General features: G+C 29.2%; 45 protein-coding genes, 3 tRNA genes, 1 pseudogene and 1 other annotated feature (2 of these 50 only partly in view). Of the genes and pseudogenes, 41 read left to right on the top strand and 8 right to left on the bottom strand.

The features are described from left to right. Both T352_RS0103600 and T352_RS0103595 read right to left on the bottom strand, forming a co-directional pair. On the bottom strand, positions 1-1,649 hold the 5' portion of the coding sequence (locus T352_RS0103600; RefSeq protein WP_026391802.1) for an ABC transporter ATP-binding protein. It extends 91 nt beyond the left edge of the window; 1,649 of the gene's 1,740 nt are visible here — the first part of the coding sequence; it begins with the start codon at positions 1,647-1,649; its stop codon lies off the left edge, out of view. Continuing rightward, positions 1,646-3,394 (bottom strand): ABC transporter ATP-binding protein, encoded by a 1,749-nt coding sequence (locus T352_RS0103595; protein ID WP_162151173.1) that lies wholly within the window; start codon positions 3,392-3,394, stop codon positions 1,646-1,648. The genes T352_RS0103600 and T352_RS0103595 overlap by 4 nt, the downstream gene beginning before the upstream one ends. Before the next feature lie 295 nt (positions 3,395-3,689). On the opposite strand from T352_RS0103595, the gene rplK reads away from it, so the two are divergent. From rplK to T352_RS0103450, 29 genes and pseudogenes are all read left to right on the top strand, one after another. Then, complete coding sequence (gene rplK, locus T352_RS0103590; protein ID WP_026391800.1) at positions 3,690-4,127, top strand: 50S ribosomal protein L11; 438 nt, start codon at positions 3,690-3,692, stop codon at positions 4,125-4,127. A 60-nt stretch (positions 4,128-4,187) separates the two neighbouring features. After that, positions 4,188-4,889, top strand: a complete 702-nt coding sequence (gene rplA, locus T352_RS0103585; protein ID WP_026391799.1) for a 50S ribosomal protein L1 — start codon at positions 4,188-4,190, stop codon at positions 4,887-4,889. After that, positions 4,888-5,002 (top strand) — a sequence feature (ribosomal protein L10 leader region). Its footprint overlaps the gene before it by 2 nt. An 11-nt stretch (positions 5,003-5,013) precedes the next feature. Beyond that, the gene (gene rplJ / locus T352_RS0103580; protein WP_026391798.1) at positions 5,014-5,508 is read left to right on the top strand and encodes a 50S ribosomal protein L10; all 495 of its coding nucleotides are present in this window, start codon (positions 5,014-5,016) and stop codon (positions 5,506-5,508) included. Positions 5,509-5,531: 23 nt separating this feature from the next. Then, complete coding sequence (gene rplL, locus T352_RS0103575) at positions 5,532-5,900, top strand: 50S ribosomal protein L7/L12 (RefSeq protein ID WP_026391797.1); 369 nt, start codon at positions 5,532-5,534, stop codon at positions 5,898-5,900. 75 nt (positions 5,901-5,975) lie between these two features. Continuing rightward, on the top strand, positions 5,976-6,572 hold the full coding sequence (locus tag T352_RS0103570; protein ID WP_026391796.1) for a class I SAM-dependent methyltransferase: 597 nt from the start codon (positions 5,976-5,978) through the stop codon (positions 6,570-6,572). A 117-nt stretch (positions 6,573-6,689) separates the two neighbouring features. Next, positions 6,690-10,544, top strand: a complete 3,855-nt coding sequence (gene rpoB / locus T352_RS0103565) for a DNA-directed RNA polymerase subunit beta (protein ID WP_026391795.1) — start codon at positions 6,690-6,692, stop codon at positions 10,542-10,544. Beyond that, positions 10,544-14,626 (top strand): annotated as a pseudogene (gene rpoC, locus T352_RS0103560) (DNA-directed RNA polymerase subunit beta'); the annotation flags it as partial. The gene rpoB and the pseudogene rpoC, both read left to right, overlap by 1 nt. A gap of 420 nt (positions 14,627-15,046) precedes the next feature. Next, entirely contained in the window at positions 15,047-16,243 is a 1,197-nt protein-coding gene (locus T352_RS0103555) for an aminotransferase class I/II-fold pyridoxal phosphate-dependent enzyme (protein WP_162151172.1), read from the top strand. Then, the gene (locus T352_RS0103550; RefSeq protein ID WP_035345096.1) at positions 16,240-17,037 is read left to right on the top strand and encodes an SDR family NAD(P)-dependent oxidoreductase; all 798 of its coding nucleotides are present in this window, start codon (positions 16,240-16,242) and stop codon (positions 17,035-17,037) included. The genes T352_RS0103555 and T352_RS0103550 overlap by 4 nt, the downstream gene beginning before the upstream one ends. Positions 17,038-17,048: 11 nt before the next feature. Next, positions 17,049-17,687 carry a DUF6427 family protein gene (locus tag T352_RS0103545; RefSeq protein WP_162151171.1) on the top strand — a complete coding sequence of 213 codons (639 nt, stop codon included), beginning with the start codon at positions 17,049-17,051 and terminating at the stop codon, positions 17,685-17,687. Positions 17,688-17,746: 59 nt separating this feature from the next. Beyond that, the gene (locus tag T352_RS0103540; protein ID WP_026391790.1) at positions 17,747-18,646 is read left to right on the top strand and encodes a diacylglycerol/lipid kinase family protein; all 900 of its coding nucleotides are present in this window, start codon (positions 17,747-17,749) and stop codon (positions 18,644-18,646) included. 150 nt (positions 18,647-18,796) lie between these two features. Then, a complete protein-coding gene (gene rpsL, locus T352_RS0103535) occupies positions 18,797-19,213 on the top strand; it encodes a 30S ribosomal protein S12 (RefSeq protein WP_026391789.1) in 417 nt (138 codons plus the stop codon). 43 nt (positions 19,214-19,256) lie between these two features. After that, positions 19,257-19,727 (top strand): 30S ribosomal protein S7, encoded by a 471-nt coding sequence (gene rpsG / locus T352_RS0103530; protein WP_026391788.1) that lies wholly within the window; start codon positions 19,257-19,259, stop codon positions 19,725-19,727. Positions 19,728-19,750: 23 nt separating this feature from the next. Continuing rightward, positions 19,751-21,826 (top strand): elongation factor G, encoded by a 2,076-nt coding sequence (gene fusA, locus T352_RS0103525; RefSeq protein ID WP_026391787.1) that lies wholly within the window; start codon positions 19,751-19,753, stop codon positions 21,824-21,826. A gap of 85 nt (positions 21,827-21,911) precedes the next feature. After that, a complete protein-coding gene (gene tuf / locus T352_RS0103520) occupies positions 21,912-23,096 on the top strand; it encodes an elongation factor Tu (RefSeq protein ID WP_026391786.1) in 1,185 nt (394 codons plus the stop codon). A gap of 118 nt (positions 23,097-23,214) precedes the next feature. Then, complete coding sequence (locus T352_RS0103515; RefSeq protein WP_026391785.1) at positions 23,215-23,976, top strand: TatD family hydrolase; 762 nt, start codon at positions 23,215-23,217, stop codon at positions 23,974-23,976. A 1-nt stretch (position 23,977) separates the two neighbouring features. After that, positions 23,978-26,380: a trypsin-like peptidase domain-containing protein gene (locus tag T352_RS0103510; RefSeq protein ID WP_026391784.1), complete on the top strand. Its 2,403-nt coding sequence runs from the start codon at positions 23,978-23,980 to the stop codon at positions 26,378-26,380. Next, the gene (locus T352_RS0103505; RefSeq protein WP_162151170.1) at positions 26,380-26,841 is read left to right on the top strand and encodes a CinA family protein; all 462 of its coding nucleotides are present in this window, start codon (positions 26,380-26,382) and stop codon (positions 26,839-26,841) included. The genes T352_RS0103510 and T352_RS0103505 overlap by 1 nt, the downstream gene beginning before the upstream one ends. 20 nt (positions 26,842-26,861) lie before the next feature. Further along, on the top strand, positions 26,862-28,595 hold the full coding sequence (locus T352_RS0103500; RefSeq protein ID WP_026391782.1) for an ABC transporter ATP-binding protein: 1,734 nt from the start codon (positions 26,862-26,864) through the stop codon (positions 28,593-28,595). An 8-nt stretch (positions 28,596-28,603) separates the two neighbouring features. Beyond that, positions 28,604-30,619 (top strand): ABC transporter ATP-binding protein, encoded by a 2,016-nt coding sequence (locus T352_RS0103495; protein ID WP_026391781.1) that lies wholly within the window; start codon positions 28,604-28,606, stop codon positions 30,617-30,619. A 237-nt stretch (positions 30,620-30,856) separates the two neighbouring features. Beyond that, positions 30,857-33,124, top strand: a complete 2,268-nt coding sequence (locus T352_RS0103490) for an anaerobic ribonucleoside triphosphate reductase (RefSeq protein WP_162151169.1) — start codon at positions 30,857-30,859, stop codon at positions 33,122-33,124. After that, positions 33,105-33,623 (top strand): 4Fe-4S single cluster domain-containing protein, encoded by a 519-nt coding sequence (locus T352_RS0103485; protein ID WP_026391779.1) that lies wholly within the window; start codon positions 33,105-33,107, stop codon positions 33,621-33,623. The genes T352_RS0103490 and T352_RS0103485 overlap by 20 nt, the downstream gene beginning before the upstream one ends. Positions 33,624-33,703: 80 nt before the next feature. Next, positions 33,704-34,579, top strand: a complete 876-nt coding sequence (locus T352_RS06900; RefSeq protein ID WP_051615811.1) for a mechanosensitive ion channel family protein — start codon at positions 33,704-33,706, stop codon at positions 34,577-34,579. A gap of 2 nt (positions 34,580-34,581) precedes the next feature. Next, positions 34,582-35,565 (top strand): aspartate--ammonia ligase, encoded by a 984-nt coding sequence (asnA, locus tag T352_RS0103475; protein WP_162151168.1) that lies wholly within the window; start codon positions 34,582-34,584, stop codon positions 35,563-35,565. A gap of 129 nt (positions 35,566-35,694) precedes the next feature. Beyond that, positions 35,695-36,594: an RnfABCDGE type electron transport complex subunit D gene (locus tag T352_RS0103470; protein WP_162151167.1), complete on the top strand. Its 900-nt coding sequence runs from the start codon at positions 35,695-35,697 to the stop codon at positions 36,592-36,594. Beyond that, positions 36,591-39,134 (top strand): FMN-binding protein, encoded by a 2,544-nt coding sequence (locus T352_RS06895; RefSeq protein ID WP_162151166.1) that lies wholly within the window; start codon positions 36,591-36,593, stop codon positions 39,132-39,134. Before T352_RS0103470 ends, T352_RS06895 begins: the two co-directional genes overlap by 4 nt. Before the next feature lie 2 nt (positions 39,135-39,136). Continuing rightward, positions 39,137-39,763 carry an Rnf-Nqr domain containing protein gene (locus T352_RS0103460; protein ID WP_051615809.1) on the top strand — a complete coding sequence of 209 codons (627 nt, stop codon included), beginning with the start codon at positions 39,137-39,139 and terminating at the stop codon, positions 39,761-39,763. 11 nt (positions 39,764-39,774) lie between these two features. Then, positions 39,775-40,374 carry an Rnf-Nqr domain containing protein gene (locus T352_RS0103455; RefSeq protein WP_035345092.1) on the top strand — a complete coding sequence of 200 codons (600 nt, stop codon included), beginning with the start codon at positions 39,775-39,777 and terminating at the stop codon, positions 40,372-40,374. Positions 40,375-40,389: 15 nt separating this feature from the next. Continuing rightward, a complete protein-coding gene (locus T352_RS0103450) occupies positions 40,390-41,478 on the top strand; it encodes an NADH:ubiquinone reductase (Na(+)-transporting) subunit F (protein ID WP_051615808.1) in 1,089 nt (362 codons plus the stop codon). Positions 41,479-41,557: 79 nt separating this feature from the next. Here T352_RS0103450 and T352_RS0103445 read toward each other — a convergent pair whose 3' ends face one another. After that, positions 41,558-42,436 carry an ROK family protein gene (locus T352_RS0103445; protein ID WP_026391773.1) on the bottom strand — a complete coding sequence of 293 codons (879 nt, stop codon included), beginning with the start codon at positions 42,434-42,436 and terminating at the stop codon, positions 41,558-41,560. A gap of 126 nt (positions 42,437-42,562) precedes the next feature. Between T352_RS0103445 and T352_RS0103440 the strand changes: the two genes are divergently transcribed. Genes T352_RS0103440 through T352_RS0103430 form a run of 4 tightly spaced genes read left to right on the top strand, consistent with a single transcriptional unit; the run spans position 42,563 to position 45,116 of the window. Beyond that, a complete protein-coding gene (locus tag T352_RS0103440; RefSeq protein WP_026391772.1) occupies positions 42,563-43,855 on the top strand; it encodes a glucose-6-phosphate isomerase in 1,293 nt (430 codons plus the stop codon). Positions 43,856-43,901: 46 nt separating this feature from the next. Then, complete coding sequence (locus T352_RS0103435) at positions 43,902-44,312, top strand: bis(5'-nucleosyl)-tetraphosphatase (protein WP_026391771.1); 411 nt, start codon at positions 43,902-43,904, stop codon at positions 44,310-44,312. Beyond that, a complete protein-coding gene (locus T352_RS07200; protein WP_162151165.1) occupies positions 44,313-44,546 on the top strand; it encodes a patatin-like phospholipase family protein in 234 nt (77 codons plus the stop codon). Positions 44,547-44,567: 21 nt separating this feature from the next. After that, a complete protein-coding gene (locus T352_RS0103430) occupies positions 44,568-45,116 on the top strand; it encodes a patatin-like phospholipase family protein (RefSeq protein WP_162151164.1) in 549 nt (182 codons plus the stop codon). A 143-nt stretch (positions 45,117-45,259) separates the two neighbouring features. Here T352_RS0103430 and T352_RS0103425 read toward each other — a convergent pair. Then, positions 45,260-45,334, bottom strand: a tRNA-Gln gene (locus T352_RS0103425). A 55-nt stretch (positions 45,335-45,389) separates the two neighbouring features. Then, positions 45,390-45,465 (bottom strand) — tRNA-His (locus T352_RS0103420). 130 nt (positions 45,466-45,595) lie between these two features. On the opposite strand from T352_RS0103420, the gene T352_RS07265 reads away from it, so the two are divergent. From T352_RS07265 to T352_RS0103405, 3 genes are all read left to right on the top strand, one after another. Continuing rightward, on the top strand, positions 45,596-46,810 hold the full coding sequence (locus tag T352_RS07265) for a Rho termination factor N-terminal domain-containing protein (RefSeq protein WP_051615807.1): 1,215 nt from the start codon (positions 45,596-45,598) through the stop codon (positions 46,808-46,810). 65 nt (positions 46,811-46,875) lie between these two features. After that, positions 46,876-46,950 (top strand) — tRNA-Trp (locus tag T352_RS0103410). Positions 46,951-47,071: 121 nt separating this feature from the next. Beyond that, positions 47,072-48,247 (top strand): cation:proton antiporter domain-containing protein, encoded by a 1,176-nt coding sequence (locus T352_RS0103405; protein WP_026391769.1) that lies wholly within the window; start codon positions 47,072-47,074, stop codon positions 48,245-48,247. Between the two features lie 23 nt (positions 48,248-48,270). Here T352_RS0103405 and T352_RS0103400 read toward each other — a convergent pair whose 3' ends face one another. Next, positions 48,271-49,926, bottom strand: a complete 1,656-nt coding sequence (locus tag T352_RS0103400; RefSeq protein ID WP_026391768.1) for a phospho-sugar mutase — start codon at positions 49,924-49,926, stop codon at positions 48,271-48,273. Positions 49,927-50,114: 188 nt separating this feature from the next. Between T352_RS0103400 and T352_RS06885 the strand changes: the two genes are divergently transcribed. The 5 genes from T352_RS06885 (at position 50,115) to T352_RS0103375 (ending at position 54,820) form a co-directional block, all read left to right on the top strand. Continuing rightward, positions 50,115-50,681 (top strand): helix-turn-helix domain-containing protein, encoded by a 567-nt coding sequence (locus tag T352_RS06885; protein ID WP_026391767.1) that lies wholly within the window; start codon positions 50,115-50,117, stop codon positions 50,679-50,681. Between the two features lie 74 nt (positions 50,682-50,755). After that, the gene (locus tag T352_RS06395) at positions 50,756-51,943 is read left to right on the top strand and encodes an ABC transporter ATP-binding protein (protein ID WP_084301384.1); all 1,188 of its coding nucleotides are present in this window, start codon (positions 50,756-50,758) and stop codon (positions 51,941-51,943) included. Positions 51,944-52,049: 106 nt separating this feature from the next. Further along, positions 52,050-52,514 carry an RDD family protein gene (locus T352_RS0103385; RefSeq protein WP_026391766.1) on the top strand — a complete coding sequence of 155 codons (465 nt, stop codon included), beginning with the start codon at positions 52,050-52,052 and terminating at the stop codon, positions 52,512-52,514. Continuing rightward, the gene (locus T352_RS06390; RefSeq protein WP_162151163.1) at positions 52,515-54,002 is read left to right on the top strand and encodes an alpha-amylase family glycosyl hydrolase; all 1,488 of its coding nucleotides are present in this window, start codon (positions 52,515-52,517) and stop codon (positions 54,000-54,002) included. Then, positions 54,002-54,820, top strand: coding sequence for a DUF1189 family protein (locus T352_RS0103375; protein WP_026391765.1), 819 nt, complete (start codon positions 54,002-54,004; stop codon positions 54,818-54,820). The genes T352_RS06390 and T352_RS0103375 overlap by 1 nt, the downstream gene beginning before the upstream one ends. 69 nt (positions 54,821-54,889) lie before the next feature. Here T352_RS0103375 and T352_RS0103370 read toward each other — a convergent pair whose 3' ends face one another. Continuing rightward, positions 54,890-55,237 carry a hypothetical protein gene (locus T352_RS0103370; protein ID WP_026391764.1) on the bottom strand — a complete coding sequence of 116 codons (348 nt, stop codon included), beginning with the start codon at positions 55,235-55,237 and terminating at the stop codon, positions 54,890-54,892. Next, positions 55,234-57,671 carry the 3' portion of a type I pullulanase gene (pulA, locus tag T352_RS06880; RefSeq protein ID WP_162151162.1) on the bottom strand. The gene runs 493 nt beyond the window's last position, so the window shows 2,438 of its 2,931 coding nt (coding positions 494-2,931); its start codon lies beyond the right edge, outside the window; the stop codon is at positions 55,234-55,236. Before pulA ends, T352_RS0103370 begins: the two co-directional genes overlap by 4 nt.

Here is a 57,671-nt window from a genome sequence, read left to right as displayed (position 1 = left end):
TCTTTTAAAACAATAATCTTATCAGCATTTTTAATTGTTGATAATCTATGAGCAATAACAAAACTTGTTCTATTTTTCATAATATTTCTCATTGCTTCTTGAAGCATTAACTCAAGTCTAGTATCAACGGTAGAAGTAGCCTCATCTAAAATTAAGATAGCAGGATCAGCAAGGAAAGCACGAGCAATTGTCATTAATTGTTTCTCACCTTGACTAATATTATTAGCTTCTTCATTAATTTCCATATCATAACCAAGCGGTAATGTATGAACGTAGTGATTGATGTTTGCAAGTGTTGCTGCATCAATAATTTCTTCCATTGCTGCATCATCTTTACCGTATTTAATATTATTAGCAATAGTACCATTAAATAACCATGTATCTTGTAAAACCATTCCAAAATATGTTCTTAAATCATTACGTTTTAAATCTTTAATGTTTATGCCATCTAATAATATTTCACCTTCATTTATTTCATAAAATCTCATTAAAAGATTAATGATTGTAGTTTTACCACTTCCGGTTGGACCAACGATTGCGATCATTTCACCAGGTTTTGCTTCAAATGAAATATTTTTTAAAATTGGTTTATCAGCTACATATGAAAAACTTACGTTCTTAAGTTCAATATGACCTTTAACTTCATCTAGGCTAAATGTTTCTACAGGATCAGCAGATTCTTCTTTTTCATCTAGAAAGTTAAATACTCTCTTACCCGCAGCAATTGATGATTGAACAATAACACTCATTTGTGTAATTGAGGTAATTGGGTTTGCTAAGCGCCAAATATATCTAATTCCTGCGTGAAGTAATGCAAGAGGAATTGCTCCAGCAAATGCCATCTTACCACCCACTAATACTAAAATAGCAATTGTAAAATAAGTAACAGTACTTACTAAAGGGTTTAATAAACCTGAGACAAAATCTGATTTAAAGATTGCATCTGATAAATCTTCCATAATATCATCAAACATTAAAGCAGAATCTTCTTGTTTATTGTAAAGTGATATTTCTTTAAAGCCATTATATTGTTCTTGAAGGTGTCCGGATAATGTTCCAAACACTCTAAATCTTTTACTATATAGTGGGCCTGAGAATTTAAGGATTACACGTGAGATTGAAAATATAATAACAAACATTATAAGTGCAAGAAGTGAAAATTGCCAGGTTAACTTAGTAAGCATAAAGAATAATACAAAGATAATTGATAAAACAGAGTTTATAATTGAAGCAAATGCTTGTTGGAGTCCATTACCAAGTGACTCAACATCATTTGACATAATACTCATAATATTACCAATTGGTTTAGTATCAAAATAACTAACTGGCATTTTATGAAGTTTTTGTTGAACGTCATTTCTAATTTTCTTCATTGTTTTTTGAATTGCTGTAGTAAGTGAAAAGTTAATAATTAATCTAAGCGTTGCTACAGTAATATAGACAATAACAAGAGTTAAAACAATTCTTAATAAAACAATTCTAAAGTCATCAATAGCAATTGGATTTTCTAATTGTTTTTGAATTGCTGCAATAATTTCACTTTCTAAAATTGGTGAATAAGAAACAAGTAATGCAACAATTGTAATTAAAATAACAGAGGTAATAATAACAAAGTAGTAGTTTTTAAAATAACTTAATAATTTTTTCATTGTAACTCCTCCTCTGATAATTGTGACTTAGCAATTTCTTGGTAGATTTGGCAATCTTTCATTAATTCCTTATGTTTACCAATTCCAACGATCTTACCTTTGTTTAAGACAATAATCTTATCTGAGTTCATAATCTGTGAAATTCTTTGAGCAACAATCAATGTAATAGCGTTCTTAGATACTTCCTTTAGTGCCTGGTTGAGGTTTGAAGCAGTTTTATAGTCTAAGGCAGAGAATGAGTCATCAAAGATATAAATGTCTGGATTTTTAACAATAGCACGTGCTATTGAGACCCTTTGTCTTTGTCCTCCAGATAGGTTTGCTCCCATCTCGCTAATTGGATCGTTATAACCTAACTCCTTGTTTACAATAAACTCGTGAGCTTGTGCAACTTTAGCAGCATTTATAATTTCTTCCTTAGTTGCATCTTTCTTTCCGTATCTAATATTAGACTCAATAGTTCCGTTAAATAGAATTGCTTTTTGTGGGATAAAGCCAATTTTTGATCTTAAATAATTTAAATCAAAGTCTTTTATATTTACACCGTCAAGTAAAATTTCTCCACTAGTAACATCAGTTAATCTAGGGACTAAATTAATGAGAGTCGATTTACCACTTCCGGTTGAACCGATAAAGGAGACGGTCTCACCTGCTTTAGCTGTAAAATTAATATTATCTAAAACAGGTAGGTCACTATCAACAAACTTAAATGAAACATTCTTAAATTCTAGTGTACCTTTCTTTTCTACATATGTTAAAGCATTTTCTTTATTTTTAATCGAAATATCAGTATTTAAAACTGCACTAATTCTTCTTGCTGAAACCATTGTTCTAGGATATAAAACAAATAACATTGAAAATGATAAAATAGAAAACATTATTAAAAACTGATAATCAAAAAACTCAGTAATCCTACCAATCGTTAAACTAGTTCCTGGTCTATTTGCTTCAAAACCAGCGAAGTATAAAGTAATAACTACAATTAAGTTTAAGATGAAGAAGAAGATTGGTTCGGTTGAAGTCATAATTTTAAAAAGTTTTAAACTAGTTGAAGTATATCTTTCACTAACTTCATCAAATCTTTCTGCTTCATATTTGTTTTTTCTAAATGCTCTAACTACTCTAACCCCAGTTAAGTTTTCTCTCGTAACTTTATTTAATTTATCTAAGTTTACTTGTTGTCTTTCTGATAAAGGTTTTGATAGTTTAATAACAATGAAGATACCAAATATTACAATTGGGATGGAAATTAATGTTGCAGGAAGTAGACTAGGAATATTTTTAGCAACTAAAAATAAAGCTACAATAATAATTGCCGGTGACATAAATGCAACACGATAAAAAGTACTAACAAAGTTTAATATTTGAAAAACATCACTTGTTGTTCTTGTAATAAGTGAGGATATTCCAAACTGGCTAATTTCTTCACTTGAAAATGTTTGAACCTTTTTGAAAACATCATTTCTAATATCAACTAAGATTAGAGTTGAAGTTCTAACGGATGCAAAGTTTGTAATAACATTACCGATTGCCCCAATTAAAGCAACAACGATTAAAAGTGATCCAAGCTTTATCATCAAATCATAATCTCCAGCAAAACCATTATTATTTGGTAAAGCTTTATCAATAATATTAGAAATAACAAGTGTTATTCCAAGTTCAGCAATCGCAACACCGAAGATTGCTATTAAGTTTAATATAAAGTATTTTTTGTGTTTCATTAAGTAAGAAAATATTAATTTCATGATACACCCTCCTAATTCACTAATATAATAAGATATATATAATATTCTACCTTATAGTATTTTATACTTCAAAAACTTTAATGTCAAATAAAACCGTGATAAAAAAAACATGATAAAATATCTTATAAGTTTAAGCTGTTTTTATGGAAAAAAACTTAGCAAAAATTAATTAAAAATTATAAGTTGACAAATCATATATAAGGTGTTAAAATATTAACGCGTGTAAAAACACACCAAAGTGGGAGAATTAATTCATAAACCACATACTTATATAAAAAGAAGGAGGATGTGTATCATGGCAAAAAAATTAAAAGTTGTAAGAGAAGTTAAATTGCAAATTGCAGCAGGTAAAGCTACACCAGCACCACCAGTTGGACCAGCATTAGGTCAAGCGCAAGTTAACATTCCACAATTTTGTCAACAATTTAATGACCGTACAAAAGAACAAATGGCTCTTGGTGTTAAAATTCCAGTAGTTATCTCAGTTTACGATGACCGTTCATTTACATTTGTGACAAAAACACCACCAGCAAGTGACTTACTTAAAAAAGCAGCTAATATCCAAAGAGGATCAGCTAAGCCAAACAAAGAAAAAGTGGCTACAATTAAAAGAGATAAAGTAAGAGAAATTGCAGAATTGAAGATGCCTGACTTAAATGCTTTTGATGTTGAAGCAGCAATGAAAATTGTTGAAGGAACAGCAAAAAACATGGGGATCATTATTGAAGACTAATTTAACGGTCTAAACTGTGGGAGGAAATCCCGCTATACCACATTTTGGAGGAGTATATTTATGAAAAGAGGAAAAAGATACCTCGAAGCAGCTAAACAAGTTGACAGATTAAAAGAATATAAACTTTTAGAAGCAACTGAATTAGTTAAAAAAACTTCTACCGTAAAATTCGATGCTTCAGTTGAAGTAGCATTCAGATTAAACTTAGATCCACGTAAAGCGGAACAAAATTTAAGAGGTGCAATCGTATTACCACACGGTACAGGTAAAGTTTCAAAGGTAGTAGTAATCGCTCAAGGCGAAAAAGCAAAAGAAGCAAAAGATGCAGGAGCAGATTTTGTGGGAGATAAAGATTTAATTGATCAAATCTCAAAAGGTTGGTTTGACTTCGATGTTATCGTTGCAACACCAGACATGATGGCACAATTAGGTAAACTAGGACGTGTTTTAGGACCTAAAGGATTAATGCCAAATCCAAAAACTGGAACAGTAACATTAGATGTTGCTAATGCAGTTAAAGAAATCAAAGCAGGTAAGATTGAATACCGTGTTGATAAAGTAGGAAACATTCATGCTTCTGTAGGTAAAGTATCATTTACTAAAGAACAATTAGCAGAAAATATTCATACTTTATTCGAAAGAATTGTTCAAATCAAACCAAGCACAGTAAAAGGAACATACCTAAAGAACTTAACAGTTACTTCAAGTATGGGACCTGGTATTAAAATTGATCGCGATGATATGCGCGAATTTAAAAAATAATAAAAATTTAACCTAACCAAAGACAGTAGATGCGATATGCTTAATATTCTACCGAGGTACTAATTTAGTCTCTCTTTTTGTCTTTGGAATAAGAGAGATTTTTATTTGAAGAAGGAGGACTTTCATGGAAAGAGCAAGTGTAGTAAAAAAAGTTGCAGCGGTTGAAGTTTTACAAGAAAAAATTAAACTAGCAAAAACTGCCATTCTTTTCGATTACAAAGGATTAACTGTTGATCAATTTACAAAATTAAGACGTAATCTACGTAACGAAGGTTGTGATGTTACAGTTCATAAAAACAACATCGCAAGAAGAGCAGCTATTGCAGCAGGTTATGAAGGTTTAGCAGAAGCATTTGTAGGACCAAAAGCATTAATCTTAGGATTTGATGACGTTGTAGCTCCTGCAAAAATTATTGCAGACTTTGCAAAAGACAATAAAGTTGTTGTTATTGACGGTGGTATCATCGAAGGTAAAGTTGTTACAAATAAAGAAGTTATGGATTTAGCAAACTTACCATCAAGAGAAACATTATTAACACAATTAGCAGCTGGATTATTAATGCCAGTAAGAGAAATCGCAATCGGATTAAATATGATTAGCGAACAAAAAGACAATTAAGAAAAAATTAGGAGGAATTAAAAATGGCAAAATTAACTAAAGAAGCATTCGTAGAAGCTTTAAAAGAAATGACATTATTAGAAATTAAAGAATTAGTAGATGGATTAAAAGAAGAATTTGGTATTGACCCAACAGCAGTAGCAGCAGCAGGTCCTGCAGCAGCAGTTGAAGCTGAAGAACAAACAGAATTCAACGTAATATTAAAATCATTCGGTGGAAACAAAATCGCTGTTATTAAAGCTGTTAGAGAATTAACAGGTTTAGGTTTAGCAGATGCTAAAACATTAACAGAAACAGCAGATGCAGTTGTTAAAGAAGCAGTTGCAGCAGACGTTGCTGAAGAAGCAAAAGCAAAATTAGTGGAAGCTGGAGCAACAGTTGAAATTAAATAATTTCAATTATTAAAATAAGAAATTTAACCTGAGAAAATAACTCAGGTTTTTTTCACTTATTAAAAGAGGTGTAAAATGAGTCATTATTACAAAAATGATGAGTCTTTAGAAGATAAAATAAAAACCATCAAAGTAAATGTAAGAGATCTAGATTTAACTTTTAAAACAAACTCTGGAGTTTTTAGTAAAGATGGATTAGATTATGGAAGTAGAGTATTAATAAATAATGTCTTATTAAAGGATAGTAAGATTAAAATTGCTGATGTTGGTTCTGGTTATGGTCCAATTGGGATAAGTCTTGCTAAACTTTATCCAAATAGTAATGTCTTTATGTTTGATGTTAATGAAAGAGCAGTAAACTTATCAATAGAAAATGCTAAAATTAACAATGTATCAAACATAGAAGCAAATATCAGTGACATTTTAAGTAAGGCTAATAATTATTTTGATGTTGTAGTAACAAATCCACCAATTAGAGCAGGTAAAGATATTGTTTTTAAAATATATGAAGAGTCTTATGAAAAATTAGTTTCGGGTGGAGTTATTTATTCGGTTATCCAAAGGAAACAAGGAGCTCCTTCTTCCTTTAACAAATTACTGGAAGTTTTCGGTAATTGTGAGGTAATTGACAAAAATAAAGGATATTGGATTTTATATAGTAGAAAGTTATAAAAATAATTGACATATTGATTTAATTGTGGTAATATTATAAATTGCATAATAGTGGTTAAGTCCATGATTTTTTGTGTTTTATAATAAAAAAAATTGAAAATGATGGGAGTAGAAAAAATGGGAAACAATCCAAGTTTTAGAGATGTTAAATATGGTAAACATGCTGTTAGAAGAAACTATTCTAAGATGCGTTATGATATTGAATTACCAGATTTAATTGAAATACAGACAAATTCTTTTGCGGATTTCTTAGAAAATGACATTGCAGAATTATTGCGTGATATTTCACCAATAGTGGGGCATAACGGGGAACTTAAATTATATTTTGAGGACCACTTTTTAGAGAATCCAAAGTTTGGTATTCAAGAATCAAAAGACCGTGACCAAACATATTCTAGAACATTAAAAGCTCGCGTTAGACTTGAAAGTGTTAAAGAAGGGCAAGTTAGGGAAGATGTTACATTAATGACAGATATTCCTATGATGACTCCCAATGGTACTTTTATAATTAATGGTGCTGAACGTGTTGTTGTTTCACAGATTATTAGATCATCAGGCGCATATTATAGCGAGGATTATGATAAAAAAACAAATGAGATTAAGTATACTGCTCAAATAATCCCAACTCGTGGTGCTTGGATCGAATATGAAATGGATAGTAGAAATAAAATGTTTGTTAAGGTTGATAGATCAAGAAAATTACCTTTAACAACATTTATGCGTTCAATTGGTTTATCAAAAAATAAAGATATTTTAAATCTTTTTGGTAACTCAAAATATTTAAAAGAAACATTAGAAATTGATGAAACAAAAAATTCTGATGATGTTATTATTGAATTATATTCAAAATTAAGACAAGATGACAAGGTTCCTGCAAATGCTGCTAGGGAATTTTTACGTGTTCGTCTTTTCGATCAAAAAAGATATGATTTAATGCCAGTTGGTCGCTATAAATTAAACAAGAAATTAGACTTATTAAAACGTGTAAAAAATTATTATCTAGCTGAAGATATTTTCAATGCTGAAACTGGTGAAGTTTTAGTTGAAGAAAAGACTCTTTTAACAGATGATGTTTTAAAATTAATTAATGAAAATCGTGATTCAATTAGAGAAGAAGTAATTTCAATTGAAGATTCATTAGAAAATGAGGCACCAAGTGAAATTTTTGGTGTGTATAACCAAGAAGAAGATAGATTATTTGCTAAGGAAAATATTTCAAATATTAGAACTGGTGAAGTAATTATCTTTAAAGATGAAGAAATTACAGAAGAAAAAATTATTGAATTACAAAAAAATCGTTTAAGCTTAGACGAAAGAGTAATTAAGTACTTCTTAGAAGGTAAATCAGTCTTTGATAAAGAACGTGAACGCCGTGGTGTTATCGTTGAAAAAATCAAGATTTATTTAACAGAAGAAGATGAAGAAATTACTGAAAAAACAAAGAAAATTGATGTTGTAGGTAACTATCAATTAGAAGATAGAATTCATATTACTCTATCAGATATTATTGCTTCAATGAGTTATTATATTAATCTTTATGATGGCTTAGGTGAAACAGATGATATTGACCATTTAGGTAATAGAAGACTTAGATTAATTGGTGAATTATTAAAGAATCAATTTAGAATTGGTTTAGCAAGAACAGAGAAAAATATTAAAGATAAAATGTCAACAGTAAGTTTTTCTGATGCAACACCAAATAGTATTATTAATATGTCACCACTATCAGGTGTTATTAAAACATTCTTTGGTAGTAGCCAATTATCACAGTTCATGGATCAAGTAAACCCACTGAGTGAATTAACACAAAAAAGAAGAGTATCTGCCTTAGGTACTGGTGGTATTGCTAGAGATAGAGCTGGGGTTGAAGTACGTGACGTGCATAATACTCACTATGGTAGAATTTGTCCAATTGAAACACCTGAAGGTCCATCAATTGGGTTAATTTCATCACTTTCAACATATAGTAAAGCTGATAAATACGGCTTTATTCAAACACCATATTTTAAATTAGACTTATCAAGACTTGATGAAAATGGTAGACCAATTCCACGAGTAATTAATGAAATTGAATATTTAACAGCAGATGAAGAAAAAGATAAAGTTATTGCTTCAGCAGCAACTCCATTAGATGAAAATGGCGATTTTGTTGAAAAAAGAATTATTGGACGTCATGCTGGTGAAACTAATATTTACTACCGTGATGAGTTTACTCACATGGACGTTTCACCTAAACAAATTGTTTCTGTTTCAACAGCAACAATTCCATTCCTTGAACACGATGATGCTACTCGTGCGTTAATGGGTGCAAACATGCAACGTCAAGCAGTACCTTTAATTGCTCCTGAATCACCAATTGTTGGGACAGGTGTTGAATACCGTGCCGCTAAAGACTCTGGTGCAGTTTTAGTTTCAAATCACGAAGGTTATGTAACTTATGTTGATGCAGCTAAAATAGTTATTACAAAAGAACCAACTGAAAAGGTAAAATTTGCAGGTAATGTTTTATATGATCCAGAAATTGGATTTAATAGTGAAGTTGCTCGTAAATTACGTGAATATGGTCAAGATGATAGTGAAGTTTATTGGTTACAAAAATTCAACCGATCAAACCAAGATACTTTTATCTTACAAAAACCTTTAGTTGAATTAGGTGAAAAAATTAATGTTGGTGATTTAATCTCTGATGGAGCATCAACTGAAAATGGTGAATTAGCACTTGGTAGAAACGTAACTGTGGCATTTATGACATGGGACGGATATAACTATGAAGATGCTATTATCATGTCAGAAGATTTAGTTAAAAATGACGTTTATACATCAATCCATATTGATGAATATGAAATTGAAACAAGAGATATTAAAACAACAAGCTCAAGCTACCAAGAAGAAATTACAAGAGAAGTACCACAAGCATCAACAGACGCGTTAAAGAAATTAGACTCAGAAGGTATTATCATTGTAGGTAGTGAAGTTAAAGAAGGAGATATTTTAGTTGGTAAGATTACACCTAAGGGAGTAAATGATCCAACACCTTCAGAACGATTAATCCAAAGTATTTTAGGTGATAAGTCAAGAGATTACCGTGATACTTCATTAAGAGTGCCACATGGTGGTGGAGGAATTGTTCAAAAAATTCAAGTTTATTCAAAAGCAAACGGTGATATCTTACCTCCAGGTGTAAACAAATCAATTAAAGTGTTTGTTGCTCAAAAACGTAAGATTACAGAAGGCGATAAGATGGCTGGTCGTCATGGTAATAAAGGGGTTATCTCTAAGATTTTACCAAGAGAAGATATGCCACATATGGCTGATGGTACACCAGTAGACATCATGTTAAACCCACTAGGGGTTCCATCAAGAATGAACATTGGACAAGTTTTAGAAATCCACTTAGGAATGGCTGCTAAAAAATTAGGCATTAAAGTTGCAACACCAGTATTTGATGGTGTAACAGATAGTGAATTAAGAGCAGTTATGAAAGAAGCAGGATTAGATGATGATGGTAAAACTGTTTTATATGATGGTAGAACCGGTGAAGCATTTGATAATAGAATCTCCGTTGGTGTGATGTATATGATTAAACTATCACACATGGTTGATGATAAATTACATGCTAGATCAGTTGGACCATACACACTTGTTACTCAACAACCAATGGGTGGTAAGGCACAAAACGGTGGACAAAGATTTGGGGAAATGGAAGTTTGGACTCTATATGCTTATGGTGCCGCACATACATTACAAGAAATATTAACTGTTAAATCAGATGATATGATTGGTAGAAATAATGTTTATAGCGCGATTACTACAGGTAAAGAGATTCCAAAACCAAGCATTCCAGAATCATTTAGAGTTTTCACTAGAGAATTACAATCACTTGGTTTATATGTTGAGTTGATTGATAATCAAACAGGTGTTAACGAAGCAAATAGACCATTATTTAATGGTAAAAAAGGAGGAAATTATTAATGAATAATGATATATTAAAAACTCCAGTTGAAAGTTTAAAATTATCTGATACAGTATTAGAAAAATTAAAATTATCAGCGATTGATACATTAGAAGATTTTAATACTTTTACTCTTAAAGAAATTAATTTAATTTTAGACGATGTTTTTGGAGAAATATTACCAGTACTTAAAAAATATTTCCTACCAAATAAATTAGAAAATTTAAACTTAAATGATGAAATAATTGATAAATTAAAAGCAGCAAGAATTAATACATTTGAAGAATTAGTTAAATATGATAAAAGAACACTTTATTCATTATTTGAAGATGATGAGATTTTATTAAGTGAATTAAACGAATTATTTACTTTATTTGAAATTCCAGCATTAGTTCCTTTTGTTGAAGGAGAAGCTTCATACTATGAAGAAGATAATGAAGAAGCAGCAAAAGACATTGACTTATCAAAACGTATTAAAAAAGAAGTTGAACCATTACGTAAAGGTTATGGTTCAAGAAGCTTTACCCACTTTAAGATTAGACTTGCTTCACCAAATGAAATTAGACAATGGTCATATGGTGAAGTTAAGACTCATGAAACAATTAACTATAGAACTGCAAAACCTGAAACAGGTGGACTTTTCTGTGAAAGAATTTTCGGACCAACTAAAGACTATCAATGTGCTTGTGGTAAAAAACAAAATATTAACAAAGGACAAATTTGTCCAAAATGTGGTATTGAAATTACTCAATCAAAAGTTAGACGTGAAAGAATGGGTCATATCGAATTAGAAGCACCAGTAGTACATACATGGTATATCAAGAGTACACCATCAAAACTTGCTATTTTATTAGGTATTAAATCTAAACAATTAGAAAGTGTTATCTACCTTGCTTCATATATCGTAACTGATCCAGGAAGTACACCTTTAGCAAAGAAAACAATTTTATCAGAACAAGAATATACACAGTTACTAGAAAGATATCCATTACAATTTACAGCTGAAACTGGTGCTCAAGCAATTAAGACATTATTAATGGAATTAGATTTAGATAAGGAAGTTCAAATCTTAAGACGTAAAGCTAAATCAAAATCTGCACAAAAACGTGAAAAAGCAATTAAACGTTTAGAAGTAGTAGAATCATTTAATAATTCAGATAATAAACCAGAGTGGATGGTATTAGATGTTATTCCAGTTATACCACCTGATTTAAGACCAATGGTTGCTTTAGACGGTGATAGATTTGCTACAACTGACTTAAACGACTTATACAGAAGAATTTTAAATAGAAATAATAGACTTAAAAAACAAAAACAAGAAAGAGCACCTCGCTTAATCTTACAAAACGAAAAACGTATGTTACAAGATGCAGTAGATGCATTAATTGATAACTCAAAACGTGGTAAAAAACAAACAGTAGAACGTGGTAGAAGTCTAAAATCATTATCAGATATGTTAAGAGGTAAACAAGGTAGATTACGTCAAAACTTACTTGGTAAACGTGTTGACTATTCTGGCCGTTCAGTAATTATTGTTGGTCCAGACTTAGAAATGTATCAATGTGGTATTCCACGTCAAATGGCGATTATTCTATTTAAACCATTCGTTTTAAGAGAATTACAATTATCACAAAAATTAGATAAGAAAAACGTTAATAATAAATATGATTCAATGGATGATGATGTATGGCAAGCATTAGAAAAAGTTGTTAAGGAACATCCAGTACTACTTAACCGTGCTCCTACATTACACAGACTTGGTATTCAAGCATTTGAACCAAAATTAATCGATGGTAAAGCAATTAGATTACATCCACTTGTAACTCCAGCGTTTAACGCGGACTTTGACGGGGACCAAATGCCTGTTCACGTTCCACTTTCAAATGAAGCTCAAGCCGAAGCAAGATTATTAATGTTAGCAAGTAACAATATTTTAAACCCTAAAGATGGTAAACCAGTTGTTACACCATCACAGGATATGGTTTTAGGTAATTATTACTTAACAATGGAAGCAGAATTAGCTAAAGCTCCTAATATGGAAAATAGTGAAAAATATGCTTTTGTTAACCGTAATGAAGGTAAATTCTTCTATGATTTAAAAGAATTAGAACTTGCATATGATAAAAAAGAAATTGGTCTACATACAAGAATTATTGTTAAGCCAACAATTCTAAAACACCAATTTACTGATAAACAAAAAGAAATGTATTTAGTAACTACATATGGTAAATTAATCTTTAACCAAGTATTACCAGATAGTTTCTATTATTTAAATGAACCAACAGAATTAAACCTTGAAAACGGTGTTCCAGATAAATACTTCATACCAAAAGGAACAAATCCTCATGATGTATTACCAAATCTAGAAATACCAAAACCATTTAACAAGAGTTTCTTAGGTAAAATCATTTCAAGAGTATTTAAACTATTAAATATTAGTGAAACATCAAAAATATTAGACAAAATTAAAGACTTAGGATTTAAATATTCAACAGTTGCTGGATTTACAATCTCATTTGCAGATATTAACGTATATTCTAAAAAAGAAGAATTGATTAAAGAAGTAACTGGAAAAGTTCATGATGTTGAAGATGCTTATGAAGAAGGTCTAGCAACAAAAGAAGAAAGAAGAAAACTGATTATTGAATTATGGGAAGAAGCTAATAACAAGATTAAAGAAGAACTTAAAAAAGAGTTAGATGAAGAAAATCATATCTACATGATGATTGATTCAGGAGCTCGTGGTTCAATCAACTCATTTGTTCAGTTATCAGGGATGCGTGGTCTGATGGTTAACCCTAAAGGGGAAAAAATCGAAGTTCCAGTTCAAGCATCATTTAGGGAAGGTTTAACCGTTTCTGAATTCTTTATTTCAACTCACGGTGCGAGAAAAGGATCAACCGATACAGCGTTAAAAACAGCTGAATCAGGATATTTAACAAGAAGATTAGTTGACGTATCACAAGAAGTTATCGTTGTTGAAGAAGATTGTTTCTCAGACAAAGGATTACTAATTAAAGATATTGTTGAAGGAAACAAAGTTATTGTTCCAATGAAAAACCGTATCTTAGGTAGATATGCTAACTCTCCTGTCTTAAATCCAAAAACTAAGAAACAAATTATTGGTAGAAATGAATTAATTACTGAAGAAGTTGTTGCAGAAATTGTAAAAGCCGGTGTAACTGAAGTTGATATTAGAAGTGTTCTAACATGTAACTCAGACAATGGTGTTTCAGCAAAAGCTTATGGTAGAAACCTAGCAACTAACACAAATGTGGAAGTTGGGGATGCTGTAGGTGTTGTTGCTGCTCAATCAATTGGGGAACCAGGAACACAGCTTACAATGCGTACTTTCCATACCGGAGGGGTTGCTTCAGCGAGCGATATTACTCAAGGGTTACCACGTATTCAAGAATTATTTGAAGCTAGAACTCCAAAAGGGGAAGCTAAGATCAGTGAAGTAAATGGTAAAGTAAAAGAAGTAACTCGTCAAAAGAATGGTTCATACGAAATTGTTATTACTGAAAATGTAAGAGAACAAGCATTATATACATACTATGTAGATAAAGAAGATCACTTACTAGTAAAAATAAATGAAAAAGTTATTGATGGCTTAGATTTAACATCATCAGGAATTCAAAGTGAAGTAAATGGTGTTGTTAAAGACATTAAAGAAACCGAATCAGGATATCAATTAGATATCTTAAGTAATCAAAAAGAACAATCAGACTTTAAATATATGATTGATCCAAACGTTGAAATATTAGTTAAAAAAGGACAAAATGTTACTCCAGGTCAAAAACTATCACAAGGTAACATTAATCCAAAACAATTACTTAGAGTATTATCAGCTGATGCTACACAACAATATATTTTAGAAGAAGTTCAAAAAGTATATTCAGCTCAAGAAGTAGAAATTAGTGATAAACACATTGAAATTATTGTAAGACAAATGTTTAGACGTATATTAGTTATTTCTGAAGGTGATTCTAATTTATTACCAGGTTCTGAAGTATCCGTACCAGTATTTAAAAATGCTGTAAGAGAAGCTTTAAGAAATGGAACAAGATTACCAGTTGGTAAACCAATCTTACTTGGTATTACAAGAGCATCACTAAGAAGTGATTCATTCTTATCAGCTGCATCATTCCAAGAAACAACTAAGATCTTAACTGAAGCAGCAATTAAAGGTTCAGTTGACGAACTACACGGCTTAAAAGAAAATGTTATTATCGGGGGATTAATTCCAGCTGGTACAGGTATTTTAAATGATAAATACTTTAACTATGAACCAGAAGATAAAAAACAATACTTAGAAGACGAAGATTTTGATTATTAATATTTTAATTAAACACTCAAATTAATTTTTGGGTGTTTTTTTATTAAAAATAATTATAAAATTTATTCTTACAATAGCTTTACTATTTAAACCATTTTTGAATGGTTTTTTTTATGATATCAAAATAAATAGTAATATGGTAAAATTGAGTCTAAGAGAGAAAAAAATAAAGAGAGGTATAACATGGATATATTTAAAAAAGCATTTACTTATGAAACAGCAAAGATTGCTAAGGCTGGAGGATATTATCCTTATTTTCATGAGTTAACAACTAAACAAGATGTTTTAGTAAATATGGAAGGACAAGAACTAATCATGATTGGTTCAAATAACTATTTAGGATTAACATCACATGAAGAAGTAATTAAAGCATCAGTTGATGCTACATTAAAATATGGAACAGGTGTTTCAGGATCTAGATTCTTAAATGGAACATTAGATATTCATAAAAAGTTAGAGAAAGATTTAGCAGAGTTTGTTGGTAAAGAAGATGCTACAATCTTTTCAACGGGGTATCAGTCTAATTTAGGGTTTATTTCAGCGATTGCTGGGAGAAATGATATTATCTTTAGTGATAAAGAAAATCATGCGAGCATTTATGATGGAATAAAGCTAAGTTATGCAGAGGTTGTTAGATACAATCATAATGATATGGAAGACTTAGAGAAAAAGTTAATGGAAGCAAGCCCTAATAAGGGTAAATTAATCGTTACAGACGGTGTTTTCAGTATGGGTGGAGATTTATGTAACTTACCTAAACTAGTTGAATTAAAGAAGAAATACAATGCTAGATTGATGGTTGATGATGCTCATGGGTTAGGTGTTATGGGTAAAACAGGTCGTGGGACAGGTGAACACTTTGACTTAAATGATGAGATAGATATTATTATGGGAACATTTTCTAAGTCACTTGCAAGTAGTGGTGGTTTTATTGCAGGACTTCATGATGTTATTGAGTATGTAAGACATCACTCAAGACCATATATTTTTAATGCTGCAATACCACCAGCAAATACAATGGCAGCAAGTAAGTCACTTGAGATTTTAAAAAGAGAACCAGAAAGAGTTAAAGCATTACAAGATGTTGGTAATTATGTAAGAAGTGGTTTAGTCAAACGTGGGTTAAAGATTAAAGAATCTGTGACACCAATTATTCCTATTTATACATATACGCCAGTTAGAACAATGGTTGCTTGCAACTTATTATTTAAGATGGGGGTTTATGTAAATCCAGTATTACCACCAGCAACTGTACCGGGAGAGTGTTTAATTAGAACTAGTTTTATGTCAACACACCCGAAAGAATTACTAGATAAAGCAATGGATACAATTGTTAGTGTTTTAAATAATCTACCAAGTGAAGAAGAGTTATTAAAATGAAAGTAGCAATCATTACTGGTGCATCACAAGGTATTGGTTGTGAACTTTCAGGATTTCTAGCAAATAAAGGAATGAAAGTATACGGTATTGCTAGAAGTGATTTTAGTATTTCAAATGTTGTAAGTCTAAAAGGTGATGTTACTAATGAAGAAGAAATTAGTAGCCTAATTAACCATGTCTATGAAATAGAAGGTAAAATTGACTATTTAATTAATAATGCTGGGATGGGAATTTCTGGTAGTGTTGAAGCAAGTAGTACTTTTGATGTTAGAAGAATCTTTGAAGTTAATTTTATTGGGACATTTTTAACCACAAAATACACTTTGCCTTTGATGAGAGCAAACGGATGTGGTAAAATATTAAATGTAGGTAGCGTTGCAAGTGAGTTTTCAATCCCATTTCAAACCTTTTATAGTAGCTCAAAGGCTGCGGTAAAAACTTTTAGTGAGGGTTTAGCTAATGAAGTTAGTCCTTACGGTATTGGAGTATCTGTGATCTTACCAGGTGATATTAAAACTAATTTTACAAAAAACAGAAGAAAAAATGAAAATGAAATTGATGTTTATGAAAAAAGAGTTGAAAAATCAATTGGTGTGATGGAAAAAGATGAACAAAATGGTATGAGTACACTTTATGCTAGCAAAGTTATTTATAAAACAATGTTAAGAAAAAAGATGCCACTAGTAAAAGTAATTGGTAATAAGTATAAAGTAATGATTTTTTTAAAAAGATTGTTACCAGTTAAGTTAGTTAATAAAATAGTAGGTATTCTTTACGCATTTAAAAAAGAATAGGAAGAAGAAAATTGAAACACAGTAATGTAATTTTAAAAGGTATTTTATCAGGGGTATATATTGCCCTAGCAGCAATCGTTTATATTTATGTTTTAAGTACGACAGGAAATAAGTTAGTAGCAAGTATTTTATTTAGTATTGCTTTATTAGTTATTGTAAATAGAGGATATTATTTATATACTGGTAAGGTTGGTTATTTATTACCTTATGAAAAAGGTAATGTAAAAATGATCTTAGAAACTATTTTAGGTAATACTATTGGTATTTTAGCAATTGGCTTATTAATGAACTTAGTAGGTGTAAATGAAATTAATGAATATGCAAGTTCGCTAGTTTCAATTAAGTTTAATAACCAGTGGTATAAAGTACTAGCTCTTTCAATATTATGTGGTATTTTAATGTATACTGCCGTTGATGGGTTTAATAATATAAATAATGATTTTGGTAAAAACATAATAGTTATATTAAGTGTGGTAGTTTTCTTAGTTAGTTGTTTTGAACATAGCATTGCAAATATTGCTTATTTAGTATTAGCAAAGACATTCTCATTTAAAATGTTTTTATATTTAATAATAATGCTTATCGGTAATGGAATTGGTGCAATAGCAATTAATTTAATTCATAGTTACATTAAAAAGTCTTCGGTCTGAAGACTTTTATTTATTATATAATTATGATAAAATAAAATCATGTGCGAGGGGTGGATATTTTGAGGTATTTATTGTTATATAATCCAGTAAGTGGTAAAGGAAAGTTTCATAAAAAAATTGATTTTATTAAAAAACAATTTGAAAATAGAAACTTACATTTAGATGTATATCCTTCTAAAAAGGCTAATGATTTAAATGAAAAAGCTTATTTAGAAGCAGGTAATTATGACTATTTAATTGTATCTGGTGGGGACGGATCAATTAATGAAGTAATTAATGGTATTATGAGAAGTGAATATAGACCGAAATTTGCAATTATGCCAAGTGGTACTGCAAATGATTCGGCAGCTATTTTAGGAATAAATAAAAATGTTAGAAGAACTCTTAAATTAATTTTCCAAGATAATCCGGTAAAGATAGATATTAATAAAATTAATGATAAATACTTTTTCTATACAACTGCAGCTGGTGTTTTAACTAAAATCAGTTATGATATATCAAGAAGAAAATTAAAAAAATATGGTTATATTGCCTATCTTACTGAAGGTGCTAAAGATTTAATTAATAAATATAATATGAAGATGACTATTAAACATGATGGTGGAACATTAGTTAATGAATATATTTTAGTATTAGGTCTTAGTGCAAAAAGAGTTGGTGGAATGTATTTAACAGGTTTTACTAATGCAAAAATGAATGATGGATTATTAGAGCTTAGATTAATACCTTATAATAAGAAGTTTAGGACTGCTAGAGTTTTAGGTTTCTTCATTAATAGAGGAAGAAAGAACAAAAATCATGATGCACTAGTTTCTAGTCGCTTTGAAATATCAACAACAAACAATGTAGTTTGGAATGTTGATGGTGAAAGAGGAGCTAAGGGTAGTGTAGTTATTACAGTTTTAAAAGAAGAATTAGATGTTATTGCAAGTAAAAGAGCAATTAAGCAATATTTTTAGTAAAGAAAAATAAAATACTTGCAATATTGAACTAGATAGTTTATAATAATAACGTTGAAATGAAACAACTAAAATGACTTGGTTTTCGGACCAATTTATTTTTGAAAAGAATAATGGTACGCCCCGGTGTGTGTCAGAAAGGAGCTAGAAATGCCAACAATACAACAATTAATCAAAAATGGTCGTGTTCAAAAAGAAGATAAAACAAAATCTCCTGCACTTAGTTATGGATTTAACACATTACAAAAGAAAAGAAGTCTATATGACTCACCACAAAAACGTGGAGTTTGTACACGTGTTACAACAATGACACCAAGGAAACCTAACTCAGCCCTACGTAAGTATGCACGTGTTAGATTATCAAATGGTACAGAAGTAACAGCTTATATCCCTGGAATTGGACACTCACTACAAGAACACATTGTGGTATTAATTCGTGGTGGTAGAGTTAAAGACTTACCTGGAGTTAGATATCATATCGTTCGTGGTACATTAGATGCATCAGGTGTTGCAAATCGTAAACAAGCACGTTCAAAATATGGTGCAAAAAGAGCAAAGAAAAAATAAAAATTAATTAAAATATAAAAATCTATGAAAGAAGGTGAATCTAATGCCACGTAAAGGTTACATAGCAAAACGCGATGTTTTGCCTGATCCAATTTATGATTCAAAATTAGTAACAAAAGCAATCAACCAAATTATGGTTGATGGTAAAAAAGGTACTGCACAATCTATTTTATATGGTGCATTCAAACGTATCGAAGACCAAACAGGAAGAAATCCAATTGAAGTATTTAATGAAGCAATTAATAATATTATGCCAGTAGTTGAAACTAGAGCTCGTCGTATCGGTGGACAAAACTACCAAGTACCAGTTGAAGTTAGACCAGAACGTCGTCAAGCTTTAGGGTTAAGATGGTTAATTAAATATTCAAGACTACGTCATGAAAAAACAATGGAAGAAAAATTAGCAAAAGAAATAGTTGATGCATCACAAGGAACTGGAGCATCAGTTAAAAAACGTGAAGATACCCACAGAATGGCCGAAGCTAATAAAGCATTCGCTCATTACCGTTGGTAAGATTTTAGAAGGAGAAATGTATTATGCCACGTAATATATCATTAGATAAAGTTCGTAATATCGGAATCATGGCTCACATTGATGCCGGTAAAACAACTACAACAGAAAGAATTCTTTTCCATACAGGTAAAATCCATAGAGTAGGGGAAACACATGATGGTGCCGCTCAAATGGACTGGATGGAACAAGAACAAGAACGAGGCATTACCATTACATCAGCTGCTACAACTGCACACTGGAGAGACTATCGTTTTAACGTTATTGATACTCCAGGGCACGTCGACTTCACAGTTGAAGTTTCAAGATCACTTCGTGTATTAGATGGTGCTGTTACAGTACTTGATGCACAAGCAGGTGTTGAGCCACAAACAGAAACAGTATGGCGTCAAGCTACAGAATATAAAGTACCAAGAATTGTATTCGTTAATAAAATGGATAAAATTGGTGCTGACTTCGAATACGCAATTAGTACAATTACAAATCGTTTAGGAGCTAAAGCTGCTCCAATTCAATTACCAATTGGTGCTGAAGCAGACTTTGATGGAATTATTGATTTAATTGAAATGAAAGCATATCATTTTGATGGTAATCCAGAAGAAAATTATAAAGAAATTGCAATTCCAGCACATATGATGGATCATGCAGTTGAAAAAAGAAATGAATTAATTGAAACTTTAGCAGACTTTGATGAAGATTTAATGATGTCATTCTTAGAAGGTGAAGAAGTAGCACCTGCTAAGTTAAAAGAAGTAATTAGAAAAGCTACTTTAACAGTAGAGTTTTTCCCAGTATTATGTGGAACAGCTTTCAAAAACAAAGGTGTTAAATTAGTATTAGATGCTGCAATTGACTACTTACCTTCACCACTTGACATTCCACCAGTTATTGGTATTAATGATAAAGATAAAGAAGTTGTTAGACTAGCATCAGATGATGAAAAATTTACAGCTTTAGCATTTAAAGTTATGACAGATCCATTCGTTGGACGCTTAACATTCTTCCGTGTATATTCAGGAAGTATTAAAGCAGGTTCATACGTAACAAACTCTTCAAAAGATAAGAGAGAAAGATTTGGACGTATCTTATTAATGCATGCTAACCACCGTGAAGAAATTGATGAAGTATTCGCAGGTGATATTGCAGCAGTAGTTGGGTTAAAAGATACAGGTACAGGTGATTCATTAGTTGAAGAAAAAGATACTTTAATCTTAGAATCAATGAACTTCCCAGAACCAGTTATTAACGTAGCTATTGAACCAAAAACAAAACAAGATCAAGATAAGATGAGTGTTGCTTTAGGAAAACTTGCAGAAGAAGATCCAACATTTAAAGCATTTACAGACCGTGAAACAGGTCAAACAATTATTGCTGGTATGGGTGAGTTACACTTAGATATTATCGTTGATAGATTAAGAAGAGAATTTAAAGTAGAAGCAAACGTAAATGAACCACAAGTTTCATACCGTGAAACAATTTCTAAAACAGCTGAAATCGAAGGAAAATTCGTTCGTCAGTCAGGTGGACGTGGACAATACGGACATGTTTGGGTTAAATTTGAACCAAATCCAGGTAAAGGATTTGAATTTGTTGACAAAATTGTTGGTGGGGTTGTTCCTAGAGAATATATTCCAGCAGTAGGTAAAGGTATTGAAGAAGCATTAAGCACAGGTATTGTTGCTGGTTATCCAGTTATTGATATTAAAGCAACACTATTTGATGGATCATATCATGATGTTGACTCATCTGAAATGGCATTTAAGATCGCTGCATCAATGGCTTTAAAAGAAACAAAAAACGTTGCTGGTCCTACAATTTTAGAACCAATTATGAATGTTGAAGTAGTTACACCAAACGATTACGTAGGTAACGTTATTGGTGACTTAACATCAAGACGTGGTAGATTAAAAGATCAAGAAGGTCGTGGTAATGCTGTTGCTATTACTGCAGATGTTCCTTTATCAGAAATGTTCGGATATGCAACTGCACTTCGTTCAAATACACAAGGTAGAGCTACATCAATAATGCAATTTTCACATTATGAACCAACTCCAAAATCAATCACTGAAGAAATTATTAAGAAACGTACAGGAAACAAATAATAGTTGCAAAAAAAGTCAATCTATTATAAAATAATAATGATAGATAAAAATATTAAAAAAATAACCTAATTAGGAGGAAAATAAAATGGCAAAACAAAAATTCGAAAGAACAAAACCACATGTTAACGTTGGAACAATTGGACACGTTGACCATGGTAAAACAACTTTAACAGCTGCAATTACAAACGTATTAGCAACTAAAGGATTTGCACAAAAACAAGATTATGCTGCAATCGATAAAGCACCAGAAGAAAGAGAAAGAGGTATTACAATTAATACTTCACACGTTGAATACGAAACAGAAAACCGTCACTACGCACACGTAGACTGTCCAGGTCACGCTGACTATGTTAAAAACATGATTACAGGTGCAGCACAAATGGATGGTGGTATCTTAGTAGTATCAGCAGCAGACGGCCCAATGCCACAAACAAGAGAACACATCTTACTTGCACGCCAAGTTGGGGTACCTAAGTTAGTTGTATTCTTAAACAAAGCAGACATGGTTGATGATGAAGAATTATTAGACTTAGTAGAAATGGAAGTAAGAGAATTACTTTCAGAATACGATTTCCCAGGTGATGACATTCCAGTTATCCGTGGATCAGCACTTAAAGCATTAGAAGGTGACGCAGCATATTCAGAAAAAATCTTTGAATTAATGGCAGCAGTTGATTCATACATCGACACACCAGCAAGACCAGTTGACAAACCATTCTTAATGCCAGTTGAAGACGTATTTACAATTACAGGACGTGGAACTGTAGCAACAGGACGTGTTGAAAGAGGACAAGTTAAAGTTGGAGACGCAGTTGAAATCGTTGGTATTAAAGATACAAAAACAACAACAGTTACAGGTGTTGAAATGTTTAGAAAATTATTAGACTATGCAGAAGCTGGAGACAACATCGGTGCATTATTACGTGGTGTATCACGTGATGATATCGAACGTGGACAAGTTTTAGCAAAACCTAAATCAGTAAACCCACACTCAGAATTTGAAGCACAAGTTTACGTATTATCAAAAGAAGAAGGTGGACGTCATACAGCATTCTTCTCAAACTATAGACCACAATTCTACTTCAGAACAACAGACGTAACAGGAATCGTTACATTACCTGAAGGAACAGAAATGGTTATGCCAGGAGATAATACAAACTTACACATCGACTTAATTCACCCAATCGCTATCGAAGAAGGAACAAAGTTCTCAATTCGTGAAGGTGGACGTACAGTTGGTGCTGGTACAGTTGTTAAAATTATTAAATAATTAATATTTTTAAAAGATTCAAATATTTTACATATTTGAGTCTTTTTTTATTTATCTTCTCCATTTAATAGTAAATACTTTCATTTAGTGATACAATTTAAGTAGCAAGGGAGTTGGTATGATGATAGATACACATGCGCATATTAATTTTGAAGAATTGTCTTCAAATATCGAAACTATATTACATAATGCTCAAAAAAAAGGTGTAGAAAAAATTATCGCAATCGGTGTAGATTTAGAGTCAAGTATCAAGGCAATTGAGCTTGCAAAAACTTATTCTAACATTTACGCAACAGTAGGAATTCATCCAGGTTATGTTGATGATTCCAACCACCTAGACTTAGATAGTATATATAATAATGAAAAAGTAATTGCAGTTGGCGAAATTGGTCTTGATTTTTACTGGCGTAGTGATAATAAAGAAATACAAATAAAGATTTTTGAAGAACAAATAAAAAAAGCAATTAAACTTAATCTTCCAATTATTATTCATACTAGAAATTCATTTTCTGAATCATATGAAATTGTTAAGAAGTATAAAGGAAAAGTATATGGTGTTTTCCACTGTTTTTCTGGTGACTATGAAGATGCATTAAAAGCAATTGACTTAGGTTTTTATATTGGAATTGACGGCCCTATTACCTTTAAAAATAAGAATGAGGAATTAATTAAGATTGTAAAAAATATTGATTTAAAACATATCTTAATTGAAACAGATTCGCCTTATATGTCTCCAGAACCATTTAGAGGAAGAAGAAACGAACCATCAAATCTTTATTACATAGCAAGTAAAATTGCGCAAATAAAGAAAGTACCACTTGATGAAGTTACAAAAACAACGACAAATAATGCAAAAATGTTGTTTGGAATTGAGGTATAAAATGATAAAAAAAATCTTTAGCTTTATAGCATTATTTTTACTATCACTAATTTTAGTATCATGTATTGTTGATACAAGTGATAGAGAAAATAAAAAATATGTTTCAAATAATGCTTTTGAGACAAAAATAATAGAAACATCAAAGACAATTAGATCAAGTAATGTTTCGCTAGTAGACGAAAATGTTACAAACTCTAGATCAATTGGTGGTGCAGTAGTAGTTTATAGTGAAAATGGTCTTGTTAATAAAAAATATTATGCATTAACAACAGCTAGTAATTTAACTGATGTATCAAACCTCTCGGTTTTCATTAACCACAGTAGTGTTAGAGCATCAATTATTGATTATTCAATAAATGATATATATGATATTGGGATTTTTAGTTTTGAAACAAGATTAAACATACCAAGTGCAAAGTTATTTACTGATGATAAAATATATGATTTTAATGTTGGTGATGCAGTTTTAGCGGTTGGTTCAAATAATAACTTAGATGTAATTAATTCAGTAAAAGATGGTTTTATTACAAACGTATTAAACAATGACATTTTTACTCATGATGCTGATATTAATATGGGTGAAATAGGATCTGGAGTTTACAATTTATCAGGATTTTTAGTAGGTATTAACTCAGATAAAATTTATAAAGATGAAAATATTAGTTCTGAGTATAACGTTCTCGGTCTTAATTATGGGTATAAAGCTTCAAGATTTGCTAATGTTATTAAAAATATAAGTCAAATAGACTTTAAAAATAATCTAATTAGTAATACATTATTTAATCAAAATTTACCAAAAATTAGCGACAATAAGGATCAATTAGAAACATTACAAAACAGTGTTTATGAAAGTGCCCTAGATTCAGTCGTTACAATTAAAGATGGGTCTGGAAATATTTACAGTGGTATTATCGTTAATAAAATAGATAATAAATATCAAATTGCAACAATTTTCTTTTTAAATCATTTTGGTTTAAAAGTAAATGATAAATATAATGTAGTAAGAGTTAGTAGTTCATTTTTAAATATTGCATCAATTCTTGAAATTGAAACTACTGATACCTTAACGCCATATAGATCTGATAAAAACCCATTTATTTCACTAGAAATGAACAAACTTGTTAAGGGACAAAGAATTTTGGCAATTGGTAGTGTTAATAGTGATTTAAAAAATCAATTAAATATAGGTAATTTATCTAAAGATGAATACCAAGAATCATATATTTTTATGCATGATGCAAAAACAAATCTAGGACAATTAGGAGCACCAATCTTTAACTTAAATGGTAATTTAATAGGTATTAATATTAATAAAGTAAATAGTATTGAAACCCAAACTGGTGTTATTGCTGCTGAAGGATTAACAAGTGCTTTAAATATTAGTTATCTCATAGAAAAAGATGTTACGCTTAATAGTTATGAGAGTATTAACGAGTATGAAACAAGTCTTATAAATGTCGTAAAAACTGTAGATGATGCAGTTGTTACAGTGAAAACTAATACAGGACATGGTTCAGGAGTTATTTACCGTAAAGAAATAGGTAAAAACAATATATATACTTATTATGTGATGACCAATAGTCATGTTGTTGAAGATTCATCAGAAATATCAATTTCATTTAGTGACGCTAGAAAATCAATTAGAGCTAAAGATTATTATAATAATAGGTTATATGACTTAGGAATTGTAAGATTTGAAAGTAGTGATAATTATAATATTGTAACGTCAACCACATTAGATGGAGAAACTAATGAGGCATTTGTTGTTGGACAAACAACAATTGCAATTGGTACTCCTGAAAGTAGTGATAGAACTGGTTATGTTACTAAGGGTATAGTTGGTAACTATGAACAAATCTATGGAGCTATATCAAAATTAGCAATCAGACATAACTCAACTCTAAATCCAGGAAATAGTGGTGGTCCATTATTTAATCTAAAAGGTGAACTAATTGCGATCAATGTTGCCAAAGAAACAAATTATATGTCAAAATTTGGTGTTGTAATTGCTGAACGTGTAAGCATTAGTCTAAATATTAATATCTTATCAAGCATAATTAATAGTAAAACAAATATAATTAAATATAAAAAACTAGATGAACATACACCAAGATTAGGTATTACTGTAGTAAAATTAAGTGATTTCTTAGACTCTGGTTTTAACAATTCATTAATTGGTGATGCAACATATGGAATTGTAGTAATCTATGTTGATGATCTATATGATGCATATGGAAAATTGGAAATGTATGATGTTATTATAAGTATAAATGGTAGTAAAATTACCTCAAATGATGATGTTGTTCCTTTCGTAAGTAATAAGCCAGCCGGAACTAAATTAATGATTGAAATCATTAGAAAAGGCGAGATAAATCCTATTACTATTGAGGTATTAGTAAGTTAATGAAAAAGGTTTATAATGTTTTATTAAATAAAAACTTAACAATTAGTTTTGCTGAGAGTATTACGGGTGGTTATTTAAGTTATTCACTAGTCAAAAATAGTGGCAGTTCAAAAGTTTTTATGGGAAGTATAATCTCTTATAATGTTTTCTTAAAAGTTAGTCTTTTAGATGTTAAATTAGATTTAATTAATAAATATGGCGTTGTAAGCGAAGAAGTAGCAATTAGCATGGCAAGGGGATTAAAGGCAAAAATAAATTCAGATATTCAAGTAGCAGTAACAGGTAATGCTGGTCCTACTTATGAGGATAATAGTGATGAATTAGTAAGTTATATTGCAGTTCTATGTAAAAATCAATTATATAGTTATAAACATACATATAATAGTGATAGAATTAGTAATATAAAGAGTATAGAAAAATTTATTGAAAGTAAGATAGTAAATATATTAAATGACAAGTGATGACATAAAGTGGTGATGAAATGAAAAACATAGTAAAAAAATTAAGTTGGTTTATTAAAAAAGAATGGAAAACCTATATTAGGCTTTTCTTTCTTTTATTGTTAATAATCATTCTTTCGCTAATTCCAGCTTATTTTCTGGGGCTAGCAATTGATACAATTGTATCAGGAGATTTAACAAAAAAGAGTTTGATATTTTTAGTTGGGGGATTAGCATTAATTCCTATAAGTAGATATTTCAGTAGTTTTATTTATAATTATCGTGTTAGCAAATTAGCACAAAAACTTTCTTTTGAATTAAGAGAACAATATCTAAGAAAACTCTTTTCAATGGATTTAAGCTTTTATGCTAAATATGATAAGGGAGATTTAATTAATAGAGTTACAGAAGACTTAGATGCTATTACGGTTGCTGCAACAAGCTTGTTTGAAGGCATTGTCTTTAACTTTGGACTTATTACGTTTGCACTTGCTTTAATGATTGCAACAATTAGTTTTAAATTAACTATAATTTCTGTAACAATCATGCCAATTGGACTAACTATTTTAAATATTATTAGACATAAAAAACGTAAATATATTGCAAAACACCGAATAATTTATGCTAAAATGACTGATACTATTTTAGAATCAGTTGAAGGTCAAAAAACAATTAGAGCATATGGGCAAGAAGATGAATATTTAGATATTCAAAAAAAATCTATCATTGATGATATTAACTCATGGTTTTATATTGTAAAATATGAAAACTGGTTTGTTCCACTTTTTGAAGTAATTTATGGTGTCGCTTATGTATTAGCATTTGTGTTTGGGGTAATATTTATTATTAATAGTCAGTTAACACTAGGATCACTGATTACCTTTTTATCATACCTTGGAATGCTGTACGGGCCTATTATTGGGATGAGTACCATGTTTACTCAAATCAATAATGCAACAATATCACTAGATAGATTTGATGAAATTATGAAAGAAGTACCAATTGTAAGTGACACAAATGTCTCACTACCTATTTTAAGTTTCAATGAAATTGAGTTTAAGAATGTTACTTTTAAATATCCATTTGATGAAAAAGCAGTTATTAGAGGAATTAACTTTAAAATAACTAAAGGACAAACAATCGGAATAGTAGGACCAACAGGGGCTGGTAAATCAACATTAATTAGACAGTTATTAAGAGAATTTAATGTAAGTGATGGTAATATTTTAGTTGACGGAAAAGATATTTCAACCTACAAGATTGATGATATTAGAAATTTAGTAGGTTATGTTCCACAGGCTCATACGATATTTAAAAAAGATGTTACAGCAAACATTAAAATGGGTAAACCAAAGGCATCACAAGATCAATTAGATAAAGCAGTAAGGATTGCTGACTTTGAAAAAGACTTACCATTCTTAGACCAGGGATTAGAGACTATGGTTGGGGAATCTGGTTCAACCTTGTCTGGTGGTCAAAAACAAAGATTATCGATTGCTAGAGCTTTAATTAAAGATCCAGAAATTTTGATTTTAGATGACTCTTTATCAGCGGTTGATGCTAAGACAGAAGATAATATCATTAATGAGTTAAAAAGATTTAGAGGCGATAAAACTAATATTATTGTTGCACACCGATTTAGTGCGGTTAGAGACGCAAATATTATTTTAGTATTGGAAAATGGAGTAATTACTCAAAGAGGAACTCATGATGAGTTACTTAAAGAGGAAGGTTGGTATAAAGAACAATATATTAACCAAATTACAATGGTGTAGGTGAGAGTATGTTTAAAACAATTAAAAAAGTATGGCGTTATATAAGCAAATATAAAAAATTATTAGTAATTAGTATATCAACAATGTTAATTGTACAGTTGTTAAACTTAGCATCGCCTTTAATCGTTAAGGCAATTATGGATGACTATTTAGTTGCTATTGAGAAGCCTTGGTATGAAACAGAAGTTACGGTAGATTCAAAAGATGCAGTTAGTTTTAATGGAAAGTATTATATTCAAAACACTGTAAGTGATAGTGGTGCAACAATCGTTATTTATAAAGCATCTTATTATTTTATTGAAGATTTAGTTCCTAGTGATTTTGTTAAAGGAAATAAAACCATTAATGATGGTAAAATAACTTTTACAAATCAAGAAGGAAGTGTTTTAGTATTTGATGCAGTTAAGCTAACTAGTAAAGAAACTAGAAACTTTTATGAACCATTTATTAATCCGTTAACGGTGCTACTTATCCTATTAGCGCTTAGATTATTTTTACAAATTATCTTTACATATATTCAAAGAATAACTACAGCATCAATTAACGTAAATATCGTTAGAGATGCAAGAGTTGATGCTGTGACAAGTCTTCAACAACTTCCAATGAGTTATTTTGAAGAAGAACCAGCAGGTAAAATAGCGAATAGAATTATTCATGACGTTGGTGGGATGATGGGATTATTTTCAACCATTATGAACCTAATGTTAAATGCATCGCTTTCAATTATCTTTGCATATGTTGGAATGTTTTATTTAGATCCTAAGCTTGCAATCTGGACATTTATAATTTTTCCATTAGTATATTTCTGGTTAAAGTTATTTGTTAGAAATCTAAACTTAATTGCTGTTAAAGTTAATGAACAAAGAAGTTTAATTACGGCAAACTTAAATGAGATAATAAACGGAATTGGTATTTTACAAGTATTTAATTATGAAGAAGAAACAACTTCAAACTTTAATGCGTTATCAAAAAGTTATATGAATGAACAATTAAAGGAAAATAAATTACATCTTGGACTAGGTTGGAACATGATTAGATTAATTGGGTCATTAGTAACATCGTTTGTTGTTTTATATTTTGGTAATGGTTATTTAACAATTGTAGGATTTACTGTAACAGCAGGAACTATCTATGCTTATAATACATATCTATCAGCAATTTTTGAACCTGTTGGTATTTTATTTAGAGAAATAGGTAACCTCCAACACTCATTAGTTAGAACAGAACGTATCTTTAAATTAATAGACGGTGATAAGGAATCATCAGAGAAATATGATATAGCACCTTATCAAGGAAATATCAAATTTGATGATGTTTGGTTCTCATATGTTAAGGGGCATCCTGTATTAAAAGGCGTTAGTTTTGAAATTAAAGCAAATAGTATGGTAGGTATTGTAGGACATACTGGTAGTGGTAAAAGTACATTAATGAATTTACTACTTAGATTTTATGATTTAAAAGATATTGATAGAGGTAATATTTTTATTGATGATAAAGATATTACTACTGAGAGTATTAGAAGTTATAGAAAACATATTGGAATAATTCTACAAGATCCTGTAATGTTTAGTGGTACACTTTATGATAACGTGAAATTTGGTTCCAATATAACTAAAGAAGAAGCAATAAAGATTGTTAAATCAGTTGGTGGGGCAAATCTATTAGATAAATTAGAACATGGTATTGATGAACCTATTAATAGAAAAGGTTCAAACCTAAGTATTGGTGAGCGTCAAATTATCTCTTTTGCAAGAGTTATTGCTCATGACCCAAGAATATTAATTATGGATGAAGCAACTGCAAACATCGATACCGAAACTGAAACTATAATTCAAAATGCATTAGATAAAGTAAAGAAAAATAGAACAGTTATTATTATTGCTCATAGACTATCAACAATTAAAAATGCTAATAAGATTATTGTCTTAGAAAAAGGCTTAAAAGTTGAAGAAGGAAACCATGAGGAATTAGTTGCAAGAGATGGAGTATATGCCAATATATACCGTTCGCAAGTAAAGAAATAATTATAAAAGGCTTAACTAAGATGTATAGTGATAGTTAAGCTTTTTTTGTTTTATTTTTTATTTATAAATTTAGCATTTTAATAGATAAATTTTAATAAACAGTAGTTAATACTTTACTTAAAGGAAAGATAAATATATACTTAATTTTAAAATAAAATATTTTTTAAATTTATGTTGTAAAACTACAAATATTTACTATAATAGAAATATGAGATTTATTCTAAGGGGGAAAAAGTTATGATAATGTTCATTAAAAAAAGAGACGGAAGAGAAGTTGATTTTGATGCGCTTAAAATAAAAAGAGCAATTGAGAAAGCAATTATTTCAGTAAATGGTGATAAAAGCCAAGTAAATGCTGTTTCTAAAGAGGTAATTAAAATTACTAATGAAAGATTTAAAAAAGATGTTCCTTCTGTTGAAGATATCCAAGATATTGTTGAAGAAGTATTAATTAAAAATAATCAGGCTGAAGTAGCTAAAGCTTATATTTTATATCGAACAGAAAGAAGTAGAATTAGAGACCAAAAGTCTAGAATTATGAAAACATTCCATGATATTACTTTTACAAAAAGTGATGAATCTGACTTAAAGCGTGAAAATGCTAATATTAATAGTGATACCCCAATGGGCGCTATGCTTAAGTATGGTAGTGAGGGAGCAAAAGAATTTAATAAGACTTTTGTTTTAGATCCTAAATTTACTAAAGCTCATGAAGAAGGAGATATCCACATTCATGACTTAGACTTTTTAACAATGACTATGACATGTTGTCAAATTGATTTAGATAAATTATTTACTGGGGGTTTTCAAACAGGCCACGGTTCTGTTCGTGAACCTAATGATATTAGAACATATGCAGCACTCGCATGTATTGCAATTCAGTCAAATCAAAATGATCAACATGGAGGACAAAGTATTCCTAAATTTGATTATGATTTAGCAAAAGGTGTTATTAAAACATACAAAAAAAGATATTATAATAACTTAAGAGATATCTTAGCATATGAGGGAATTGAATTAGACATTGATTTAATAAAAGATAATGCAGAAGAATTAGGAATCATTCCTAGATTATATAATGATGATATTGAAAAAGTTGTAAAAAAATATGTTGATAACGATAAAATTTTAGCATTTGTAAAGGATAAAACAACTAAAGAGACAATTAAAGATACAAACCAAGCAATGGAATCACTTATCCACAATTTAAATACAATGCATTCTAGAGCAGGAGCACAAGTTCCATTTAGTTCAATTAATTATGGAACTGATACATCTGCTGAAGGTAGATTAATTACTGAACAAGTTTTACTAGCAACACTTAGAGGGATGGGAGAAAATGAAACACCAATTTTCCCAATTCAAATTTTTAAAGTTAAAAAAGGTGTTAACTTAGATGAAACAGATCCAAACTATGATTTATTTAAACTAGCACTTAAAGTATCAGCCAAAAGACTTTTTCCCAATTTTTCATTTATTGACGCCACATTTAATAAAGTATATTATAAAGAAAATGATCCAAAAACTGAAATTGCTTATATGGGATGTAGAACTCGTGTAATGGCTAATGTTCATGATCCTGAAAATGAAGTTGTAACAGGTCGTGGTAACTTAAGCTTTACAAGTATTAACTTACCAAGAATAGCTCTAAATAATAAAGATATTAATGATTTTTATGCTGAACTAGATAAAAAAATGGATTTAGTTAAAGAACAACTTTTAGAAAGATTAGAAATTCAAAAAAACTTCCATGTGTATAACTTTCCATTTTTAATGGGACAAGGAGTTTGGATTGATAGTGATAAGTTAACTATAAATGATAAAGTAAGTGAAGTAATAAAACATGGTACATTAACAATTGGTTTTATTGGACTTGCTGAAACTTTAAAAGTTTTACTAGGATATCACCATGGCGAATCAGAGATTGCACAAAAACTTGGTCTTGAGATAATTAGTTTTATGAGAAATAAAACTGATCAAATGGCAGAAGAATATAAATTAAACTTTAGCTTAATAGCAACCCCAGCTGAAGGCTTATCTGGTAGATTTGTAAAAATGGATAGAACTAGATACGGAAGTATTGAAGGAGTTACAAATCATGAGTTTTATACAAACTCATTCCATGTTCCTGTTTATTATCCAATTAGTGCATTTAAAAAAATTGACATTGAAGCACCATATCATGAATTAACTAATGGTGGACATATTAGTTATATTGAACTAGATGGTGATGCTAGCAAAAATGTTACAGCGCTTGAATCTGTTGTTAAATATATGGCAAGCAAAAATGTCGGATATGGTTCAATTAATCATGCGGTTGATCATGATCCAGTTTGTGGGTTTGTGGGAATCATTAACGAAGAGTGCCCTAAATGTGGTAGAGTTGAAAATGATATCAAGTTTAATAGAATTAGAAGAATAACAGGCTACCTTGTAGGTACATTAGATAGATTTAATAACGCAAAACGAAAAGAAGTTGAAGAACGTGTTAAACATATCAAGTGATGAAATTAGGTTATCAGGAATAATTGAAGAATCAATAGTTGATGGACCTGGATTTAGATTTGTTATATTTACGCAAGGATGTCCAAAGCGATGTTTTCTTTGTCATAATGAAGAAACTCAAAGTTTAACTGGTGGATATATTGAAAAACTTGATAAAATAGTTTTAATGTTTAGTAATAACCCATTAATCAAAGGTATAACAATAAGTGGTGGTGAACCATTTATTCAACCAGATAAAGTTTTATATTTAGTAAGAAAAGCAAAAGAACTAAATTTAAATGTTTTATTATATAGTGGATTTTACTACAATGAACTACAAAGAATGAATGATAGTGTAAAAACAATCTTAAAAGAAGCTGATTATTTAATTGATGGACCATTTGTTCATACAGAAAAAAATTTAAATTTGTTATTTAGAGGAAGTAATAATCAAAGAATAATTGATTTAAAAGAAACAAATAAAATAAATGATTTAGTTTTTATAGATAGTTTTGAATAATTAAGATAAATAGGACATTGCTCCTATTTATTTTTATATTGAATATATAATATGCTACAATAAGATAAGGAGATGATTTTATGAGTTTATCGGATAACTTAAGAGGAATAATTAAAGAAATAATAATAAAGATTATACCTAATGAATCTATTACAGAGTTACTTGTCGCGATTGCGATGATTATTTTTTGGGTTATAATTGCATATTTGGTTACCAAACTTAGCAAATTATTAATTTTTAAAACTAAAGGATTTAAAAATAAGTTTCATGAAAGTGAAACAAATGAACAACTAACAGTAAGAAAATTAATTAATAATTTAATAAGAGCAGTATTTATATTTTGGATAGCAATAATGATCTTAAAAGAATTAGGTGTTGATATTGTTCCACTTATTGCAGGGGCTGGAGTTATGGCTTTTGCGATTGGTTTTGGAGCACAAGAATTAATTAAGGACTTAATTAGCGGGTTATTTTTAATTGGTGATAAAACTATTAAAATTGGTGATTATGTGGAGATTAATAACTACAAAGGAACAATTACAAATATTGGACTTAGAAGAGTAAAACTTGAAAACTGGAAAGGTGAAGTTATTACTATTAATAATGGTGATATTAAAATAGTATTAAATGAAAGCCTTAAAAATAGTTTTGCAGTTATTGAGTTTACGGTAGAACCAAACTTTGATATTAATTTACTATATAATAAAGAGTTTAGTGAGTTTTTATATAATTATGGATTAAGTAATCCTAATGTAATTAAAATGCCTGAAACAGCTCTTTTAACTTCAATAAATGAAGGTCTTAAATTTACAATCAACATTGAAACAGCAATTAGAAAACATGTTGGTGTAGAGCGTGACTTTAGAGTGCATTTAGTTAATTATTTTAACAAGATGGATTATAAATTTAAGATGACAAGTTTAATTAAAACAATAGATGGAAAACAAGGTGAATAAATTTGTATACTTCAAAGCTAACAATGAAACAAACCCAAAAAGCAATTAAAATAGTTAAAGATTATTTTGAAAATAAACTAGCAAAAACTTTTAATCTAGACCGTGTTTCAGCACCAATTATGGTTTTAAGTGATAAAGGAATTAATGATGATTTAGGAATTAAAGGTAGCGCGTTAAATTTCATGATTGATAGTTTAGGTTATAAGGTTGAGATAGTTCAATCACTTGCTAAATGGAAAAGAATGGCTCTATCAAGATATGGTTATAATCTTTATGAAGGATTATATACGGATATGAATGCAATTAGACCGCTTGATGTAACAGATCAAACACATTCACTTTATGTTGATCAATGGGACTGGGAATTAATAATAAAAAAAGAAGATAGAAATATTAATTTTTTAAAGGAAGTAGTTTTGAAAATAGTTAGTGGACTTAGTGAAACAAAAACACTAATTAATACTGTATATAGTAATTTACAAGATGAAATAACAAAAGAGGTATTCTTCATTGATAGTGAGGAACTTTATAATATGTATCCTAATAAATCAATGAGAGAAAGAGAATATGAGATAACTAAAATTCATAAAACTGTTTTTATTACAAGAATTGGTAAAGTCTTTAAAGATGGAACAAGACATGATGCAAGAGCGGCTGATTATGATGATTGGCAGTTAAATGGCGACCTATTAATTTGGAGTAATGTAATTGGTGATGCTATTGAGCTTTCATCAATGGGAATTAGAGTAGATAATAAGTCACTTCTTAGTCAGATGGAATATTTAGGAAGAGAAGATGAACTTTTTAATGAATATTATCAAGATGTTTTAAATGGTAAACTACCACTGACGATTGGTGGTGGGATTGGACAGTCAAGAATGTGTATGATCTTACTTGAAAAATATCATATTGCTGAAGTTCAGGCATCAATTTGGAATGATAAAGATGAAATATTTTTTAAGGAAAATAAAATAAATAAACTATGATAAGAGAACTCAGGTTCTCTTATTTATTTTTAATATAAATATATGGAAACGCTTTACATACTATCTTGAATATCAAGGTTTATAAGTGTATAATGATTATGTATGAAATAAAAAAGGAGAGAAGAAAAGATGAAGATTCAAGAGAACGATAAGAAACTATTAATATATCTAGTTTCATTATTCATATTAAGCATTTTCTCAATTGCAATTTACGGCATGTATGTTTTTTATATGATGCTTACAGCAATTGGTGTAGCTTTCGTTATTGAGTTTGCATTTGCTAAAATTAGAAAAAAGAAAATGAATATTGCTAATTGGTTTGTAACACCATTACTATTCGTTTTATTTTTACCAGCTAAAGCACCAATTTGGCTTGTAATATATGGAACAGCATTTGCAGTTTTATTCGGGAAAGCAGTATTTGGAGGAGACGACAACTATGTATTTAATCCAGCAATGGTTGGGTTATTATTTGTTACAGTTTCATTCCCACAACAAATGACTAACCAATGGTATCACACAGTTAATGGATTAGTTGGTGCAGATAACTCTGCAAACATCTTATATAACGGTGGTACTGTTAATATAATTCAACAATTAATGGGTGAATCAGCAGGTACAATTGGTGAAGTATTTAGATTGTTAATTATTTTACTAGGCCTATTTATGATTGCATTTAAAGCAATCGATTGGAAAGTTCCAACATTCTTTATAGGTTCATATTTCTTATTTAGTATGTTTGGAAAATTTGCAGGATTAAATGTTTTAGATCCTGTTCAATCAATTTTTGTTGGGACAGTTTTACTTGCAGCATTCTTTGTTGCACCAGATGAACCAACAATTGCTAAGTACCCACTAGGAAGAGTTTTATATGGAGTTGGTTTAGGATTCTTTACTTTTATAATTAGAAATTTCTCATCATTCTCAGATGGAATAATTTTCGTAATTGTAATTATGAATGCAATTGCACCATTAATCGATAAGATTGAAGAACCTAAAGTTTCCTTGGAAGAAGGAGAGTTAGCATGAAAAACTATATAAAAATGGTTGTTTTTGTTTTGCTAATGGGAGCTTTTTCAGCACTACTTTTAATAGGGGTTGATGTTTTAACTAAGGACCGTATTAGTCAAAATAAATTAATTGAATTACAGTCAACAATTTTAGAACATAATGGAGTTTTATATACTTTAGATAATGTTTTTGAATTATTTGAATCCCAAGTGACACCTGAAGAAAAAGAAGGATTAGTTTTATACCGTCATAATGAAACGAACAATGTTAGTTTTAATATTGGTGGTAGTGGACTATGGGGACCAATCAAAGGTATACTAACTTTACAAGAAGATTTTAAAACTATCGTTAACGTCTCAATTCTAGAACAAGAAGAAACACCAGGTCTTGGTGCTTTTGTTGGTGAACGTGTCTTCTTAGATCGATTAGTTGGAAAAGTATTTGATCCAACAATTAACATTGTTAAGGGTTCAGATGGAACACTTCCAAATGAAATAGATTCAATTACTGGAGCAACAGGTACATCAAGTGCTTTCCAAATCATTTTAAACAATGCATATAAAGCATATTATACAGCATTTGTTGGTGATGATTTATTTGATTCAAATGTTAAAGTTCTAAAACATTTATTAGAATTAAATAACATTGAATTTACAGAAGAAAATTACAAAGAAGTATTTAATCAAAACTTCCAAACAGATAAGTTAAATGATTTAACACTTTATTCAAACTTAAATAATGGTTATGTAACTATCTTTGGTGAAAAACCAATGAAATTTGGTCAAAATGGTGACCAAACAGAAGATGTAGTTTTAACAGTTACATTAAAGAGGGACTTTGAAACAATCGTTAGAATTTCAGCTATATTTGATGAAAATGCTGGTCAATGGGGTAAAACAATATTACTTGATCAAGAAAACTTGGATAAAGCAATTGGTAAAAAATTCCCAATAACATTTACAAAAGAAGAATCAAATGAAGATAATGTATTAGGTGATCAAACTGGAGCAACAACTCATACATTACCAACATTTAATAAAGCATTAGCAGAAATTGCACAAGCTTATGAGGGATTCAAAGGGAATTTACCAGCAATTGAAGTACCACTTGATTTAGATTTAGTTAAAGAAAATATTTTAAAACTATCAAATATTACTTATGAACCAGCAAACTTAGATATAACATTTAATAATAATTTTAAAACATTTGAAAAATTCTACATGAATAATGAAACTCAAGATGTTGTATATTTTAATGAGTTTGACTTCCATTTCTCACCAGGTGGTGCTGTAACAGAAAAAGTAGCAGTTATCTTAATCTTACAAAAAGATTTAGAAACAGTAAGAGGTCTAACAGTATTACACGATGGTAACAAAGATCATTGGGGTAAGAAAAACTTATTAATTGATGAAGTATTAAATAAAGCAGCAGGTAAAAAGTTTAATGACCTATTTACTTTAATTGATGAAAAATATCAGTTTGGTGATGTAACAGGTGTTACCCATACAACAAATAGTTTAAGAAATGCTCTAAATGATATTAATTTACTTATTCAAGAAGCAAAAGATAGACTTCCAATTTTTGAATTAACTAAAGAACAAAAAATGATGTTACATTTACTTGAAGTATCTGGCTTTTCAGTAAAAATTGAAGCAGAAGCAGATATCCCAAATATTGAAACAGAATTTAATAAGCGATTTGATAAGATTATATCAAGTGATAAAGTTCTATATAAAGACTTAAATAGTGGTAATGTTGTAATTATAGGTAATAAAGATCTTAAATTTGGTAGAAATGGTGCTGTTACAGAAAGTACATTAATTACCTTAACACTTAAGTCTGATTTTGACACAGTAGTTGATTTTATGGTTTTTTCAGATGGTAATACAGCTCATTGGGGTAAGAGAGACTTACTTAAAAAAGATGTATTAAAAGATGCAATAGGTAAAAGCGTTGGCATTATCTTTGACCGTATTGATGGTAAAAATGTTTTCAATGATGTTGCACGTGTTACTTATACAACAGATACATTATTAGAAGCAGTAACTGCTTTAATGAACGAATACATTGAATTTAAAGATTTAAATATATTATCAGAAAAAGAAATAGCAGCAGTTAATAGTAATAATAACTTAGAATCAGGTACGATTGAAGATAACTTTACTCTTGAAGTTTTAGAAGGTAAAACTCTCTATACTGAAAAAGAAAGTGGCAATTATACTTTTGTATTTACAGAATTAATGACTGTAGGTAATAAAGGTGCTGATAAATCATTAATTACATTTATTGTTACTCTAGGTTCTGATTTTAAAACAGTTGTTAATATTAGTACAGTTCATGATGGTTATACTAGACACTGGGCAAAAACAAGATTATTAATAGATGCAAAATTGGGTAAAGCTAGAGGTAAAGATATCACTAATTTATTTGTAGAATTAGATGGTAAGGATCAGTTTGAAGATGTAACTGGTGTAACTATTACAACTAGTGAGTTTAAAGCTAAGTTACAGACAAATTATGAAGCATTTAAGACTTTATTTAATAAGGGAGGTATTTGAAGATGAAAAAGTGGATAAGAGTTAAGTATACAAAGTGGTATAACATCTTAAAACAAGGTATTTCAACTACTAACCCAATTGTAATATCAGTACTTGGTATTTGTTCAGCATTAGCTGTTACAAATAAAGTTGAAAATGCAATAGCAATGGGTGTAGGTGTTACATTTGTTATTATGGCTTCAAGTGCAGTAGTATCACTTCTAAGAAACGTTATTCCATCAAAACTTAGAATGGTTGCATATATGGTTATTATTTCAGTCTTTGTTATTGTTGTAGATATGTTCTTACAAGCATATTTCCCAGTAATCGCTAAGTCACTTGGTGCATATGTTGGATTAATTATTACAAACTGTATTGTTATGGGTCGTGCTGAAGCTTATGCTGTTAAAAACCCAGTTAAATATACATTAGTTGATGGATTAGCTAATGGTTTAGGATATACATTTGTTTTAATTTTAGTAGCATCAGTTAGAGAAATATTAGCATTTGGTACATTCTTAAATATGCCAATTATGAATGCAAACTTTACGCCATGGACAGTAATGGCAATGGCACCTGGTGGATTTTTCATATTAAGTTTATTTGTTTGGTTAATTAGAGAATTAACTAAATATTATGAAACAGAATAGGAGGGGATATTATGTTATTTTTAGCAGGAGATAAAAATTTAATTGAAATTATTATTGCGTCATTATTAAACCATAATATCGCTTTAGTTTATATTTTAGGAATGTGTTCATTAATCGCTATTTCAAATAACGTTAAAAACGCATTTTGGATGGGGGTTGCAGTAGTCTTTGTTGTTACATTAACAGGGATAATTAACTACCCAATATATCAGTTATTAGTAAAAACTGGAACAACAAACTTAGCACTTTTAGTATTTATTATTACAATTGCAGCAACAGTTCAGTTTTTAGAAATGTTCTTACAAAAGTTCATGCCGGCACTTTATAATGCATTTGGTATTTTCCTACCACTTATCACTGTAAACTGTGTTGTTTTAGCAGTATCATTATTCTTCGTAACAAAAGATTATGACTTTAAAGAAACTGCAGCATTTTCATTTGGTTCAGGTTTAGGTTGGATGCTAGCAATTGTATTACTTGCTGGTATTAGAGAAAAACTTGCTAAGAAAAGTGATATTCCAAGAGGTTTAGCAGGTAAAGGTATTGCTTTTGTGATCTTAGGAATTCTAGCACTAGCATTTATTGGTTTTACCGGAATTGCTAGTTTATAAGGAGGATATGAGATTATGATGCAATATTTATATATGTTTTTAATTTTAGTAGGAGTTTTATTAGTAATTACTCTATTCCTTATTCTTGTTGAAAAATTACTTGGTAGTGGTGGTGGAGAACGCACTATTACTATTAATGATGAAACACAAGTTGTAGTGATGGGTGGAGATACTGTTTTAAACTCATTATCAGATAAAAAGATTTTCTTACCATCATCATGTGGTGGCAAAGGGACATGTGGGACATGTAAATTTCAATTAATTGAAGGTGGAACACCAATTAAACCAATTGAAAAATCTTTTATTAATAAAAAAGAGGAAGAAGAAGGAGTTAGATTATCTTGTCAAGTTAAAGTTGAAAGTGATCTAAGAATTACTCTACCTCCAGGATTATTAGATGCTCAAATTTATAAATCAAAAGTTGTTGGTTTAGAAGATTTAACATATGATATTAAAAGAGTTAGATTTGAATTAATTGAACCAAACCACATTGACTTTAAACCTGGACAATTTGTGCAAATTAAAGTTCCGGGAATTGAAGTAGTTAGAGCTTATTCAATTGCTTCAGATTCAGAAGATAAAAATCATTTAGAATTAATGATTAGACAAGTTACTAAGGGTGCAGCAACAACATTTGTTCATAAAGCCTTAATGATTGGTGATAAAATTGATATTGACGGACCATTCGGGGACTTCTATTTAAGAGAAGATTCTAAAAAAGATATTATTTGTATCGCAGGTGGGTCAGGTATGGCACCAATTAAATCAATTTTATACAAATTAAAACAACAAGGTATGCCAAGAAAAGTAAAATATTTCTTTGGAGCAAGAACACAAAATGATTTATTCTTAACAGAAGAATTAATGCAGTTATCAAAAGATTATCCAAACTTCGAATATATCCCAGCATTATCACATGCAGATGATGATAAAGACTGGAAAGGTGAAAAAGGTTGGATTACTGATATAGTAAGAAAAATCGCTGGCGACTTATCTAATTCAGAAGCTTACTTATGTGGATCACCAGGAATGATTGATGCATGTATTAAAGTATTAAAAGAATTAAATATGAATGAAGACGATATCTTATTCGATAAATTCTAATATTTATGGGGACTATTAAGTTCCCATTTTTATTTTAAAATAAAAAAGCTCATACTTTTTCAAGTATAAGCTTTAGTAATTATAAGAAAATATTTTTAAAATTAATAAATGCTCCAATCATTCCAGCATCATTTTTATTTTTAGCAAGTGATAACTCTAATGAATCATATAGATAATCCCAAAGTAGTGGCTTAAGTTCAGCTCTTAATTCTTCAATAAATCTAGGACCACGATTAGTTACCCCACCACCGATTACGATATGTTCAGGGTTTAAGATATATACTAAATTTGCAATCCCTTTAGCAAGACCTTGATAAAACTTTTTAACAACGGCAGCTATTTCAATATCACCATTATCATAGAGATTAAATACATCAATTCCAGTATTAACTTCTGGTCTAACTTTTTTAGCTTCTCTAATAAGGGCATTAGTAGAAGATAGTTTCTCATATGAATCATTTTTACAATTCATAAAGATTTTTCCCCATTCGCCTGCAGTGTATTTAAATCCTTTATGCATCTTGTTATCAATGAAAATAGCACCGCCAATTCCAGTACCTACTGTCATTGCTAAAACACATTTCATTTTATCAGAATTAGGAACTAAGTCTTTTTCACATAGACCCATACTGTTAACATCATTTTCAACAGCAATATTAACACCTAACTCTTTTAATTCTTCTCTAAAATTAATTGTATGATAATCAGTAATTGATAAGTTTGGTATTAAGACATTTGTATCATCATCAATTCCACCAGTAGTAGAAATAGCAATACCTTCTAATTTATAGTTTTTACTTTGTTCATTGAATAATCTTTTAATCGTATTCATAAGTTCTTTTGCGCCTAAATGGCCATTAGTTTTTGTTATTGATTTAAAAAGTAAATCATTATCTTTATTTATAACGCCATATTTTAAATCAGTTCCCCCAATATCTAGGGTTAAATAATAATTCATATTCCCACATCCATTCTTACTTATTATAATCAATTTATAATTGTTAATCAACATATTATGTAAAAATATATTCAGTCATTGAAAAAATCAATGAAATAGTATAAAATTAAGTAAATATAAGGAGAGTTGAAGATGAAAGTAAATATAAAACACGTAAAAGATTTCGTAAATCTAAAAGAACATGGACTCCAAGACAAAATAACTAAAATACATAACATGTTACATAGCGATATTAAACCATCAGATTTTTTAGGATGGTTTGATTTGCCAAATCAAACAAATATGGAAGAAATTAATGCTATCATGAAAGTTGCTGATAGAATAAAAAATAACAGCCAAGTATTAGTTGTAATTGGAATTGGTGGTTCATATGCAGGAAGTAAAGCGGGGATAGAATTTTTAGATAAACCATTTGAAAAAAATGGTGTTGAAATTTTATATGCAGGGCATAATATTTCAGGAAGATACTTAAAATATTTAATAGATTATTTAAGTGATAAGGATTTTTCAGTAAATGTAATTTCTAAATCAGGAACAACAACAGAACCGGCGATTGCTTTTAGAATCTTAAAAAAAATCTTAGTTGAAAAATATGGTAAAAACCACAAAGAACGTATTATAGCAACAACCGATGCTAAAAGAGGTTCACTATATACACTTGCTAAAAATGAAGGATATGATATGTTTGTTATTCCTGATGATGTGGGTGGAAGATTTAGTGTACTTACACCAGTTGGATTACTTCCATTTGCAGTTAAAGGTTATAATATATTAGATATGATTGAAGGGGCAAGAGAAATTTACAATAATTCCTTAAATCCAGATATCACAAAAAACGATGTATATTTATATGCAGCAATTAGATATTTATTATATAAATCAGGCAAAAAAATTGAAATGTTAGTTAACTATGATCCTAACTTAATTTTTATTGCTGAATGGTGGAAACAATTATTTGGTGAATCAGAAGGTAAAGACTTAAAAGGATTATTTGTAGCAAGTGCAAACTTTACAACAGATCTACACTCACTAGGACAATATATTCAAGACGGTGAAAGACATCTATTTGAAACAGTTTTAAAGATAAATAAGATTGATGAAGATGTTATAATCGAAAAAGAAGAAAATGACTTAGATGATTTAAATTATTTAGCAGGAAAATCATTAAAATATGTAAATGATAAAGCACTAGAAGGAACAATGCTTGCTCACGTGTCTGGAAATGTACCGAATATTTTAATTGAACTTGAAGATATTTCAGAAAAAACATTTGGTAAGATGATATACTTCTTTGAACTTGCATGTGCAATGAGTGCGTATTTAATTGATGTAGATCCATTCAATCAACCAGGAGTTGAAACATATAAGAAAAATATGTTTGCGCTACTTGGCAAAAAAGGATATGAAAATATTTTATAATTAAAGGATTAATTTCCTTTTTTTATAATAAGAAATGAGGAGTATTATGTTTGATGAATATTCATGTGGAGCATTAGTGTATCACTATATTAATGATGAAATCCATTATTTAATAATAAAACAAAAGAACGGCAACTATGGTTTTCCTAAAGGACATATGGAAGAAAATGAGACGAAAGTTGAAACAGCAAAAAGAGAAGTCTTAGAAGAAACAGGTGTTGAAATTGATATATTTGATAATCATTTTTCAGTAATAGCATATGAGCCGGTTTTGGGTGTTTTAAAAGAAGTAACAATTTTTCTAGCGAAAGCATTAACAAATGAAATAAAAATTCAAGAAGAAGAATTATTTGAAGCATCATGGTTACCATTTGATGATGCAAGAAAAATTATTACGTATCAAAAAGATAAAAATATATTAGAAATTTTAAGTAATAAAATATTAAGGGTGAAATAGATGGTTAAGCTTGGTTTAGTTTTAGGTGGTGGCGGAGCAAAAGGTAGTTATCAATTGGGTGTTTTAAAAGCTTTAAAAGAGTATAACTTACTTGATGAGTTAAAAGTTGTATCAGGAACCTCGATTGGAGCATTTAATGCCTGCCTTATAATGGAAAAAATGCCTTATGATATGATGTATGATGTTTGGAGATCAATTGATAACAATATATTATATAAGGAATCATTTGATTGATTTAAAACGGATAGACTAGGGATGTTTGATCAAACAAAAATGTATGATATCTTAATTCAAAAATCAGATAAAGAAAAAGTAATTAATAGTGATATAAAAGGTTATGTTGCAACATCATTAATTAAAGATAATAGTCTTAAAAGCCAAATGAATAAAAAAGAGATGGAATCAGTTTTGTTTTGTCTAAATGAGGAAACTGATCCTCATAAGGTAGTACTTGCAAGTTCTTCAGTTCCTGTTATCTTTGGAGCAACAGAAATTAATGGTAATTTCTATGTTGATGGTGGCATGTTAAACAATGTGCCAATTAATGCGTTAGAAGATGAAGAGTGTAATGTTATTTTATCTATTGCACTTAACAATCACACCAAAATAGAAGTAAAAAATAAAGAGACTTTATTAATTGACTTTTCTCCAAAAGTTTCAATTGCTCATACTCCATTTGGTATGTTAGATTTTAGTTTAGAAAATTTAGAATCAAGAATTGAATTAGGATATAATACTGCACTAGAAATAATAAAAAAATTAGAAGATGAAAAAATTATTGATAATGGCAAATGGAAAATCTAAATATAAGTTTAAAAATAATGAAACAAAAAAGCCACTTTAATGTGGCTTTCTTTAATATATTTGCATAATTAAAAGTGAAGATTTAAATGTCTCTAAGTATATATAAAATAAAAACTGCTCAATAGAGCAGTTAAAGTTCTGTATGGCAGGCCCAGCTGGATTTGAACCAACGAGTGACGGAGTCAAAGTCCGTTGCCTTACCGCTTGGCTATGGGCCTAGATTATTTCCTATAATATTATAACATATATTAGGAAAAATGCAAACATAATTTATGGGGCGGCTGAGGGGGATCGAACCCCCGAATGTCGGCGCCACAAGCCGATGCGTTAACCACTTCGCCACAACCGCCATATATATTGCGCACTTATAATTATACTATAAATATCTTAATTGTAAAGTGAAATTATGTTTTTATTTAATTTTGTTGTTTAAGTATAAAAATTATAGTATGATGTATAAGTAAAGGAGTGTGTTATAAATGAAATGGATAGGAAGAGGACTTTATGTTTTTGTTGTATTTCTTATAGCATCATACGTAATGAGTTATGCAAGCTTTAGTAGACAGTTAAAATATTATGAAAAATATAGTCAAGAATTTGTAGAAGATTATGACTATGAAAAATATATGGAAGTATTTATGACTGCAAACTTAGTTGATAAGTATTTAAAAGATCCAATATATTTAGCAACAAGTAATGATGAAAAATTCCCATTTGAATTTTCAATCACACAAGCAAAAGCATCTCAAAAAAATACAGAACATACATTATTGTTATTTTATTTTAGAGATTTAGGAATTGATTACAAATCAATATTAAATGATTATGAGGCTTTTCAAGCAAATAATATGACTGCAGTTGTTAAAATTGATATTTATATTGATGACATTGAAACACCAGCAAGTTCATATTTCAATATTGATTTGACAAAACAAATGCCAATTACAATAGTTGAACAAACTATTGAAGAAGGAAAAACAGTTTTCAACTTTGTCATAAAAGATGAAAAAGGGAAGCAAGAAGTAAAAAGTGGCAATAAGATTAATGAAATTAAACTTACTTTAGTTGATGGAACAAAGAAAATATCTGACGAAGAAACTTTCCAAGAAACATTAATTGCCAAAATTAAAAATGATGATGCAAATGATATGATAGGTAATGATACATTTAAAAAAGTTGATAATGTTTTATCGTCAAACAATTTTAGTGGAGTAAAAACTAAGTATGAGTTAGAAGATAATTATAAAAATTTAGATCTTTTAGGTAAAATGTATCCTGAAAAACTTTCTGAATTTAATAAATATCGTAATAAAACAAATACAATATTATTTGTAGTTATTATTGTTGTTACATATTTACTATATTTCTTAAAACCTACAATCAATTTTGTTAAAGACAAAAATTTAGAAAAAATGCGTCAAAATAGATCTGAAGATGTTGAAGTAGTACAAACTAACGCTGAAGAGTTTAAAGGCTTTAAAACAAGCAAAAATGATGATATCATGACACTTGAAGAACCGGTTATTGAAGATGAATTAGAAGAAGTAGTAATCGAAGAAAAAGTTATTGAAAATATTGATTATTCAACAAAAACTGTTACAGAGTTAAAAGAGATTGCTAAAGAAATGAATCTTACAGGATACTCAACACTTAGAAAACAAGAACTAATCGATTTAATAAAAAATAATTTATAAAAAGTAATTAAAATATAAACTTGCACGACAATAGGTATTATGTTATAATCTTATTGTCGCAATTTAGAGGCATGGTGTCAACGGTAGCACAACGGTCTCCAAAACCGTTGGTCAGGGTTCGAATCCTTGTGTCTCTGCCAGTTAAAATTTATAGGCTCATTAGAGCCTTTTTTTATTTTTATTCATAATTTATAATCAAAGTATCGTATACTATAGTTATTGATGAGTTATAACTGGTTGTTCATAGAAAAGGTGAAAGAAATGATACTAAGTTTTATTATAATTTTAATAATAGGTTTTGTCTTTGGCTATATATCAAATAAAATCAAACTTCCTAGTTTAATTGGAATGATAATAGCTGGTATATTAATAGGACCATCAATTTTAAACTTAATCGATGAAAGTATGTTTAAAATAGCCCCTTACTTAAGACAAATAGCTCTTATCATAATACTTACTAGAAGTGGGTTATCACTTAGATATAAAGAGATTTATAAATTAGGTATTAGTGCTATCTTAATTTGCTTTATTCCGGCTTTTTTTGAGATTATAGGTATATTAATCTTTGGACCTATACTACTTAAAATAACGCATTTAGAAGCACTTCTATTAGGTTCTGTACTAGCCGCAGTATCTCCGGCAATTATAGTCCCAAGAATGATTGATTTAAAAGAAAAAGGATATGGTAATAATAAAAATATACCAGAACTTGTTATGGCAGGAGCATCAGTTGATGATATTATTGTTATTGTTATATTTTATACAGTTTTGGGGATTATTAAAAATAATAAAATAGACTTTATAGGTATAATAAATATTCCAGTATCAATAATACTTGGAGTAGTTATTGGAATTATTATTGGTCTAGTACTTATTTTGATATTTAAAAAAATTAAAAATAATATCATAAATGTAATTATCTTGCTTATAGTATCATTACTTATGGTTTTTCTAGAAAATAAAATTAATGCACCAATTAATTTCTCAAGTCTAATAAGTATTGTAACAATTGGGATATTTATTCTTGCGAGAGATCAGAACCTAGCAGATAATTTAGAAAAAAATTATAAGAGAATGTGGAGAGTATTTGAGATCATTTTATTTGTTTTAGTTGGTCTTGAACTAAAACTAAGTTATGTTAAAACACTTAACCTTATGCCCGTTTTATTACTTTTTATCGGTTTATCTTTTAGAACTATTGGAGTATTTATTAGTCTTTTACTAAGTAAATTAAATGTAAGAGAAAAACTTTTTGTGTGTTTTGCATATCTTCCAAAAGCGACAGTCCAAGCATCAATTGGGGCAGTTGCTTTAAGTGAGAACTTAAATGTCGGATCACTAGTCTTAAGTATTGCCATATTATCAATACTTTTAACAGCGCCTCTTGGAGCGATTTTAATAGATAAGACACATGATAAATTACTAGTAGTAGAGTAAAGGGAATCCAAATGGATTCCCTTTTAGTTATTATTGATTAAATTATTTATAACTTCCTTAATTGCTTGATGCTTATTTTTAGCATCAGAAATATTTTTATCATTTACTGAAATATATATCTTAAGTTTAGGCTCGGTACCACTTGGTCTTGCCATGATCCAGCTTTTATCACTATAAACAAATTTTATAATATTAGATTTAGCTAGACTACTAGTTTTAACTTCATTAGTTTTTAAATTAGTTATTTTCATAGTCTTATTATCTTCTATTGATTCTAATTCAAAACCATTTATTTCTAAATGATTAGTTCTTAAATACTCCATTAAGTCATTCATTTTATCAGGTCCATCGATCCCTTTAAAATTAAAGCTTAAAGTATCTTCAATAAAATATCCATATTTTTGATAAATATTATCTAAATAATCAATCATTGACATGTTATTTGCTTTTACATAACTTGAAATTTCAGACAACATTAAAGTTGCTTGTACGGCATCTTTATCACGTACAAATGGACTAATAATATTACCGTTTGACTCTTCACAACCAAATACATAAGTGCTTTCTTTATCTAGTTTATCCATTTGTTCGGCAATAAATTTAAAGCCAGGTAATGTTTTAACTACATTGATATTATAGCTTTCACCTATTACTTTAATTAAATCAGTTGTTACATTTGACATGAAAATATAACCATTTTTGATATCTTTTTTATTTTCTAGTAAATAATTTAGTGTTATTACAGCAATTTGATTACCATTTAATATTATATATTCACCATTATGATAAACTGCAGCACCGATTCTGTCTGCATCTGGATCGGTTAAAATGATTGAATCTGCTTTAATTTCTTTAGCGTATTCGATTGGATCAATGTATGCAATTTTTTCTTCTGGGTTTGAAGATCTAGTATTAGGGAAATTACCATCATTTATCATGTGTGGTAAAAATGAATAGTAATTATAAGAAAATTCTTCTAATAGTCTAGGAATCAATGTACTTCCTGTACCGTGAAGTGGTGAGTAAAGTATTGTTGCAGGATTACTAAATTTATTTAATTCGATGCCTTTTACTAAATCTAGATAGATAGTATCTAAGGAATTTAAATCTAGAACATTTATAAGATTATTATCTAGTTCTTTAATATCAAAAATATTTGTAACTTCACTTATTTTCTTAATTACTTTTTCTGAGTTTTCTAAGTTTAACTGTCCACCATGTGGTTCATATACCTTATAACCATTATATTCTTTTGGGTTATGGCTTGCTGTTATCATTATTCCACCTGAAGTTTTAAAGTGTCTAATTAAAAAAGATAGATAAGGTGTAGGTCTAAGCTCGCTAACTAAATATGTTTTAATATTATTTGCTGCAAGAACTCTTGCTGCAATGTTTGCATATTTTTTTGAGTTTATACGGTTATCATATGAAATTGCAACACTTGGATTAGTGAAGTTTTCATTTAAATAGTCGGCATATCCTTGTGTACTTTTTTTAATGGTAATTGAATTAATACGATTTGTACCAACTCCCATAATTCCTCTAAGTCCACCTGTTCCAAAATCTAAATCTTTATAAAAAGCTTCGTTTATCTTTTCTTCAGTTAAGTTATTTAATTCATCTTTTAACTCTTGTTCTAAATTGGCATTTTTCCATAATTCATAATTTTTATTATACATAACAATCATCCCGTCTTTAAAAGTTTTATTTCATTTATTATTATATCGTAAAAAGCATTTTATTACAATTTTAGAAGTTGGAATCTTAATAAATGGTAAGGGTTTTATTTTTAAAAACTAAATATAATTAAATAGAATAATATTTTTTAATCAATAATGTTATAATAAAATAGAAGTTGGTGATAATTATGAAGTATTTGTATATAAAAAGCTTAGAAAACATTGAAGATCAAATTCCGGTTTTTATTGAAGTTTTTAGCACATCATTAAATATTATTAAATATACAGAAAGTAGTAATGTGCTTATAATTTATTATGAATCTAGTTTTAATGAGATTAGTGATATCGTAAATATATTAATTGCTGATTTATCGCAAAACTTACTTGTTTATGAATCCATTGAATATAAAAATATTGAAGAAGTTGATAAATCGATTAAACTTTTTAGTAAAATAGTTGAAACAAAGTATATTCCTAAAAAATATATTAATAATCATGACTTACTTAAATTAAGTGATGGTAATATCGATGAGAACATTAAAAAGTTAATTTTAAATAAATATTATAAAAATCAAGAAATTTATTATACAATTAAAATGTTTTTAGAATGTAATCAAAATAGTAGTATTGCAGCCAAAGAATTATTTTTGCACAGAAATACACTAAATCAAAGACTTGATAAATTTTACCTAGAAACAGGATTTAATATGAAACATTTTAGCGATGCATTTTTGATTTATCCAATTATTAAATAAGTGTGCAAATTGCACATTTTTTTTATTTTTAAAAATTGTTATAATTAAAGTAATAAAAATGGGAGGGCTTACAAATGGCTAATTTATTACTTAGAAATATTAACAAAGTATATCCAAATGGAGTACAAGCTGTTTTTGATTTTAACTTAGAAATTAAAGACAAAGAATTTATCGTTTTAGTTGGACCATCAGGTTGTGGTAAATCAACAACACTTAGAATGGTTGCTGGACTAGAAGAAATTACATCAGGTGAATTATACATTGATGAAGATTTAGTAAACGATCAAGCACCAAAAGATAGAAATATTGCGATGGTTTTCCAAAGTTATGCGTTATATCCACACATGACTGTTTATGATAACATGGCTTTCGGTTTAAAACTTAGAAAAATGCCAAAAAATGAAATCGATGATAAAGTTCAAAATGCTGCAGAAATTTTAGGTTTAAAAGAATACTTAAAACGTAAACCAGCTGCTTTATCAGGGGGACAAAGACAAAGAGTTGCTTTAGGTAGAGCTATCGTTAGAAATGCTAAAGTATTCTTAATGGACGAACCTTTATCAAACTTAGATGCTAAGTTAAGAGTTCAAATGCGTGGTGAATTAATTAAATTACACCGTCAAATTGAAACAACAACAATTTACGTAACTCACGATCAAATTGAAGCTATGACAATGGCTGATAGAATCGTTGTTATGCATGATGGATTTATTCAACAAGTTGCATCACCAAAAGAGATTTATGATTCACCAATTAACAAATTCGTTGCAGGATTCATGGGAACTCCACCAATGAACTTTATTGATGTTAAAGTAAACAAAAAAGGTGAATTATATATTAATAACCAAATGATTACTTTACCAAAAGAACAAGTAAAAATCTTAGAAGACTTCCACTTAATTGACGAAGAAGTAACATTAGGATTTAGACCAGAAGATATTCACGATTCAGAATTAGAAAAATTCCCAAATACTACATTAAATATTGAAGTAGACGTAGCTGAATTATTAGGTTCAGAAACAAACGTTTATATGAACTTAAACAATTCAAATGTGTGTGCTGTAATTGACGGTAAAGCAGGTATTAGAATTGGTGATAAGATGAAGATGGCAATTAATCCAGCTAAAATTCATTTCTTTGATCCAGAAACACACCTAAGATTAAGATACGAAAAAGGACAACCAATTAATCTTGAAACACAACCATATGGTATTAAGAGATTAAAATTTGCTCCAGTTGCAGAAGTAACAACAGCTGAATAATTCAAATAAACAATGCTTATAAACAGGCATTGTTTTTTTCATGCCAATAAATAAAAACGTTATCATAGTTTTGTTTATGTTATAATTGCTTTAAAGAGGTGTTTTCATGGTTCCAAGATTTGAGAGAAGAGTTATTGCTTTTTCAATTGATATTTCAGCACTTGCAATAACAATGTTGCTAGTAGGGCTAGGGATTCAAGGTAAATTAGGTTTAAAATACTTACTTGTTTTACTTGTATTTGTTTTAACTAGTATTGTTCCATTGATTTTATCAAAAGGACAAACATTTGGAAAGAGAATTCAAGGAATTAAAGTAGTTAATCTAGATGATAGTAACACAAATACCTATGTATTAATTTTAAGAGAACTTTTTAAAATGATTCTAAGTATATCAACTTTTGGTATATATAGTCTTGTTTGTTATTTTGCTTTAACTGAAAAAGGAACAAGCAGAACTATTCATGATTATATATTTAAGACAAAAGTAATTAGTACATTAAAAAGAGACGTAAAAAAAAGAGAAGAACATTTTTTAGGGACTTCAGAATCACTAAAAAAGAAGGGGTTATAAATGAAAAAAATATTTATAAGTGTTTTTATTTTGTTAATGTCATTGTACTTAGTTTCTTGTAAAAAAGAAGTTAACTATAGTGAAATTTATCAAAATGATATTTATTATAGTTTATTTGTAAGAAGTTTTGCTGATAGTGATCAAGATGGGATTGGGGATTTAAAAGGGGTTACCAATAATCTTGATTATCTAGAAGACTTAGGTGTTACAGGAATTTGGTTATTGCCAATATTTAAATCACCATCATATCACGGTTATGATACAACTGATTATTATCAAATAAATGAAGAGTATGGAACAATGGATGATTTAAAAGAACTTTTAGCAGAGTCTAAAAAGCGAAATATAAAGGTAATTCTAGATTTAGTAATAAATCATACTTCAGACACCCATCCTTGGTATTTAGATGCTATAAACAATAAAGATAGTGAATATAGAGATTATTATGTTTGGCAAAATGGTCAAGCTTATCAATCATTTCCAGGGGGAATGGTTGATCTAAACTTAAATAGCCCTAAAGTATTAAATGAAATATATAAAATAATTGATACATATGTAGATCTTGGGGTTGATGGATTTAGATTAGATGCGGTTGGTCATTTCTTTGAAGAATCTGGTCTTTCATTTGCTCCAGCATACAATAAAATATTTATGAGTAAATTAAATGATTATATCGAAGCTAAAAATAAAAATTTATTTTTAGTAGGTGAAGTTTTCATTAATGACTATAATATTGTCAAAGATTATGCGATAAGTGGAAACTCATATTTTAATTTTTATTTACAAAATGAGTTAAAAAATAAAGTAGGTTCAGGAAGTAGCCAGTATTTATTGAGTAAAAACTTAGAAAGAATGTATTCTGAGTATTATAAGGTGAATAATCAGTATGTAGATTCACCTTTCCTAGGAAATCATGATATGGACCGAGTAGCATCAATGTATAATGATTTTAATAGGTTAAAATCAGCAGTAGGTATCTTGATGACACTACCTGGATCGCCTTTTATTTATTATGGTGATGAAATCGGGTTAAAAGGTGTTAGATATGAAGGTGCGGAAATAAATGGTAAGGTTGTCTATGATGAATATAGAAGACAACCACTACTATGGGGCGATGATAGAACAACAAAATGGTTATCAAATGATGGTTCAAATAAAAATACTAAAAATATAGTAGAACAACAAAAAGATGAAACCTCAATGTTTAATCACTATAAAAAATTAATTAGTTTAAGAAAAAGCCTTCCAAGTTTAATGTATGGAAACGAGTTTGCATCATATGAAAATAATACTAGTCAGATACAAGGATATTATAGAAGTATTAATGATTCAAATTTTAAAGAAACAGTTTTAGTAATTAACAACTTATCTGATAAAACAATTAATCTTGATTTAGACTTTGAAGTAGTTTATGGAAGTAAAGAATTAGAAGCTTTCGGAATGGTTGTTTTTAAACTAAAAGAATATAAAAACATGGGGGGATTTTGATGTTTGTAATTGAATACTTCTTTGATTCGTTAAAACTGAAAAGTATACTTAAATCAGAAGAGAAAAGTTTATTCAAATTATCAATATTTTTCATTATTTTAATTCTTATATCTAATTTTCCTGCCTCATATGAAGTAGTAAAAAATGAGGGTTCAAGACTAGATTTTATTGTGGAGAGTTTTGATAAAGGAGTTCCTCTTGACTGGGAATTACCAACTGATTTAGTTATTAAAGGAGGAAAATTAGTATCTAACTCAGAGGATGTATATTTATTTATTCATGATGGAATTAATTATATCTTTAATAATAAAGAAAAGGTTGATCCTAAAACTAACCATAACTCTTTAATATTTAGTGAAAATACAATTATTTATGTCGATAATGAAGGAAATGTTTTAGAAGGAATAGGTTATGAAGGATTTAGTAAAGATGAGTTTAGATTAAACGATATAAATCTTGCAACTGGAGAAGAGAAAATTAGTCTTTATAAAGAGTTTGCAAGTAGTACAGAGAAATCTTTTAAAAAAGATATTATTCTATATACTTTAGTAAGAAACAATATTATCCAAATTAGTGTAAATATTATCTATGCATTAATTCTTGCTCTTTTAGTTCAGTTGTTTAGATTTGGATATCAAAACTTCCTTAATTTTAAAGATGGTTTAAAATTTGTAATGATGTGTTTTGGTGTTCCAGCAATTTTAACCTTTATTGTAGGTTTAATGTCAACACCATTTGCTCCAGTTGTGTTTCAACTATCAAGTGGGATGATTGTAATGTTAGTGCTATTAACACAAGGAAAGAAAATATTAGCATAAGTAAAAGACTTAAGAAATTCTTAAGTCTTTTTAATATAAGAAAATCTCCTTATAAAAGGAGATTTTACTTTAATTATGCCAAGTTTTATTTAGTAATTTAAGTCCTAGATTAAATTCATTTTGATTGATAATATATTTTACAGTTAATATATCTTTATTTTGATTAACAAAAGTAATATTTAAGTATCTAGTTTTTGTTCCTATTTTTTCATCTAATTTATCGTAGATATTAACTGCTGAACTTTGTGCAATAACTTCTATTTTGTCTCTATCTTTTTCATAGATTTCAAGTTTAAAAGTATATGTATTACCATTTAATTCTTGTTCTAGAATCTTTGCATCATATTTTTTATCCTTACATGATACAAGACTTAGACTAATAAATAAGATGGAGAGGATTAGTAATATTTTTTTCATACTGTAATTTCTCCTTTTATTTTAACATCGCTATAATCTTTTCCAACTTTTAAATAATACTCAAGCTTTAATAAATTACCTTCTTTATCTCTAACAAGGATATTAATTAAATATTTTCCTTGTTTAGATGAGTCAAATGTTGATTTATAAATAACATCATATTTATCTAAGTCAATTTTAATATTATCTAAAACATCATAGTTATAATTTTCCTTTATTGTAACATTTTGTTTTTTTACTTTAACCTCAGAAATATCTTTATTTTCAATATATATTTGTGAAGTATTCATTAAAACAGTTGATTTATTATCTACAATATTTAAACCAAAGACAGAAGCATCAGTATAAGTAGTAAGTACCTTATATTTATTAGAATCATTAAATTTAAAGGTATAAGGTATAGCAACATTGCCTACATGGACAACAATTACTTTTGGCATATTTGGTAAGGTAATTTCAAAATGAATGATATTTGGATTTTTTGTATCAACAAAACGTAAGTGATTAATAATATCATTAGCATTATTAATTCTAAATTGTTGATAATTTTTTCTAATACTAATTAATGCTTTATAATATTCAAATACCATAACGTTGCTTGCTTTTTTGTCCCATCTAAGCTGATTTACAGAGTCTGGTGATTCATATGAGTTATCGTCATAACCACCAGATTCTAACGGCTTAGAACGCATAAAATCAACGCCTGCATGAAGGAATGGAATTCCTTGAGAAGTTAAGATCATTGCATTGGCCTGTATTTGCATTTTTGCTACTTTTTCATCATTTTTAATTCCAGTTAATCTAAGTTTATCATGTAAGGTATTATTGTCATGAGCACTAACATAATTAATTGTTCGGTTTGGACTTAAATGCCATTTGTCGACATTTACTTGTGGGTGATTAACTCCACCAGTAATACCATATTTTATATTTTCAACATGATTTTCTGGTTTTGCTGATTGTAACCATGCACCATCTTTTTCATCAAAAACAGAACCTTTTATTGCGTCTCTAGTATTATCATTAAATGCACCAACATTATTAAATTCTTTTATGTTATTTTTACCTGCAGCATTACTACTATCAATTGCTGCACCACCTGCATCCCAAGGCTCACCATAAATAACAATTGTTGGATCAATTTCATATAACATTTCTTCAATTTGTTTCATAGTCTCAACATCATGTAGAGCCATTAAATCAAATCTAAAACCGGATAAGTTATATTCTGTTGCTAAAAACTTAATTGAATCTAACATAAAGTTTCTAACCATTGATCTCTCACTTGCTGTTTCATTTCCAGTTCCACTACCATTTGAAAATGAACCAGAACTATTTAGTCGGTGATAATACCCAGGAATTATTTTATGGAAATTTGAGTTTTCAGATTCGCCAGTATGATTATATACAACGTCCATAATTACTCTTATATCATTATTGTGGAGAGTTTGTACTAATTGCTTAAATTCATTAATTCGTTTATTACCATCAAAAGGATTAGAAGAAAATGAACCTTCTAAAGTATTGAAGTGATAAGGCATATAACCCCAGTTAAAGGTATTTGTATATAGGGGATTTGTTGCCATTTCAGCTTCATCAACATAACCAAAATCAAAGATTGGTAGTAATTGAACTGCATTAATTCCAAGTTCTTTTAAATGTGCAAGTCCTGTTGTAACTGTAGTTCCTTCTTTATTTGTATAAGTAGTGTTATCTTCGGTGAATCCTAAAAATTTCCCTCTATTTTCCTCACTACCATTCCATGAACTGTGAGTAGTTAAATCTCTTACTTGTAATTCATATACAATATAGTCTGTTAAATTAACTACATTGTTTGGTCTATCATTGTAATTCCAACCGATAGGGTTTTGATTATTAAAATCAACAACCATTGATCTAAGCCCATTTGCTCCTGTTGAGTAGGAATAAGGATCAGTAACTTCATTTGTTATTCCTTGGTTTGTAACGCTAAATGTATAGTATTTATTAGCAAGATTACCATCTAAAATAATTTCCCAAGCACCTTTTTCAATTTTGTTTAACGGATATGTTGCATATGGGGTTATTTCTTCACTCTTTTCACCTTTATTATTATATTTAGGATGGCCCTGGTTATAAAGATTTAAAACAACATTACTTGAAAGTGGAGCCCAAAGTCTAAAAATTGTTTTATTTTCTTGATATGTAATACCAAGTTTTCCATCATAAGTATAATTGTCTTCAAAAATAGTTGTATCATATAAGTTATGAATTGAAATATCTTTTACTGAGATAACATTATCATCAAAGTAAGCTTTAACTTTATAGCTTTTAACTAAATCAATTTCTTTATTTATTTTTAAAGTTAAATTTTTATTTTCTTCAATTAAGGTTGAAATTAAAATATCATCTTCTAAAACTTCCACTTTATTTGCAATAGAAGTTAAATTAATTT

This window comes from Haploplasma modicum ATCC 29102 (assembly GCF_000687835.1).
Taxonomy (GTDB): Bacteria; Bacillota_I; Bacilli_A; order Acholeplasmatales; family Acholeplasmataceae; genus Haploplasma; species Haploplasma modicum.
Note: the sequence above shows the minus strand (reverse complement) of the source record. Positions and strands in the feature narration are given on the sequence as shown.

Excerpts from the sequence above, each read along its gene's own strand:
- T352_RS0103510 (WP_026391784.1), top strand. The coding sequence starts at position 23,978 with ATGATAAAAAAAATCTTTAGCTTTATAGCATTATTTTTACTATCACTA.
- T352_RS0103430 (WP_162151164.1), top strand. The coding sequence starts at position 44,568 with ATGTTTGATCAAACAAAAATGTATGATATCTTAATTCAAAAATCAGAT.
- T352_RS06390 (WP_162151163.1), top strand. The coding sequence starts at position 52,515 with ATGAAAAAAATATTTATAAGTGTTTTTATTTTGTTAATGTCATTGTAC.
- T352_RS0103595 (WP_162151173.1), bottom strand. The coding sequence starts at position 3,394 with ATGAAATTAATATTTTCTTACTTAATGAAACACAAAAAATACTTTATA.
- T352_RS06900 (WP_051615811.1), top strand. The coding sequence starts at position 33,704 with ATGAGTTTATCGGATAACTTAAGAGGAATAATTAAAGAAATAATAATA.
- T352_RS0103385 (WP_026391766.1), top strand. The coding sequence starts at position 52,050 with ATGGTTCCAAGATTTGAGAGAAGAGTTATTGCTTTTTCAATTGATATT.
- T352_RS0103435 (WP_026391771.1), top strand. The coding sequence starts at position 43,902 with ATGTTTGATGAATATTCATGTGGAGCATTAGTGTATCACTATATTAAT.
- fusA (WP_026391787.1), top strand. The coding sequence starts at position 19,751 with ATGCCACGTAATATATCATTAGATAAAGTTCGTAATATCGGAATCATG.
- T352_RS06395 (WP_084301384.1), top strand. The coding sequence starts at position 50,756 with ATGGCTAATTTATTACTTAGAAATATTAACAAAGTATATCCAAATGGA.
- T352_RS0103515 (WP_026391785.1), top strand. The coding sequence starts at position 23,215 with ATGATGATAGATACACATGCGCATATTAATTTTGAAGAATTGTCTTCA.
- rplA (WP_026391799.1), top strand. The coding sequence starts at position 4,188 with ATGAAAAGAGGAAAAAGATACCTCGAAGCAGCTAAACAAGTTGACAGA.
- T352_RS0103500 (WP_026391782.1), top strand. The coding sequence starts at position 26,862 with ATGAAAAACATAGTAAAAAAATTAAGTTGGTTTATTAAAAAAGAATGG.
- T352_RS0103445 (WP_026391773.1), bottom strand. The coding sequence starts at position 42,436 with ATGAATTATTATTTAACCCTAGATATTGGGGGAACTGATTTAAAATAT.
- rplK (WP_026391800.1), top strand. The coding sequence starts at position 3,690 with ATGGCAAAAAAATTAAAAGTTGTAAGAGAAGTTAAATTGCAAATTGCA.
- T352_RS0103405 (WP_026391769.1), top strand. The coding sequence starts at position 47,072 with ATGATACTAAGTTTTATTATAATTTTAATAATAGGTTTTGTCTTTGGC.
- T352_RS0103550 (WP_035345096.1), top strand. The coding sequence starts at position 16,240 with ATGAAAGTAGCAATCATTACTGGTGCATCACAAGGTATTGGTTGTGAA.
- T352_RS0103450 (WP_051615808.1), top strand. The coding sequence starts at position 40,390 with ATGATGCAATATTTATATATGTTTTTAATTTTAGTAGGAGTTTTATTA.
- rpsG (WP_026391788.1), top strand. The coding sequence starts at position 19,257 with ATGCCACGTAAAGGTTACATAGCAAAACGCGATGTTTTGCCTGATCCA.
- T352_RS06885 (WP_026391767.1), top strand. The coding sequence starts at position 50,115 with ATGAAGTATTTGTATATAAAAAGCTTAGAAAACATTGAAGATCAAATT.
- T352_RS07265 (WP_051615807.1), top strand. The coding sequence starts at position 45,596 with ATGAAATGGATAGGAAGAGGACTTTATGTTTTTGTTGTATTTCTTATA.
- T352_RS0103470 (WP_162151167.1), top strand. The coding sequence starts at position 35,695 with ATGAAGATTCAAGAGAACGATAAGAAACTATTAATATATCTAGTTTCA.
- T352_RS0103455 (WP_035345092.1), top strand. The coding sequence starts at position 39,775 with ATGTTATTTTTAGCAGGAGATAAAAATTTAATTGAAATTATTATTGCG.
- T352_RS0103495 (WP_026391781.1), top strand. The coding sequence starts at position 28,604 with ATGTTTAAAACAATTAAAAAAGTATGGCGTTATATAAGCAAATATAAA.
- T352_RS0103570 (WP_026391796.1), top strand. The coding sequence starts at position 5,976 with ATGAGTCATTATTACAAAAATGATGAGTCTTTAGAAGATAAAATAAAA.
- T352_RS0103505 (WP_162151170.1), top strand. The coding sequence starts at position 26,380 with ATGAAAAAGGTTTATAATGTTTTATTAAATAAAAACTTAACAATTAGT.
- T352_RS0103490 (WP_162151169.1), top strand. The coding sequence starts at position 30,857 with ATGATAATGTTCATTAAAAAAAGAGACGGAAGAGAAGTTGATTTTGAT.
- T352_RS0103375 (WP_026391765.1), top strand. The coding sequence starts at position 54,002 with ATGTTTGTAATTGAATACTTCTTTGATTCGTTAAAACTGAAAAGTATA.
- tuf (WP_026391786.1), top strand. The coding sequence starts at position 21,912 with ATGGCAAAACAAAAATTCGAAAGAACAAAACCACATGTTAACGTTGGA.
- T352_RS0103555 (WP_162151172.1), top strand. The coding sequence starts at position 15,047 with ATGGATATATTTAAAAAAGCATTTACTTATGAAACAGCAAAGATTGCT.
- T352_RS07200 (WP_162151165.1), top strand. The coding sequence starts at position 44,313 with ATGGTTAAGCTTGGTTTAGTTTTAGGTGGTGGCGGAGCAAAAGGTAGT.
- T352_RS0103370 (WP_026391764.1), bottom strand. The coding sequence starts at position 55,237 with ATGAAAAAAATATTACTAATCCTCTCCATCTTATTTATTAGTCTAAGT.
- T352_RS06895 (WP_162151166.1), top strand. The coding sequence starts at position 36,591 with ATGAAAAACTATATAAAAATGGTTGTTTTTGTTTTGCTAATGGGAGCT.
- rpsL (WP_026391789.1), top strand. The coding sequence starts at position 18,797 with ATGCCAACAATACAACAATTAATCAAAAATGGTCGTGTTCAAAAAGAA.
- rplJ (WP_026391798.1), top strand. The coding sequence starts at position 5,014 with ATGGAAAGAGCAAGTGTAGTAAAAAAAGTTGCAGCGGTTGAAGTTTTA.
- rplL (WP_026391797.1), top strand. The coding sequence starts at position 5,532 with ATGGCAAAATTAACTAAAGAAGCATTCGTAGAAGCTTTAAAAGAAATG.
- rpoB (WP_026391795.1), top strand. The coding sequence starts at position 6,690 with ATGGGAAACAATCCAAGTTTTAGAGATGTTAAATATGGTAAACATGCT.
- T352_RS0103460 (WP_051615809.1), top strand. The coding sequence starts at position 39,137 with ATGAAAAAGTGGATAAGAGTTAAGTATACAAAGTGGTATAACATCTTA.
- T352_RS0103400 (WP_026391768.1), bottom strand. The coding sequence starts at position 49,926 with ATGTATAATAAAAATTATGAATTATGGAAAAATGCCAATTTAGAACAA.